The organism is Paenibacillus sp. KN14-4R (assembly GCF_052180255.1).
Classification (GTDB): Bacteria; Bacillota; Bacilli; order Paenibacillales; family NBRC-103111; genus Paenibacillus_AM.
Genome location: NZ_CP197466.1, coordinates 310001 through 367671 on the forward strand (window position 1 = coordinate 310001; position 57671 = coordinate 367671).

At 37.2% G+C, this 57671-nt stretch carries 46 protein-coding genes, 12 tRNA genes, 2 rRNA genes and 2 pseudogenes (2 of these 62 running past the window's edge); 59 read left to right on the top strand and 3 right to left on the bottom strand.

Annotation, left to right across the window (positions count from 1 at the left end; genetic code table 11):
- From ACSBOP_RS01535 to ACSBOP_RS01685, 31 genes are all read left to right on the top strand, one after another.
- Window positions 1-1545: ribosomal RNA gene (locus tag ACSBOP_RS01535) — 23S ribosomal RNA — on the top strand; it begins 1382 nt to the left of the window's first position.
- Between the two features lie 113 nt (window positions 1546-1658).
- Window positions 1659-1775: ribosomal RNA gene (gene rrf, locus ACSBOP_RS01540) — 5S ribosomal RNA — on the top strand.
- A 5-nt stretch (window positions 1776-1780) separates the two neighbouring features.
- A tRNA-Asn gene (locus ACSBOP_RS01545) sits at window positions 1781-1856 on the top strand.
- Window positions 1857-1932: transfer RNA gene (locus ACSBOP_RS01550), tRNA-Thr, on the top strand. It begins immediately after the preceding tRNA gene.
- 40 nt (window positions 1933-1972) lie between these two features.
- Window positions 1973-2047 (top strand) — tRNA-Glu (locus tag ACSBOP_RS01555).
- A 7-nt stretch (window positions 2048-2054) separates the two neighbouring features.
- Window positions 2055-2130, top strand: a tRNA-Val gene (locus tag ACSBOP_RS01560).
- Window positions 2131-2137: 7 nt separating this feature from the next.
- Window positions 2138-2213 (top strand) — tRNA-Thr (locus tag ACSBOP_RS01565).
- An 18-nt stretch (window positions 2214-2231) separates the two neighbouring features.
- Window positions 2232-2306, top strand: a tRNA-Gln gene (locus tag ACSBOP_RS01570).
- A gap of 37 nt (window positions 2307-2343) precedes the next feature.
- A tRNA-Lys gene (locus ACSBOP_RS01575) sits at window positions 2344-2419 on the top strand.
- Between the two features lie 15 nt (window positions 2420-2434).
- A tRNA-Leu gene (locus ACSBOP_RS01580) sits at window positions 2435-2517 on the top strand.
- 3 nt (window positions 2518-2520) lie between these two features.
- Window positions 2521-2595 (top strand) — tRNA-Gly (locus tag ACSBOP_RS01585).
- Between the two features lie 21 nt (window positions 2596-2616).
- Window positions 2617-2693, top strand: a tRNA-Arg gene (locus ACSBOP_RS01590).
- A gap of 19 nt (window positions 2694-2712) precedes the next feature.
- Window positions 2713-2789 (top strand) — tRNA-Pro (locus ACSBOP_RS01595).
- A gap of 26 nt (window positions 2790-2815) precedes the next feature.
- Window positions 2816-2889, top strand: a tRNA-Gly gene (locus tag ACSBOP_RS01600).
- Window positions 2890-3033: 144 nt separating this feature from the next.
- Entirely contained in the window at window positions 3034-5823 is a 2790-nt protein-coding gene (gene ppc, locus ACSBOP_RS01605) for a phosphoenolpyruvate carboxylase (protein ID WP_442602759.1), read from the top strand.
- A 161-nt stretch (window positions 5824-5984) separates the two neighbouring features.
- Window positions 5985-6566 (top strand): RNA polymerase sigma factor SigW, encoded by a 582-nt coding sequence (gene sigW, locus ACSBOP_RS01610; RefSeq protein WP_442602760.1) that lies wholly within the window; start codon window positions 5985-5987, stop codon window positions 6564-6566.
- 99 nt (window positions 6567-6665) lie between these two features.
- Window positions 6666-7280 (top strand): zf-HC2 domain-containing protein, encoded by a 615-nt coding sequence (locus ACSBOP_RS01615; RefSeq protein WP_442602761.1) that lies wholly within the window; start codon window positions 6666-6668, stop codon window positions 7278-7280.
- 175 nt (window positions 7281-7455) lie between these two features.
- Window positions 7456-8274, top strand: a complete 819-nt coding sequence (cdaA, locus tag ACSBOP_RS01620; RefSeq protein WP_442602762.1) for a diadenylate cyclase CdaA — start codon at window positions 7456-7458, stop codon at window positions 8272-8274.
- Window positions 8267-9646 carry a CdaR family protein gene (locus ACSBOP_RS01625; protein ID WP_442602763.1) on the top strand — a complete coding sequence of 460 codons (1380 nt, stop codon included), beginning with the start codon at window positions 8267-8269 and terminating at the stop codon, window positions 9644-9646. Before cdaA ends, ACSBOP_RS01625 begins: the two co-directional genes overlap by 8 nt.
- Before the next feature lie 36 nt (window positions 9647-9682).
- The gene (gene glmM / locus ACSBOP_RS01630) at window positions 9683-11029 is read left to right on the top strand and encodes a phosphoglucosamine mutase (protein WP_442602764.1); all 1347 of its coding nucleotides are present in this window, start codon (window positions 9683-9685) and stop codon (window positions 11027-11029) included.
- Window positions 11030-11735: 706 nt separating this feature from the next.
- Complete coding sequence (gene glmS / locus ACSBOP_RS01635; protein WP_442602765.1) at window positions 11736-13565, top strand: glutamine--fructose-6-phosphate transaminase (isomerizing); 1830 nt, start codon at window positions 11736-11738, stop codon at window positions 13563-13565.
- A 304-nt stretch (window positions 13566-13869) separates the two neighbouring features.
- A complete protein-coding gene (locus tag ACSBOP_RS01640; RefSeq protein WP_442602766.1) occupies window positions 13870-14709 on the top strand; it encodes a TnsA endonuclease N-terminal domain-containing protein in 840 nt (279 codons plus the stop codon).
- Between the two features lie 17 nt (window positions 14710-14726).
- Window positions 14727-16910, top strand: coding sequence for a Mu transposase C-terminal domain-containing protein (locus ACSBOP_RS01645; RefSeq protein WP_442602767.1), 2184 nt, complete (start codon window positions 14727-14729; stop codon window positions 16908-16910).
- On the top strand, window positions 16903-18636 hold the full coding sequence (locus ACSBOP_RS01650) for an AAA family ATPase (protein ID WP_442602768.1): 1734 nt from the start codon (window positions 16903-16905) through the stop codon (window positions 18634-18636). The genes ACSBOP_RS01645 and ACSBOP_RS01650 overlap by 8 nt, the downstream gene beginning before the upstream one ends.
- Before the next feature lie 73 nt (window positions 18637-18709).
- Window positions 18710-20512 carry a TnsD family Tn7-like transposition protein gene (locus tag ACSBOP_RS01655; protein WP_442602769.1) on the top strand — a complete coding sequence of 601 codons (1803 nt, stop codon included), beginning with the start codon at window positions 18710-18712 and terminating at the stop codon, window positions 20510-20512.
- A gap of 249 nt (window positions 20513-20761) precedes the next feature.
- A complete protein-coding gene (locus tag ACSBOP_RS01660) occupies window positions 20762-21031 on the top strand; it encodes a hypothetical protein (protein ID WP_442602770.1) in 270 nt (89 codons plus the stop codon).
- Between the two features lie 463 nt (window positions 21032-21494).
- Window positions 21495-22391 (top strand): AraC family transcriptional regulator, encoded by an 897-nt coding sequence (locus ACSBOP_RS01665; protein ID WP_442602771.1) that lies wholly within the window; start codon window positions 21495-21497, stop codon window positions 22389-22391.
- A 321-nt stretch (window positions 22392-22712) separates the two neighbouring features.
- A complete protein-coding gene (locus ACSBOP_RS01670) occupies window positions 22713-23501 on the top strand; it encodes a class I SAM-dependent methyltransferase (protein ID WP_442602772.1) in 789 nt (262 codons plus the stop codon).
- Window positions 23502-23777: 276 nt separating this feature from the next.
- A complete protein-coding gene (locus ACSBOP_RS01675; RefSeq protein ID WP_442602773.1) occupies window positions 23778-25628 on the top strand; it encodes a TnsD family transposase in 1851 nt (616 codons plus the stop codon).
- 48 nt (window positions 25629-25676) lie between these two features.
- Window positions 25677-26057, top strand: a complete 381-nt coding sequence (locus tag ACSBOP_RS01680) for a hypothetical protein (protein ID WP_442602774.1) — start codon at window positions 25677-25679, stop codon at window positions 26055-26057.
- A 55-nt stretch (window positions 26058-26112) separates the two neighbouring features.
- Window positions 26113-26391 carry a hypothetical protein gene (locus ACSBOP_RS01685; protein WP_442602775.1) on the top strand — a complete coding sequence of 93 codons (279 nt, stop codon included), beginning with the start codon at window positions 26113-26115 and terminating at the stop codon, window positions 26389-26391.
- Window positions 26392-27042: 651 nt separating this feature from the next.
- Here ACSBOP_RS01685 and ACSBOP_RS01690 read toward each other — a convergent pair.
- Window positions 27043-27435: pseudogene (locus ACSBOP_RS01690) on the bottom strand (ATP-binding protein); the annotation flags it as partial.
- Window positions 27432-28418 (bottom strand): annotated as a pseudogene (gene istA, locus ACSBOP_RS01695) (IS21 family transposase); the annotation flags it as partial. The pseudogenes istA and ACSBOP_RS01690, both read right to left, overlap by 4 nt.
- Before the next feature lie 469 nt (window positions 28419-28887).
- Here istA and ACSBOP_RS01700 point away from each other — a divergent pair.
- The 28 genes from ACSBOP_RS01700 to ACSBOP_RS01835 all read left to right on the top strand — a co-directional run bounded on the left by ACSBOP_RS01700 (window position 28888) and on the right by ACSBOP_RS01835 (window position 57339).
- The gene (locus ACSBOP_RS01700; protein WP_442602776.1) at window positions 28888-29421 is read left to right on the top strand and encodes a hypothetical protein; all 534 of its coding nucleotides are present in this window, start codon (window positions 28888-28890) and stop codon (window positions 29419-29421) included.
- A gap of 147 nt (window positions 29422-29568) precedes the next feature.
- On the top strand, window positions 29569-29898 hold the full coding sequence (locus ACSBOP_RS01705) for a hypothetical protein (protein ID WP_442602777.1): 330 nt from the start codon (window positions 29569-29571) through the stop codon (window positions 29896-29898).
- Complete coding sequence (locus ACSBOP_RS01710) at window positions 29899-30348, top strand: hypothetical protein (protein WP_442602778.1); 450 nt, start codon at window positions 29899-29901, stop codon at window positions 30346-30348. It begins immediately after the preceding gene.
- Between the two features lie 511 nt (window positions 30349-30859).
- Window positions 30860-31795: a hypothetical protein gene (locus tag ACSBOP_RS01715; RefSeq protein WP_442602779.1), complete on the top strand. Its 936-nt coding sequence runs from the start codon at window positions 30860-30862 to the stop codon at window positions 31793-31795.
- Between the two features lie 325 nt (window positions 31796-32120).
- Window positions 32121-32357 (top strand): hypothetical protein, encoded by a 237-nt coding sequence (locus ACSBOP_RS01720; RefSeq protein ID WP_442602780.1) that lies wholly within the window; start codon window positions 32121-32123, stop codon window positions 32355-32357.
- Window positions 32358-32468: 111 nt separating this feature from the next.
- Window positions 32469-33566, top strand: coding sequence for a hypothetical protein (locus tag ACSBOP_RS01725; RefSeq protein WP_442602781.1), 1098 nt, complete (start codon window positions 32469-32471; stop codon window positions 33564-33566).
- A gap of 23 nt (window positions 33567-33589) precedes the next feature.
- On the top strand, window positions 33590-33859 hold the full coding sequence (locus tag ACSBOP_RS01730; RefSeq protein ID WP_442602782.1) for an acyl carrier protein: 270 nt from the start codon (window positions 33590-33592) through the stop codon (window positions 33857-33859).
- Between the two features lie 167 nt (window positions 33860-34026).
- Window positions 34027-35262: an AMP-binding protein gene (locus tag ACSBOP_RS01735; RefSeq protein WP_442602783.1), complete on the top strand. Its 1236-nt coding sequence runs from the start codon at window positions 34027-34029 to the stop codon at window positions 35260-35262.
- On the top strand, window positions 35249-35506 hold the full coding sequence (locus ACSBOP_RS01740) for a phosphopantetheine-binding protein (protein WP_442602784.1): 258 nt from the start codon (window positions 35249-35251) through the stop codon (window positions 35504-35506). Before ACSBOP_RS01735 ends, ACSBOP_RS01740 begins: the two co-directional genes overlap by 14 nt.
- 7 nt (window positions 35507-35513) lie before the next feature.
- Entirely contained in the window at window positions 35514-36524 is a 1011-nt protein-coding gene (locus ACSBOP_RS01745; RefSeq protein ID WP_442602785.1) for a Gfo/Idh/MocA family protein, read from the top strand.
- 1 nt (window position 36525) lies between these two features.
- Window positions 36526-37638 (top strand): DegT/DnrJ/EryC1/StrS family aminotransferase, encoded by a 1113-nt coding sequence (locus ACSBOP_RS01750; RefSeq protein ID WP_442602786.1) that lies wholly within the window; start codon window positions 36526-36528, stop codon window positions 37636-37638.
- A 27-nt stretch (window positions 37639-37665) separates the two neighbouring features.
- Window positions 37666-37914 carry an acyl carrier protein gene (locus ACSBOP_RS01755; RefSeq protein ID WP_442602787.1) on the top strand — a complete coding sequence of 83 codons (249 nt, stop codon included), beginning with the start codon at window positions 37666-37668 and terminating at the stop codon, window positions 37912-37914.
- Entirely contained in the window at window positions 37907-38875 is a 969-nt protein-coding gene (locus ACSBOP_RS01760) for a DUF6005 family protein (protein ID WP_442602788.1), read from the top strand. Before ACSBOP_RS01755 ends, ACSBOP_RS01760 begins: the two co-directional genes overlap by 8 nt.
- Complete coding sequence (locus ACSBOP_RS01765) at window positions 38842-40215, top strand: glycosyltransferase family 4 protein (protein WP_442602789.1); 1374 nt, start codon at window positions 38842-38844, stop codon at window positions 40213-40215. Before ACSBOP_RS01760 ends, ACSBOP_RS01765 begins: the two co-directional genes overlap by 34 nt.
- Window positions 40202-41944 carry an ABC transporter ATP-binding protein gene (locus tag ACSBOP_RS01770; RefSeq protein ID WP_442602790.1) on the top strand — a complete coding sequence of 581 codons (1743 nt, stop codon included), beginning with the start codon at window positions 40202-40204 and terminating at the stop codon, window positions 41942-41944. Before ACSBOP_RS01765 ends, ACSBOP_RS01770 begins: the two co-directional genes overlap by 14 nt.
- Window positions 41945-41958: 14 nt before the next feature.
- Window positions 41959-43428 (top strand): ANL family adenylate-forming protein, encoded by a 1470-nt coding sequence (locus tag ACSBOP_RS01775; RefSeq protein WP_442602791.1) that lies wholly within the window; start codon window positions 41959-41961, stop codon window positions 43426-43428.
- A 38-nt stretch (window positions 43429-43466) separates the two neighbouring features.
- Window positions 43467-43679: an acyl carrier protein gene (locus ACSBOP_RS01780; protein ID WP_442604336.1), complete on the top strand. Its 213-nt coding sequence runs from the start codon at window positions 43467-43469 to the stop codon at window positions 43677-43679.
- Complete coding sequence (locus tag ACSBOP_RS01785) at window positions 43672-44811, top strand: hypothetical protein (protein ID WP_442602792.1); 1140 nt, start codon at window positions 43672-43674, stop codon at window positions 44809-44811. Before ACSBOP_RS01780 ends, ACSBOP_RS01785 begins: the two co-directional genes overlap by 8 nt.
- A gap of 2 nt (window positions 44812-44813) precedes the next feature.
- Window positions 44814-45773: a hypothetical protein gene (locus ACSBOP_RS01790; RefSeq protein ID WP_442602793.1), complete on the top strand. Its 960-nt coding sequence runs from the start codon at window positions 44814-44816 to the stop codon at window positions 45771-45773.
- Window positions 45770-46606, top strand: coding sequence for a sugar phosphate isomerase/epimerase family protein (locus ACSBOP_RS01795; protein WP_442602794.1), 837 nt, complete (start codon window positions 45770-45772; stop codon window positions 46604-46606). Before ACSBOP_RS01790 ends, ACSBOP_RS01795 begins: the two co-directional genes overlap by 4 nt.
- Window position 46607: 1 nt before the next feature.
- Window positions 46608-47855, top strand: a complete 1248-nt coding sequence (locus ACSBOP_RS01800; protein ID WP_442602795.1) for an ATP-grasp domain-containing protein — start codon at window positions 46608-46610, stop codon at window positions 47853-47855.
- Between the two features lie 130 nt (window positions 47856-47985).
- Window positions 47986-49128 (top strand): hypothetical protein, encoded by a 1143-nt coding sequence (locus ACSBOP_RS01805; protein WP_442602796.1) that lies wholly within the window; start codon window positions 47986-47988, stop codon window positions 49126-49128.
- A complete protein-coding gene (locus tag ACSBOP_RS01810; protein WP_442602797.1) occupies window positions 49125-49724 on the top strand; it encodes an anthranilate synthase component II in 600 nt (199 codons plus the stop codon). Before ACSBOP_RS01805 ends, ACSBOP_RS01810 begins: the two co-directional genes overlap by 4 nt.
- Window positions 49702-51090: an anthranilate synthase component I family protein gene (locus tag ACSBOP_RS01815; RefSeq protein ID WP_442602798.1), complete on the top strand. Its 1389-nt coding sequence runs from the start codon at window positions 49702-49704 to the stop codon at window positions 51088-51090. Before ACSBOP_RS01810 ends, ACSBOP_RS01815 begins: the two co-directional genes overlap by 23 nt.
- A 25-nt stretch (window positions 51091-51115) precedes the next feature.
- Window positions 51116-52735 (top strand): carbamoyltransferase family protein, encoded by a 1620-nt coding sequence (locus tag ACSBOP_RS01820; RefSeq protein ID WP_442602799.1) that lies wholly within the window; start codon window positions 51116-51118, stop codon window positions 52733-52735.
- Between the two features lie 84 nt (window positions 52736-52819).
- Window positions 52820-53569, top strand: coding sequence for a phytanoyl-CoA dioxygenase family protein (locus ACSBOP_RS01825; protein WP_442604337.1), 750 nt, complete (start codon window positions 52820-52822; stop codon window positions 53567-53569).
- A gap of 6 nt (window positions 53570-53575) precedes the next feature.
- Window positions 53576-54745 carry a GNAT family N-acetyltransferase gene (locus tag ACSBOP_RS01830; protein WP_442602800.1) on the top strand — a complete coding sequence of 390 codons (1170 nt, stop codon included), beginning with the start codon at window positions 53576-53578 and terminating at the stop codon, window positions 54743-54745.
- 2510 nt (window positions 54746-57255) lie between these two features.
- The gene (locus ACSBOP_RS01835) at window positions 57256-57339 is read left to right on the top strand and encodes a hypothetical protein (protein ID WP_442604338.1); all 84 of its coding nucleotides are present in this window, start codon (window positions 57256-57258) and stop codon (window positions 57337-57339) included.
- A 315-nt stretch (window positions 57340-57654) separates the two neighbouring features.
- Here the strand turns inward: ACSBOP_RS01835 and ACSBOP_RS01840 are convergent, their stop codons facing one another.
- Window positions 57655-57671, bottom strand: the 3' portion of a protein-coding gene (locus ACSBOP_RS01840) for a Y-family DNA polymerase (RefSeq protein ID WP_442602801.1). The gene runs 199 nt beyond the window's last position; the window shows 17 of its 216 coding nt (coding positions 200-216); the start codon falls outside the window, past its right edge; the stop codon is at window positions 57655-57657.

The window sequence follows — 57671 nt, forward strand, 5'->3', positions numbered from 1 at the left end:
GTCGGGACCTAAGGCGAGGCCGAAAGGCGTAGTCGAATGGACAACAGGTTCAAATTCCTGTACCACCAAAAACCGTTATGAACGATGGAGTGACGCAGTAGGATAGTGACGCGAGCCGATGGATATGCTCGTCCAAGCAGTGAGGCTGATGTGTAGGCAAATCCGCACATCGATAAGGCTGGGCTGTGATGGGGAGGGAAACTTAAAGTACCGAAGGTCATGATTTCACACTGCCAAGAAAAGCTTCTAGTCAGGTCAAGGTGCCCGTACCGTAAACCGACACAGGTGGGTGAGAAGAGAATTCTAAGGCGCGCGGAAGAACTCTCGTTAAGGAACTCGGCAAAATGACCCCGTAACTTCGGGAGAAGGGGTACCCCGGTAGAGTGAATAGCTCGAGGGGGTCGCAGTGAAAAGGCCCAAGCGACTGTTTAGCAAAAACACAGGTCTATGCGAAGCCGTAAGGCGAAGTATATGGGCTGACGCCTGCCCGGTGCTGGAAGGTTAAGGGGAGTGGTTAGGAGCAATCCGAAGCTGTGAACCGAAGCCCCAGTAAACGGCGGCCGTAACTATAACGGTCCTAAGGTAGCGAAATTCCTTGTCAGGTAAATTCTGACCCGCACGAATGGCGTAACGACTTGGGCGCTGTCTCAACGAGAGATCCGGTGAAATTTTAATACCTGTGAAGATGCAGGTTACCCGCGACAAGACGGAAAGACCCCATGGAGCTTTACTGCAGCTTGATATTGAACTTTGGTACGATCTGTACAGGATAGGTGGGAGCCTTAGAAGCCTGAGCGCCAGCTTAGGTGGAGGCAACGTTGGGATACCACCCTGATCGTATCGGAGTTCTAACCTACTACCGTATAACCGGTAGAGGGACCGTGTCAGGTGGGCAGTTTGACTGGGGCGGTCGCCTCCTAAAGAGTAACGGAGGCGTCCCAAGGTTCCCTCAGAATGGTTGGAAATCATTCGAAGAGTGCAAAGGCATAAGGGAGCTTGACTGCGAGACCTACAAGTCGAGCAGGGACGAAAGTCGGGCTTAGTGATCCGGTGGTACCGCATGGAAGGGCCATCGCTCAACGGATAAAAGCTACCCTGGGGATAACAGGCTTATCTCCCCCAAGAGTCCACATCGACGGGGAGGTTTGGCACCTCGATGTCGGCTCATCGCATCCTGGGGCTGAAGTAGGTCCCAAGGGTTGGGCTGTTCGCCCATTAAAGCGGTACGCGAGCTGGGTTCAGAACGTCGTGAGACAGTTCGGTCCCTATCTGTCGTGGGCGTAGGAAATTTGAGAGGAGCTGTCCTTAGTACGAGAGGACCGGGATGGACGTACCGCTGGTGTACCAGTTGTTCCGCCAGGAGCACCGCTGGGTAGCTATGTACGGAGGGGATAAGCGCTGAAAGCATCTAAGCGCGAAGCCCCCCTCAAGATGAGATTTCCCAATTAGTAAGACCCCTTGTAGACGACGAGGTTGATAGGTTGGAGGTGGAAGCGCAGCAATGTGTGGAGCTGACCAATACTAATCGGTCGAGGGCTTATCTTAAATGACTTCGAAAGCATAATTGCTTTTGAATGAACAACTTCTATGACTTTAATGACTTCAATTCGCATCTAGTTTTCAAGGTACAAGCCTTGTTTCCAACCTTATGGAAAGCGTTTGGTGACGATGGCGGAAGGGAACCACGCGTACCCATCCCGAACACGACCGTTAAGCCTTCCAGCGCCGATGGTACTTGGACCGAAGGGTCCTGGGAGAGTAGGACGTCGCCAAGCATTGGTCCCTGATAGCTCAGTTGGTAGAGCACACGACTGTTAATCGTGTTGTCACAGGTTCGAGCCCTGTTCGGGGAGCCAGCTTCCATAGCTCAGTAGGTAGAGTGCATCCATGGTAAGGATGAGGTCACCGGTTCGATCCCGGTTGGAAGCTCCACAAGCTTCTTTTCCGAATCAGCTTAGAATACTAACATTAAGGCCCGTTGGTCAAGGGGTTAAGACACCTCCCTTTCACGGAGGTAACAGGGGTTCGAATCCCCTACGGGTCACCAACATTACGGAGGCTTAGCTCAGCTGGGAGAGCATCTGCCTTACAAGCAGAGGGTCAGCGGTTCGATCCCGTTAGCCTCCACCATTTATACGCCGTTGTAGCTCAACTGGTAGAGCAACTGACTTGTAATCAGTAGGTTGGGGGTTCAAGTCCTCTCGACGGCACCAGGATTCACTTTAAAATATTGGGGATTAGCCAAGCGGTAAGGCAACGGACTTTGACTCCGTCATGCAAAGGTTCAAATCCTTTATCCCCAGCCATTATTATCCTCGATGTAATAAGATGAGAGATAATTATGAGCCATTAGCTCAGTTGGTAGAGCACCTGACTTTTAATCAGGGTGTCGAAGGTTCGAGTCCTTCATGGCTCACCATGAATTACACAGTGTGCGCGTATGGCGGAATTGGCAGACGCACTAGACTTAGGATCTAGCGGGCGACCGTGGGGGTTCAAGTCCCTCTACGCGCACCATATGCGGAAGTGGCTCAGGGGTAGAGCATCGCCTTGCCAAGGCGAGGGTCGCGGGTTCGAATCCCGTCTTCCGCTCCATTTTTAATTTAACAGTAAATTGCGCCCTTAGCTCAGCTGGATAGAGCGTTTGACTACGAATCAAAAGGCCGGGAGTTCGAATCTCTCAGGGCGCGCCATTTTACTTATTAAGTTTGTCGGGACGTAGCTCAGCTTGGTAGAGCACCTGGTTTGGGACCAGGGGGTCGCATGTTCAAATCGTGTCGTCCCGACCATTATTTTCTTTTATCGCATTTATCATGCGGGTGTAGTTCAATGGTAGAACTTCAGCCTTCCAAGCTGATAGCGTGGGTTCGATTCCCATCACCCGCTCCATACACAATAATGACAGGCCCTTAGATAAGGGTCTTTTTTGTTTATCTAGTCAAAAAAGCTATGGTGTAGGCACGCTTTGTGTTAAAATGTTTCAATGATGGAATTTAGTATATAGAAAATAGACGCATATTGGGGTGAGAGAGTATGTCAGAGATCGAGATATCCAGCCAGAAATCGAGCACAAACAATTCTCTTCGCAGAGATATTCGTTTCTTGGGTAATATTCTAGGAGAAGTACTGGTTCATCAAGGTGGAAGTGAACTTCTACACATTGTTGAAAAAATTCGTGAGATGAGCAAGTCGATGCGTGTTCACTTTGTACCTGAGATTTTTGATGAGTTTAAACAAACAATTAGAGGTCTTCAGCCAGAGACACGCCATCAGGTTATTCGTGCTTTTGCAATTTATTTTCAACTAATTAATATTGCAGAACAGAATCACCGAATTCGTCGCAAAAGAGACTACGAACGTACCTCAGGAGATATGATTCAACCTGGATCAATTGAGAGTATTGTCCAGAATTTGAAATATAATAATCTCTCTCCGAATGAAGTGAAGGAGATTATTCATTCGATTTCTCTAGAACTTGTGATGACCGCCCACCCTACTGAAGCAATGCGCCGTGCTGTGCTTGACATTCATCAACGCATTTCAGAAGATGTGATGCTGCTTGACGATCCGAGTCTAACCAATCGTGAGCGTGAACAGCTGCGTGATAGATTACTTTGTGAAGTTCTTACGCTTTGGCAAACAGACGAACTTCGTGATCGTAAACCTACTGTAATTGATGAAGTGAAGAATGGTTTATATTATTTTGACGAAACGTTATTCGATGTATTGCCTGAAGTGTATCATGAATTAGAACGTTGTTTGAATAAATTTTATCCTGATGAGCCATGGCATGTGCCATCATTCTTGCGATTCGGTTCATGGATTGGTGGGGACCGAGATGGTAATCCATCGGTGACTGCTGATGTAACATGGGAGACCTTGACGTTACACCGTGAGCTTGCTCTTCGTAAATATGAAGAAATTTTGCAAAAAGTGCTGCAGCACATGAGCTTTTCTAAAAATATTGTGAATGTTACAGACGAATTGCTGGAATCAATTCAAAAAGATAGTGAAGTCATTGAACATAGTCGATATGATCTATGGCGTAATGAGAAAGAACCGTATCGAATTAAGGTTTCTTATATGCTTGAGAAAATTTCTAATACGGGTAACCCGAATGCGGATGCTTCTCATAAATATGAGTCACCAGAGCTTTTTATCGAAGATTTGAAAATCATTGCTCGTAGTTTGCAAAGTCATTTTGCAGGATATGTTGCGGATGCTTATATAAATAAATTAATTCGACAGGTGGAGTTGTTTGGTTTCCATCTCTCTACTTTAGATATTCGTCAGCACAGCAAGGAACACGAGCTTGCCATGACAGAGATTCTAGAGAAAATGGAGATTCACACAAATTATTCGGAGCTTAGTGAAGATGAGAAAGTGAATGTCCTTACAAGCATTTTGAATGATCCACGACCGATCACATCTTCTTATCTCCAGTATTCGGAAAACACACAGGAATGCTTGGATGTGTATCACACGGCTTATCGAGCACAAAAAGAATTCGGTCAGCGTTGTATTAGCTCTTACCTCATCTCGATGACACAAGGAGCAAGTGATTTACTGGAGGTTCTTGTGTTTGCAAAGGAAGCTGGCCTATATCGTCGTGAAGCTAGTGGTAAAGTAACGTGTACCATTCAATCTGTTCCGTTGTTTGAAACGATTGACGATCTACATGAAGCGCCACAAATTATGACGACACTGTTTGAGATTTCCGCATATCGTGCTTCCATCAATCCTTTTACACAACTGCATGAAATTATGCTTGGTTATTCGGATAGTAATAAAGATGGCGGCGTAATTACCGCGAACTGGGAGCTTCGGATGGCTCTTCGTGATATTACAGAGGTTGGCAATCGTTATGGTGTTAAACTTAAGTTCTTCCATGGACGCGGAGGGGCACTAGGAAGAGGTGGAATGCCGCTTAACCGCAGTATTTTGGCTCAACCAGCGGATACGCTTGGAGCAGGAATCAAGATCACAGAGCAAGGTGAGGTTCTTTCCTCCCGTTATTCATTAAAAGGAATTGCGTATCGCTCCTTAGAGCAAGCTACATTTGCCTTGATTACAGCATCAGTGATGTCGCGTGATCCGCAGGTAGATCCGGCCGACCCAACATGGGAAGACATTATGCGTGATATTTCGGAACAATCGATGGTGAAATACCAGGATCTCATTTTCCGAGATAAAGATTTTATGACATTCTTCAAAGAATCAACACCGCTTCCTGAGATTGGCGAGTTAAATATCGGTTCCCGGCCATCGAAGCGGAAGAATAGTGATAAGTTTGAAGATCTTCGTGCGATTCCATGGGTATTCGCTTGGACGCAAAGTCGTTATTTGTTACCAGCTTGGTATGCAGCAGGCACAGGTTTGCAAAGCTTTTATCAAAACAAGCCGGAGAACATGAAGGTTCTACAAACCATGTACGCGGAGTGGTCATTCTTTAGTCAGATGATCGATAACTTGCAAATGGCACTGGCTAAAGCAGACTTGCTGATTGCCAAGCAATATGGTTTGATGATTAAGGATCCTGCAATCGCAGAGCGTATTTATAAGCTCATCCGTGAGGAATTCGAACTTACGTCTCAGTTACTGCTGCAAATTACAGGCCAGACTGGGATTTTGGATAATGTGCCTGTTATTCAGGAGTCCATTCGACTTCGGAATCCATATGTAGATCCACTTTCTTACATGCAGGTGGAATTGCTTAAGGAACTTCGGGCATTAAGAGAGAACAATCAAGATGATGTGGAACTGATTCGTGAAGTGTTGATTACGATTAATGGTATAGCAGCGGGACTACGGAATACAGGCTGATTGATGATAAGAAAACATGCATGTGGATAGAATGAAAGTCGAGAATCTGTTAGATCAGATGCCTCGGCTTTCTGTGCGCTTATATTTTTGAAAAAATAGAAAACGAAATTGATTCTGTTACGTATAAGAATCGAAAGCCTCGAGAGTTGGAGGAGTTAGATTTGAATTTTGTAGAGACAAGGCTGGCAAAGCTTGCACGAAGTGGCGATCGGCTTGCATTTGCTGAGCTAGTAGATTTATATAAGGATAAAATATATCACCTTGCTTATCGGATGCTTGGGAATAAACAAGAAGCAGAGGATGCTGTGCAGGAAACGTTCCTGCGGCTATATACAAATCTGCATCGATATGATGAAACACAGAAATTTTCGACATGGATTTTTAGAATCGCAACGAATTTATGCATTGATCGTCTGCGTAAACGTAAGCCTGTGTACTCCCTTGATGCTGATATGGATGGAGGAGAAGGTAACGATTTCTATGCCATGATGCCAAGTAACGAAGAAACACCGGAGAAGCAAGTGATTGTATCAGAGACGCAGCAGCTTATTCGTAAAGCGATTGAAACGATGCCAGAGAAGTATAAATCCATTGTAATCCTGCGGTATTTGCAGGATATGTCTTTGCAGGAGATTAGTGATGTGCTTGATATGCCGGTTACGACGATTAAGACGAGGCTGCATCGAGGTCGGGATTATTTGAGAAAGAAATTAGAGATGTCTGGAACCGTTGCTTTACTGTAACAAATTAATCTTGGACAACTATTTTTGATAAAAGTGAAACATTGTGTGAATAAAAACGTATGGTATTAAACGATGTAGAGGATTTGAAAGGAGTGGCTTATGATGAATTGTAAGGAAGCCCTTCCACTGATGCATGAGGTGCTGGATGGTGATGCTACTGCGGCGCAAGCTAGAGAGCTGCGACAACACATTCAGACATGCGAAGATTGTGCGAAGCGGTATAAAGCCTTAGAGACGACAGAAGCGCTCGTACACTCCATGCCTTTTATGGCAGCGCCTAGTGGTTTGATGGAGCAGATTATGAGTGGTCTGCCACCGGAAAGAAAGCGAAACTCTTGGACACAATGGATTCGTAAACATCCTGCTGTGTCAGTTGCTGCTGTGTTCCTCTTGGTGATGTTCACGAGTATGGGTGCCATGTGGAAAGGTGACGATGAGCTAAGCGTCAAAGGTGTTGATTTAAATGATGTTGTCATTCAAGGAAAGACGGTTACGGTTCCTTCTGGTCATATTGTGGATGGCAACTTAATTGTTCAAGGTGGTAAATTGCTCATCGAAGACAATGCAGAGGTTAAAGGTAATTTAGTGGTTATTGACGGTTCACTTAATATGGCTTCAACAGCGCATATAACTGGACAAATCACAAAAATTGACGAAGTGGTCAGTTGGGTATGGTACAAAATGACGGAGTTTTTGGGATCGGTTCGTAAATAATTATACATGGGTATGAATATTCTCCTTGCAAAAATGAGGGAGAATATTTTTTTGTGAAGATCAGGTCATAGGTCTTATTAGAAGATTATAATTAAATATGGTATCATCTAGAAAGAATATAGATAAATATATAGGTAAGGGTATTTGTTATGGATCTGGTTTGGGGGTCTCATTCATGGAGTTTCTAGGTGATTTTGGGATAAAAGATGTTATAGATATTCTAATTGTGACTTATGTGGTGTACAAGCTCATTATGCTTGTCCGAGGGACAAGGGCCATTCAGTTTATGAAAGGCATTATTGTTGTCGTTGTGGCGTGGGCGTTATCATCCAAATTTCAGCTTACAACGCTGCAATGGATGATGAAGCAGATGATTGATACAGGGCTCATTGCGATCATCATTCTTTTTCAACCAGAGCTTCGCCGCGCATTGGAACAGATCGGTCGCGGTAAATTGTTCGCTCGTACTTACAACGGTGAAGATCATGAGATGAATCAGCGTATTGGTGAGGTCATGAAGGCTCTCAATATACTTGCCAAGCGTGAGATTGGTGCACTCATCGTATTTGAAAAAGAAACAGGGTTATCTGAATACATGGAATCAGGAACGATGCTGGAATCCAAAATTTCATCGGAGTTATTAGTGAATATTTTTACACCAAATACTCCATTGCATGACGGTGCGGTTATCATACGTGGTAACCAGCTTGTCGCAGCAGCTTGTTATTTACCGTTATCGGAAAATCCATTTATTTCGAAGGAGCTGGGTACAAGACACCGGGCCTCGATCGGGATGAGTGAGGTTTCGGATGCGCTTTGTGTAACGGTTTCTGAAGAGACAGGACAAATCTCGCTTGCGATGAATGGACAAATTGTCCGTGGAATTACGGAAGAATCTTTGATAACTAAGCTGTTCGATGAACTAAGACCGAAGAAAACAAAACGAGAATCGGGCTCACTCTGGAAAAAGTGGGGGGGGCGCTTACGTGGATAAATGGCTTAGTAATAAAAATGTGGTTAGAGCTATTGCGCTGCTAGTTAGTGTTATGCTTTGGTTTGTTGTCAACTCGGAAAATAGGGGTGTACCTAATACGGGCAGTTCCAGTATCCGATCTCAGGAACTAAATAATGTTGTCGTGAAGGCAAAGTACGATACGAGCTTATATTCAGTGTCCTTAATCAGCCCTTCTACTGTTAAGGTTGTCATGAGGGGAAAAGACTCGACTCTGCGGAAAGTAGACCCAGCGACTACATATGTGATGGTGGATCTTACGAATGTGGGGGAAGGTACGCATTCCAGGCCGCTGTACGCGGTTGGCTTTCCAGATAATCTGGAAGTTACGATCCAGCCTAGCCAAGTCAGTGTAGTAGTTGAGGCGATGGAGAAGAAAGAGCTTCCTGTCGAGATCGCGACAACGGGTAAACCTGCTGGTGGTCTGAAGCCAGGGGAAGTGATCATTAAGCCGAATAAGGTACATGTGACTTTACCGACTAGTCAGGTGAATGAGCAGCTATTTGTTAAAGGACAGCTTTCTCTTGAAGGCGCAAAAGGCCCAATTAAGAAACAGGTTAAGTTACACGTCTATAACAACTCAGGCATAGAGATGCCATTTGAGGTGATTCCGTCTGTTGTAGATGTTGAGGTACCGATCACAACGCCATTCAAGCTGTTGCCATTGCAAATTAAGGTGGTGGGTGAGCCGGCTAATGGATATGGAATTGCTACAGTGAAACAGAAAGTAGATAAAGTGTCTGTCTTTGGGGAACAAGGTGTACTGGATCATATGGAGTTTTATGAAGGGCCAGAAATTAATATTAATGGACTTAAGGAGTCGAAGGACTTTGCCATAGACATCCCACTTCGAGAAAAAATCACTTTGGTTGATCCGAATAAGGCGAATGTGAGTGTTGAAATTGTTCCGTCGATAACCAAGACATTCGATGATATTCCGATTACTATTATCGGTCAAAGCGATGCGTTTACTTCTAAGGTAGTTGTACCGGATACAGGCAAAATTAGTATGGTTGCAGAAGGTGCGCCACAGTGGATTGATAAACTAAAGGCGACGGATATTCAAGCTATCGTTAATGTTAGTAATTTGGCTTCAGGCAAACACGAATTGGTGGTAGCCTTTAATCTGCCAACATATATAAAGAATAATCAGCCGCAGGAAGTTAAGGTTACGGTTGAGATTACGTCCAAGCAAGGAACAGCTTTGGAGAATAAGGGGGAGAAAGATTCAACTCCGGTAAATGGTCAAGGTGACCAAACGAAGAGTTCGAGTCCTGTACCGAGTTCGACACCAGCCGATCCGGCTTCACGTGCAAACACGAAATCTAACCCGCCTACGAAAATTACGAGGTAGCTTAATAATCAGATTACAGATAGGGGAGTCTACAAAATGGGGAAATATTTTGGAACAGATGGAGTGCGCGGTGTTGCGAATTTAGAGCTAACACCGGAGCTTGCTTATAAAATCGGTCGTTGTGGTGGTTATGTACTAACAGGAGAAGTGAAGCAGCCAAAAGTGATCATTGGTCGCGATACTCGCATCTCCGGCACGATGTTAGAGTCCGCGCTTATTGCTGGACTTACATCTATTGGAGCAAATGTAATACGTATTGGTGTGGTCAGCACACCGGCTGTTGCTTACTTAACTCGCGTTCTTGGAGCGGATGCGGGGGTTATGATCTCAGCTTCCCATAATCCAGTTGAGGACAATGGGATTAAGTTTTTTGGTCGTGATGGATTTAAGCTTCTTGATGAGACCGAGTATGAGATTGAGCGACTACTGGATGCTGAGCAGGATACACTGCCAAGACCTGTTGGCGGCGATCTAGGAATTGCGATGGATGATATGCAAGCGAAGTATACCTACGTTGATTTTTTGAAAACGACGTTGGATAACGGCACCACTTTCGCAGGCTACCGCGTGGTGCTGGATTGTGCGAATGGTGCAGCTTATGAGCTGGCACCAAAGTTATTCCGCGAACTAGGCGCGGAAGTGGTTCTCTTGAGCGCCGATCCAGACGGGCGCAATATTAATGAGGGATGCGGATCGACGCACCCTGAGGCTCTTCAGGCTGCTGTGGTGGCGCATGGAGCACACCTAGGCCTAGCTTTTGATGGCGATGCGGATCGCTTGATTGCAATCGATGAGACTGGCGCTGAGGTTGACGGCGACTATATCCTTAGCATTTGCGGCGATGCGATGAATCGCGAAGGCAAGTTGAACAAGAGCACGATTGTTACGACTGTGATGGCGAACATTGGCTTTTTTAAGGGAATTGAAAAAGCAGGTTTACAAGCTACGAAGACGGCAGTTGGCGATCGTTATGTGATGGAGGAAATGCGTAAAGGTGGCTACAACCTTGGCGGTGAGCAATCAGGGCATGTCATTTTCCTTGATTATGGTACAACAGGAGACGGTATCTTATCCGGTATTCAGCTAATGGCGACGGTTGTGAAATCGGGACGTAAGCTTAGTGAACTGAAGCAGATTATGCGTAAGTTCCCACAGGTGCTCGTGAACGTGCGTGTGGAAGATAAGACGAAGCTTGAAGGCAATGTGGAAGTGGAGCGGGCTATTCGTGAAGTAGAAGAAAAGCTTGGTGACAATGGACGTGTGCTTGTTCGTCCGTCTGGAACGGAGTCCTTAGTACGTGTGATGGCAGAAGGCCCGGATAAAGATGCGGTTGAAGCTTATGTGAATGAAATTGTTCAGGTTGTGACGGAACAATTGAAATAACGTTATGAAATATCTTTACCCCCTGACTGGTTAGCTGCCAGGCAGGGGGTTTTTGGGTTGGTGTTAACGAGTTAGGCTGGGAAATAACCATATGTAAAAATATAAAAGTTGCAAAGTAAGCAGAGAATGAATAAGATAGTACTATTCGAGAAGGAAAGGTAGGGTCGAGGTTGTACAAATAAAGCGCCAGAACTTGGCGGTGACTTTCGTTTCTTGAGACACATGTCTTTGTTTTAAGAATGAGAGAAGCTGCAAGTTGACGAGGTGAAGGTGTTCGAAGCGATTCGGCGGGGACCTTCCGGCCCATTCCATGAGGCCGTTAAGTTGGGGAAGTAAAACGTCTGGGCGACCGGGCTGACAAACGACCAACACAAGGATTATTTGGTAATCGTATTTATATTTAAAAATTGCTGCGGATCGGATATTGGTGGCAGTTATTGTTTGGTTTAGCCTTTTTCATACGGATGAAGGGCTTAGTTTGATTTTGTTATTTTTCAATGATGATGGTTCGTTGATCTTATAGATAGGTTTATTAGGTTTGTATCGATTGAAGGGTACCAGACTGAAGCGACGGAGGCCGAAGTTGTCTGAGGTATACCTTGTGTTTCTTATTGTGTTTTTTAGATCTTTGACAAAAAAATGCCGTTTAAGTGAGGCTTATTTTGCTGCGCTTATCAGGCAAATTCAAATTCGGGGGAATTAACATATGTGTGGAATCGTAGGATATATTGGAAATCGCAACTCACAGGAAATTTTGATCGGAGGCCTGAGAAAGCTTGAGTATCGCGGATATGATTCCGCGGGTGTTGCGGTTTATACAGCTGAAGGATTGCGTGTACAAAAAGCGAAAGGTCGCCTTGCGATGCTCGAATCGCAGCTTGATGAACAGCCGCTGCATGGATCAGTTGGTATTGGACATACACGTTGGGCAACTCATGGTCAGCCATCAGATAAAAATTCACACCCACACGCGGACGGGTCAGGTAAATTCACGGTTGTGCATAACGGAATAATTGAGAATTATACTTCGTTGAAAGACGAATTGATCGCAAAAGGACATTCTTTTGTATCGGAAACGGATTCTGAAGTTATTGCCCATATGCTGGCTGATCTCTACCAGGGAGATATTGTACGTGCGGTTCAGGAGTGTGTGAAAAGGCTGAGAGGGGCATTCGCACTTGGCGTTCTAACAGAGCATGAGCCGGACAAATTGGTTGCAGTGCGCCTTGCTAGCCCGCTTGTAATTGGTGTTGGTGAAGGGGAAAACTTCATCGGTTCGGATATTCCAGCAATTCTGGAACATACACGTAATGTGTATATTTTGAACGATGGAGAAATGGCTGTTTTGACGAAAGATGGTGTCGATTTACTGACGTTAGAGGGGAATTTTATTTCCCGAGAAATGTTACATGTCGATTGGGATCTCGTAACGGCGGAAAAAGCGGGATATCCTCATTTTATGTTGAAGGAAATTTATGAACAGCCGAAGGCTTATCGGGACACGATGGGCAGCCGAATTTCACCAGATGGAACGAAGATTAATCTGCCAGAATTAAAGATGAGTGAAGAGGATATTCGTTCGATCCGTAACATTCAGATCGTGGCTTGCGGTACTGCTTATCATGCGGGAATGGTGGGTAAAGAAGTGCTGGAGCGTATGCTTCGCTTGCCAGCAGAGACGGATGTGGCTTCGGAATATCGTTATCGCGATCCGTTAGTCACACCACGCACATTAGTGATTGTTGTGAGTCAATCTGGTGAGACAGCTGATACATTAGCTGCAATGCGGGAAGCGAAAAGCAAGGGAGCGCACGTTCTTGCGATTACGAATGTCGTGGGATCCACAGTTGCTCGTGAAGCTGACGATGTTCTTGTAACTTGGGCTGGACCGGAGATTGCCGTAGCCTCAACGAAAGCTTATACCTCGCAGTTGATCGCATTCTACTTGCTTGGGATGTATTTCGCACAAGTTCGCGGTTCGGTAACCGCTCAGGAAATTAAAGAGACGATTGCAGCATTGCAAAGCTTACCTGAACAGGTGGAGCGCATTCTGGAACAGTCGGAGTTAATTAAACAAGTTGCCGAGGAAATCTCGGTGCATAAAGACTTATTCTTCATCGGTCGAGGACTAGATTACTTGGTAGCCATGGAAGGTTCTTTGAAGTTAAAGGAAATTTCTTACATTCACTCTGAGGCGTATGCATCTGGGGAATTGAAACATGGAACTCTAGCTTTAATCGAGGAAAATGTTCCAGTTATCGCACTGGCGACACAACCGCATCTGGTTGAGAAAACAGTAAGTAATATTCGTGAAGTGAAAGCTCGTGGAGGGCACTTGCTGGGGATCACTTGTGAAGGTGAAGAGGGACTAGGTGACTCTGTTCATAAGACGATCTATATTCCACGTACTATGAGTGTTCTTATGCCGGCACTTTCTGTAATTCCATTGCAACTATTATCCTACTATGCAGCTTTAGCATTGGGGCATGACGTGGATAAGCCGAGGAACTTAGCGAAGAGTGTGACGGTGGAGTAGGGATTGGAGTTTTGGGTGAGATGTTTGTCTGGTGACATTAAAGTTAGTGTCTTGACATTATAGTTGGTGCCTTTACAACAGAGTTAGTGTTTTTACAATATAGTTGGTGTCTAAAGGTTTATTAAACGGTTACTTTTGGATAAAATGAAATTAGAATCATCAAGAATTACAGCAAAACAATTTATAGCTAATGGCTTCGCCCTTTATTACCAAGGGGCGAAGCCATTAGTCGTTTTTAAGGAAAATATCGGGGTATATAGGACGTTTTATCGGGGTACAGAGAACATTTCTGGAGGTGAGGAAGTTGTCTAAGAGGGGCGAAAGGAAAAAAGTACTGCAAAGCAACTACATTAAGAAAGGAAGAGGACAAGGAGTTGGAGAGAATTATCAGCCGTTTATTCAGGCTCATGACAATAAAATTGCTTCAGAAGGCTGGTTAACACGGCATAAAGGATGGAAGACAGGACGAATTCACCATACTCTGTCCGAACATGAAAGAAAATATTTGTATTACTGTGAATGGCTTGATGGAGTGACTGATATTCGTGAGCAATGGCCGCTTTTACCGCTAGAGAAGACAATCGAGATTGCTGAACAACTTGGCATTAAGCACCCACACATAGACAGTACACCTGTAGTAATGACAACGGATTTCAGGATCACGTTACAAACAAAAGAAGGAAGTCGTGATGTTATACGAACAATAAAACCTCGTGAGAAATTATCAGACCGCACTCTGGAACTATTTGAAATTGAAAGAGTTTATTTTACAGAGCAAGGTATTGATTGGTGTATTGTTACAGAAGATAAGATCCCTCACATCCTTGTGAAGAACGTAGAATGGATGGCAAATGCAAAATATTTGGATGCACAACCAATTGTTAATGAGGAGCTTGTATGGTTGTTGCACGACGACTTATACGAGGTATTTGCGAAAGATGCTGGGCGAACGTCACTAATGAATCTTTGTGTGCGGACAGACCATGAATATCGCTTACAAAAGGGGACATGCTTGTTTATCCTGCAGCATATGTTAGCCAACAAGTTCTGGGGAATGGTGATGAATAAACATATTATTCGAGAAAGTGAACCGTTGATTGTTTTTAAGAACAAACCAATGCAAAGATCAAGTTATTTGGCTTAAAAAGGAGGGTTGTAAATATGCAAATCGTAGTAAATTCTATCATTGAGCGATTGAGTGAAGATTTAGAAGTAGTGGAGATATTACGTGTTCTGTGGATTGATGATGAACGCAAACATGCTGTGGTAGTTAATATCAATGATCACCGCAACATGTTCTATCCATATTTTTTAAGTTATGAAGAAATTGAATTCGAAATTCAAGAGAAGAGTAGTAGATTATCTGAACTAGAGACTGATATGCAACTTTTATCTCCTGATGAAGAGTATTTAGAAAAATATAAAGAAAATAGAGACCGTCGTTGGAATCTTATCAAGGATATCGTTCAAAAAGAGCCAGCAATATATGTACCTGAAAGTAGGGGGAAGTTAATCCATGAGGCACATTTAACCTCAGGAAAATCCAAAAAGGTGATCCGAGATAACCTCTTAAAATATTGGTTTTATGGTAAGTCAAGAAACGGATTACTCGATAATTACTTTAATTGTGGTATTCCAGGTAAACAGCGAGTTTATAAGCAGAAGCCGGGGCCAGTATCGACCAATAGAACTATGGTAACGGAGACAGATATAGAATTCTTTAAATCGGCAATCAAAGTTTTTCATATCCGGTTGAGAATGAATATTACAACTACGCATGAGAAAATGGGTGAAACGTTTTATAAACGTGGTTTTTATCGGAAATATGGTGTTAAGGTCCCGATTGTTGATCTGAACAGAACGCCAAGTCTGAGACAATTTCGTTACTGGTATAAAAATAATTCTACTCCGTTTTCTCGAAGTTCAAACAAACGTGGCAAAAGGCGCGCAACTATGGAAGAAAGAGCCATGTTGGGCAACGCTTCCGAAAAAGCCATATGTGTTGGTGCGGTATTTGAAGTGGATGCGACCAGATCAGATGTCATTCTGGTGTCTTTCGACAGAAAAACGATACTAGGAAAACCTACAGTTTATGTTGTTATTGATGTCTTTAGCAGATTAGTTGCAGGTTATCATGTAAGTTTAGCTTCCGAATCATGGTTCGAAGCAATGGTAGCTGTTGAACATGCAGCTACCAACAAGGTTGAGAATTGTGCGCGCTTCGGTATTCAAATTCAAGAAGAAGATTGGCCATGTCAGTATTTGCCACAAAACTTAGTTGGCGACCGTGGAGAGTTGAAATCGCAACTTTCAGAAAGATTTGTCAGCCTTAATGTCGATGTGTTAAATGCACCTTCTTATCGTGGAGATCTAAAACCATTCGTAGAATCAAACTTTCATATAACTAATGAAACGATAAGGCAATTACTTTCCGGTTCAACAGAGGCTAAGCAACTTGTAAGAGGAGATTATAATCCCGCCCGTGATTCAGTTTGGACCATTGAAGAGTTCAATCGATTTTTGATTGTATATTTTTTGACATATAACAAAAGTGCGCTGAGCAAAGATTATCTTCCAACAAAAGATATGTTCACTGAACAAGTTGAGCTTACCCCTTTAAAAGTTTGGAATTGGGATAAAGGAGTAAGATTACTTCATGAAAAGTCGAGAAAAGAGTTGCGTTATAATTTATTGCCGCGTGAAGAGGCAAGGGTAACTCGCTTTGGGATTGAGTTTCGAGGACTTACTTACTCTTGCGATGTTGGAATAAGAGAAGGTTGGTTTGAGGGGAACGGAAACGGAATTAATGGTAAGACACAAATAGAGGTCACGTATGATCCGAGAAATTGCAGCAGCATTTTTTTGAAACATAAAAACGATTTGCTTTCATGTTTGCTAACTGGAAGATCTAGAGAATTTGAAGGTTTGCATTTTGATGAAGTTGCGAAAATCATGGAATATCGAAAATCTCAAATCCAGGAACAAGAAAAACTAGAGAAACAGCATCGAGCTGAATTGCATGCTTTTGCTGAAGCTCTCGATAAGACGGCAAAGGAGAAGACGAAAGAGGCTACGAAAGATAAAAGTTTTTATTCAAGAAATCAGAATAAACGTGAAGCCAGGAATGCGGATAGTAAAGTTTGGGGTGCAATGGGAGCGATGTCTAACGTCTCATCAGTGCCTGTTAGTTCAACCAATGTTTCAAAGTCATCTGAAGAGAACATAGTTAAATTACATACTGCGGACGAAATGAACGGGACGAATTACACGAGTAATAGCGATATTCAATCACTCTTTTCGAGAAAAAGTCGAGAAAGAAGGAGAGGAGATGAGTCTAATGAATAACGAGGGAATTGCCGGACTAAAAGGGACGCATATTTATGCTAAATATTCAGAGCAAGTCAATCCAAAAAATCAAAAAAATCCTTTTATTGAAGCATTACCTGACCGGGTTGAACTCAGTGAATTTATTAATGCACTATATTCTGAGCCTCCACGCGATTTAAAGTATAACAATTTATGTGTTGAAGACCGCCTTGAGTTTGTTCAACAAATAAGGCCAGATTTTTGGCTACCACTACCTGCCCACTATGACAAGTATCGGAATTTATATACGATGATCAAAATTGGTTATCAATCAAGAAATCCGATTCACGTAATGTATAATCGTCAGTTTGCAGTAGGATGGGATGAGATATTTAAAGCAGGTATCGATGAAAATGGTTCAAATTTAGCTGGGAATGTTCAGACAGCTCAGAGTCTAGTCGAAATCGCCATCAATGGTTATGGAAAAACTCAAATGTATGAGCGAATATTAACCAAATTGTTTCCACAAGTAATTCATCATAGTAAATATCAAGGGAGAGCGATCACTCAAACCCAACTGGTATGGTTAAAAGTAGAATGTCCATACAATAAATCAGTCGGTACATTCTGCAAAAGCTTTTATGCAGAGGTAGATAGATTACTGGGGACGAATTTCTATGAGAAACATGCTGAAAAGCCTGGAACAATCGATAAACTGGTAATTAGACTTATAAAGACTGTAGCCCAAATTAATCTAGGGGTCCTGGTAATTGATGAGATCCAAAAAATTCAAAAGGCATACTCAGGTGGAGAGGAGGATATGATCGATTTTATAACTCAACTCGTAAATACACTTGGAGTGCCAGTAATTTTAATCGGATCATTTAAAGCTTTATACCTGTTCAAAGACTCGCTCGCTAATACTAGGAAGTGCTTACCAAATGGCTATGCAGAAAATATTTCAGGTTATATGCTTGAGGATAGTTGGGAATGGAATCACTTCATCGAAGATCTTTGGGATCTCCAATATACCAAAACATATACCGAGATCACACCTGAGATAAAAAAAATAATGCATTTTTATTCCATGGGAATTCCCGATATTGCGGTCAAGTTATTTATTCACATTCAATCTCGCACGATTGTAAATGGTGGAGATGAACGTATACGCGTGTCTTATATTCGTGAGGTAGCAGAAAGAAGCCTGAACTTAGTTCAGCCTATATTTAATAGAATACGGTCGGGAGATCCATCCGCATACAAAGAATTGGATGATATTAAGCCAGATTGGGTTCCATTGAACGGCTATATTAAAGAGGCATCTCATAGGGTTTCTGTACACGGAAGCTTAGCAGAAGATCACTCACGGGTTCTTCAAGAGAAAAGAAAAGAAGAAATATTGAATAAACTGACTGAATTTGCACTACAGTTGGTTCAATCTTCAACTGAAGCAGAAGTACTAGCGAACAAAGTTTATAATGCCAGTTCTGGAATGGGTGATATTACCTTGATGTTTGGCCAGATTGCACGTCTTGTTGTAGATAGTGCAGAATACCCGGAGATGACTAGTAGCAAAAATAAAAAATCAACCGAAGAGCTTCCAAAAATGAAAAAGGTAAAAAGAGTAAAACCTGCTTTGGCGGCAGATGATATCCGTTGTGTTGTTCAACTCGGTCACAGTAGAGGACTAACAACGGAAGAAGTACTTGAGGAGAAGGGATATATAAGAGGAATGGACGAACTGCTTGATTTAATTTCTCTTTGATTAAAGATAAAGATTTAAAGGATGTGGGATGCTGTGCAAATTTTCTATTTTGACTAATAAGGGGTAGGTGTAAATGTCCAGAATTCTATCTTTTCCTGAACCTTTTCCTGATGAAGATTTTCGAAGTATTCTTTACAGGTATCATCTTCGATCCGGAGATCCAGAATTTGTTCATACTCAGTATGAACTTTTCGGAGTGCGTTCCTATAAACAAAAAATATTCCCTAGAGGACTACAAATAATGTTAGATAGGCTGCCTTTGGGCCATACATTTACGGCGGAAGATTTGCTTTATAAACATACATGGTATGGACTATACAAAGCTTTGTTCACCGACGAGAGAAATAAAAAAATGTTTAATGTTATATTACATGGATCGAATATAAAAAATGCTGAAGGACAGCCACAAATAGCTGGCAAACAATCTGTTTTGACATCAGAAGTAAAATATTGCCTGGGATGTGTTTTGAATGATTTGCAAACATACGGTGAAGTTATTGTTCATAGACAGCATCAAGTAGCTTTCTTGGAAGTATGTCCTATTCACTCTTTACGATTATACAGTGAGTGTCCCAAATGTTCAAATAAGTATGCAAATACTCAAAACGGAGTTTTACTTAGAGATTCGCGATGTAAATGTGGTAACAATCTTCCAAACGAATATATAGAAATAAATTCAGTGCATCAGCAACAAATAGATTTATTGCAAGATTTATTATACATTAGGGAAAATTATAATTATTTGAATATCGATTCCATTATTATCAAATTTATAGATCAGCTATATACTCAAGGTTTTATTACACCAAAGGGGACAATATTAAAAAAGGAATTGCTTGCATATTTTATATCTGAGTACTCACAAGCTGAAATCTATAAATTAAACGAAGTAAATACGGAGGGAAATTACTTTAGGAATGTTTTATTTCATCGAGAGCACATGGTAAATAATATTCCCTTTTATCTTCTATTAGCTCGATTGTTATGCAAATCGTTTAGAAGTTTAGTAGAAACTCCTATTCAGTATGCCATAGAGATTCCTTTTGGAAATGGTCCTTGGGCATGTAAAAACTTAAAATGCCAGCTATATAATGTTCCAAGAATCAATCGTTGTGTTCGAAATGTAAACGATAGTTCAGGAGTTTACTCGATAAAATATGATTGTGATAGTTGTAATCATACAAGCATTATTCGTGGGGAGAAAATAACCTGTTCTAAGCGAAGAATTAGTAAAGATATTAATAATACACACGATGCATTAAATGAGATAAATACTGCTCGTCAAGAGATAGCGGTGGCATCAGAAGTGAGTTTTGAAAGTAAGTTACAAAAAAAAAGATTAATAATGGGTAATTTGTTGAATAATCACTATTTTAAAACTCGTAGCGAAGTACGAAAACAAGCTCAATATCTTTATGAATGGCTCATGCTTTACGACAAGGAATGGTTGGAGTTAAGGATTCCTCAAAAAATAGAACGAAAGAGTAGAAAGTTGGATTTTAGATCCATTGATCAAGACTTACAGCAAAAAATACGTACAGCAGGGGAAAGCATCTCTTTAGAGTATTATTTACCTATCCGAAGAGGAACAATTCTAAGAAGGTTATCTCCGAAAGATCGAAATAGATTCAATCAATACTATCGCTACAAATTGCCCGCGGCTGTACAGGAAATAGATAAATTTGTTGAGACGAAAAAGCAATTTCTAATTCGTAGTATACCTAGACATTATTCGAAACTTCTAGTTGATAATATAAAAGGAATAACAGTAAGTCATTTTAAAGAAAAGGCTTCTGTTAGTTACTATTTAAACGGAGATGAAGAAGTTGATGAACATATCAGAAATTTCCTTTCCGAAAAAGGAATGTTAATTTAAAAAATCAAAATCTTTCTCTTAAATTAGTTCCAATAGACAAATGTTAAAAGAAAATAAACCATTAGATTGAAAAATAATGTATTTTCTTAGTGCTTTGATTAAGTTAAGGAAGTTTAAAAGCACTACATGCTTTTCGCGTATGTGCTTTAATTAATAATTGGAAGTGGTAATATTATGAGGAGGACGTAGCCCAGCGAAGGCGCGGGAGCGTCCTTTTTTATTAGACTAATAGTATTGAAGAGGTGAATCATGTTTCGGGGAGTAATTATCGAGGGGTTATCTACCGCAGGAAAAACATCTGTCTTTACTGCAATAAAGAAGTTACATAGTCAAACACACAATGATGAAAAAACGATAATTGCAATAAGTGAACACTATACGCAAGTTTTGCATTCATACCAAGGCGTCTTAAGATCGATGGACAAGGATGAACATATTCAACTTTTAAATCGTCATGTTGATTATCTTGAGCAACAATTCAAAGCCCATCACCCTAATTTGGCTACTATTTATTCCTAAATTTTATAGGCAATGGGCTAAATTTGTTCTATTAAAAGCAGTGTAAGGTACCGTAGCCGATCTTAAAGAGCATTATAAGAACGTTAAGATGGAGCATGTGGAGGGCGAATTAATTCTAGATTCCATTAAAGAAACAAAAATATTAATTGATCAAGTCGAACAGTTTTTATTAGAGTCATAATGAAGAATGAAGTTAAGCATAAGGGTTCTACATATTAGTCATGTACAATATGTAAAACCCTTTATTTTATCTGACTTTCTTAAATTTAGGTCTTGATAAACTAGGAAAATATAGTATTAGACTGGGAACGGCGTTAAGCTAATGGGCAGTTTAGGTTAATAAAGGAGTTAATTCTGTCCCAGCCGAATTATGTAGAGGAAATAATGCCAACTTACTTGTGCATAAAAAGTTGCGATACAAAGTCGCTGTTACTCTATACTTCGATTGAGAGGAGGGAAAGAAATGGATTGGCTTACGAGGATGAATCGAGCATTGGATTATATCGAAATGAATATATCCGGAGAAATCGACCTGACGGAGATAGCAAGTCAAGCTTGCTGTTCGTCTTATCAGTTTCAAAGAATGTTCTCCTTCATTACGGATGTTACACTGGCGGAATATATACGACGCAGACGGCTTACTCTTGCAGCGATTGATTTGTTGAATTACGATGCGAAAGTGATTGATATTGCCATTAAGTACGGTTACGATTCACCGGTTTCTTTCGCAAGAGCTTTTCAATCGATGCATGGTGTCAATCCAACTACGGCTCGTCAAGAAGGCGTCGCGTTGAAAGCATATCCACGACTTTCCTTTCTTATTTCAATCAAAGGGGTTGAGGCGATGAATTATCGGATCGAAACCAAGGAATCTTTCCAAGTATTTGGCATTGAAAGAGTATTTCAAACAAGCGGAGATGGCGATGGACCGACTACACCGGGGGGATTATGGCAGCAATGCCATGCCAATGGCGAGGTAGAGAGACTCACTTCCAATGCGGGTGAATTGCCTGTATATCAGAGTAAGGATTTGTATAAAGTGCATGCAGTGTGCAGCTATCGAAAAACCGAAAATGATACGTTTCCGTATATGCTGTGTTCATTTAAGAGCGATTCCAGTAAAACGGATGGATATTTGGAAATCACGATCCCTTCACACACGTGGGCTATATTCCCATCAGAACTGTTTACATGGGATCAATTTAATGATTCCATTGAGTCATTATACCACCGCTTTTATTCAGAATGGCTTCCAACAGCAGGATACGAGCAGGTCGATGGGATGGAATTCGAAGTCTATGGAGGCAGTAATGGCCTTAATTATGTTGAATTGTGGTTCGCGGTACGAAAAACTTCCTGAATGATGAAGACAAACAGAACGTTGGATGTAACGGGACACTATAGCTTAATTAATACTAAAACGCGGTTGCCGACATTGATCGGCAGCCGCGTTGTGCTAACTGGCAGTTTGGCAGAATGTACAAACAGAGGAAAGATGGGCAAATTTAAGGTTTTTAGAGATAAACAGAGTTATTATTTTCTGAAAACCCATATTTGGGCATTGTAATGCGATTTGTAAATCTATGAATAATAGCGAACGTACGTTTTTGAGGTTTGTAAAAAATAATATTATATTCTACGATAGGTAACATCCGAAACCAAGAATTAAGGAGATGTTTAAATGAGCAATATATTATTAAATTCAAGAAAAAACACTTTTGATAATAAAGGGGTTTTAGAACAAAACAAAAAGTTTTGGGATAATACTGCTGACAAATGGTTCGGTGTAACTGCACTCCCAGAACTCGGATGCTTGATACCATCCGAAGAAGATTTACATTTGTTTGGTGATGTTTCTGGTAAAAAAGTTCTTGAAATTGGTTGTGGAAGTGGGCACTCTCTTAAATATCATGGTGACCATCTTGCATCAGAACTTTGGGGACTTGATATGTCAACACAGCAAATTGAAAATGCAACCCGTTATTTAAAAGATTGCGGATATGAAGCCCATTTATTCAATTGTCCCATGGAAGTGAATCCAGGTTTACCGATGGGTTATTTTGATATTGTTTATTCCATATATGCAATCGGCTGGACTACAGATTTACAAAAAACATTTAATTTAATCGCATCCTATTTAAAAAAAGGTGGTACTTTTATATTTAGCTGGGATCACCCTGTTATGAGATGTATGGAAATTGAAGAAGATAATCTTGTAGTTAAAAGCTCTTATTACGATGAAAATCTTTTTACGTTTGAAAAATACGGCTTTGATGTTTCACTCAGTAAAAGGAAAATTTCAACGTATATTAACGCTTTATCTAAAGCAGGATTTGTTATTGAGGAAATGATAGAAGAAACTGATAAACAAACCCTTGAAAGTGAGAGCAAATTTGAACAGAAATATCATTCTGCTTTCAATGCGAAAATGTTTCCCTTGTCCTTCGTTTTTAAAGCAAGAAAACTTTAAGCTAACGGGACACGTTTGTTCAATAAAACAGCAGCAGTCTAGGACTTTATTTTCTCGTCCATGGCTGCTGCTGTTTTGTATTTATGGGTCAGTCTAATACTTATTTTTCGGAGTCTGACTGTTTAGCAATTCAGTAATATGCGTAGGATCAACAAATCCAGTCTAAAACTTTATTTTCTTCGGATAACAAACGCCGTGATTGATATAGTTTGGGAATTAACGATATAAAATATGGGAACAATAATCATAGTGCCAGCCGTTAGGAGTGAAGGCGTTATGATATATTTTCCCTCTTTATTTCCTGATGAAATACTATACAGTGCTCTTTCCAGATATCATAGAGATTCAGGAAGTGAAAATTATAAACTGACAATGGATGATCTGTTTGGAGATGCAAAAGTTTGTGCATCATTGCTGTTTCCATCCCATTTGGCTGCACTTTGCGAAAGAATGCCGCCAGGAAGTAAATTTAATCCTGAAAAGTTAATAGCTAATCATACGTTTCTCCCATACTATGCCCCTTTTATCCCTAAGAAAAGAAACCTAGAAATGAAAGAGATTATGAATTCTGAGAAGGGCACTTCTGCATACATGCAGATAGGGAAACCGGCCTCGACTGTTAAATCACAACAAGGGTTGAATTATTGTTCAGCTTGCGTCATTCATGATCGTAAAATCTATGGGGAGGCGTATTGGCATAGATCCCATCAGGCTGAAGGTATCTTTATATGCCATTACCACAATAATGCTCTTATCAGAAGCAATGTGTCTCATGCGAACCAAAGAAATAAACATGAATTTGTTTCATTAGAGAGTATCTTAGGGGATGAGGTCTTACACTATTGTGATTCAATACAAACACAATCTTTTAAAATCCGGAAGTATATCGCTGAACAGACATATCTACTTTTGAATAATCCTTTTAATCCACTTGGATTGGATAAAATTAATCGATTTTATGTAACGAAGTTGCAACGTATAGGGCTAGCTAATCATTCGGGAAGAATCAGGTGGGCAGATCTAATTCCTGCATTTAACCGATTTTTCGGTATAGAATTGCTAATGGAACTTCAAAGTCATATTGAACCTTCGCAAGAAGCTACTTGGCTACATAAATTACTAAGGAAACCGCGTGTTACGTGCCATCCGTTAAGGCATTTGTTAGTTCTTGGATTTCTAGGCGAGACTATGGAAAGCATGACTAATCAAATACTTGATTATAAGATATCTTATGAACCTTTTGGGAAAGGGCCATGGCCATGTCTCAACAAAGCTGTAAATCATTATAAAGATCTAGTAATATCTGCATGTGAAATTACAAGATGTTCAAAAACAGGACAACCTGTAGGAACATTCTCCTGTTCTTGTGGGTTTGTATATTCGAGGAAAGGGCCGGACCAATCCAATAATGATCGCTTTAAGATTGGCCGAATAAAAAACTTTGGACAAGAATGGAACGAGAAATTACGAATTATATCTCAGCAGGATATATCGCTAAGAGAAATGTCCAGAAAGCTTGGTTGTGATCCGAAAACAGTGATAAGTAGGCTTTCCGATAGCAAAAAAGTCATATCATCTGCGGTTGATCAGGAAAGCATGCGCTATAAAGAAGACTGGGTGAAGTTAATAAGTAATAATGGTGCGTTGTCAGTAACCGAGCTTCGAAAACTAAACGAGGCTGCATATTCCTGGCTGTATAGGCATGATAGGAAGTGGTTGCATGAACATTCACCCGTTAATAAGAAGAGTATTATAAATCGTGAACGTATCAAATGGGAAGAAAGGGATCATCAAACTGCTAAAGAGATTCAATTAACGGCAAATGAAATTTTGTATGGAAAGTCTGATAAACTTATCAGGGTAACCAAAACAGAGATCGGACGAAGGATCGGTAAATTACCACTATTATTTAAAATGTTACACAAACTCCCTGAAACAGCCAAACAATTAAATACTGTTTTGGAGTCTGTAGAGGAATTTCAAAAAAGACGAATTGTTCTCAAAGCAGTAGAATTGAAGAATACGAATACAATTATCAAGAGTTGGGAACTAATTAGGGCTTCTGGCTTAAGGGAGAAGTTTATTGGAATTCATCGTGATGTAATTGATGACCTCATTGCAACATAGTAGTATAGATGAACATGCGAAAACACATTGTCAATGGAGGTGATAATAATGACATTGCTTAATGACGAAGAAAAAGTCACTTTCTTAATTGGTCTATTAGAACGCCATATTGATAAACTTCCGAGTGAGAACAGCTTTGCAAATTATCTTGAATCAATCCGTGGTTTTTTAAAGACTAAGGATCCAATTCTTCAAAAGGCAGCATTCTCTAATAGTGAGTTATTTATAGACAACTTCTCTCATACTTTAAATAACTGTATTACTTCCAAACAGGCGGTAGGCTCACTAATAGCTGCATTTGAAAAAGTGGGATATGCTGATTCAATGGATGTTGCCGCGGTCATTATTGAGTTTGAGAATCTTCTACAACGACTGTCTATAGCAGAAGTTGAGAATTTATATAAGGAACGTTGGATGACTGATAAATAAGTGGATTTGAATGTTTGATCTGAGTTCTAAATCGAGAGGAGAGGATTAGCCCTATATGACTCAGTTTACAAGCCGACGGATAATGAATAAACATTACGCACAAGGAGTTATTTCAGAGCTTCAACATTTAGGCTATCCCTGTGAACAAGCGAAGGCAGCTTTTTTTCGCCACTATAGAGACATGAAACGTACGTTTGGACTTGAGCCAAATGTAAGTGAATTTGCAAAGTTGATCCATGAGTTTGAAATAGCAATGGAGCGCAAATATAACCCAAATGATCCAAATCATATTTTGGTGGACCACCTTCAGCAACAGGTGAAAACTAAAAAATGACAGGCTGCTATTGCTACTCTTATCGGCCCATCCGAAGGTGCGGATGAGTCTTTGCCAGCAATTGTGGGGCCGAAGGTAACGCGGCTATTACGACGCGGTTTGGCAGCCAAGGAGAACGGCTTGCATCCGTTCCACTACCTGACGTACCGTACCTGTTTGAACAGTTGCCCAGTTCCAGGCTCTTCAAGATCCAAAAAGCACAGGATTCCTTGCTGCTATGATCATTTTTGCTACCGCTTGTTTACCTTTGTTCCCATCTGAAATTCCTAGGTGGGGGCTATTTGACGTTCATGTATATCGAAACTCGACCTGATGTAAATGGGAACTCGTTGATTGGGCTTATCCCTGGGGGAGGGGGAAGTGATCCGAAAGAAATTCAATATCGAACAGAATGAATAATTAAACCTAGCAGCCTGGTAAAGATGGTAATAAATCTATTATCTTTATGAGTTTTTTTAATTTTGATAGACTTCTAAGCAGCTATAAATATGCGAATAAGGTATCAAACCGTGGACCTATCTTGGGGGTGCCAATGAAGAAGGAACGAATAATCAGCCACCTATTAGAAAATTTATCCCAACAATTAAGATTAGGAAGTAAGAAGAAAGTTAATATGTTTGCAATAGAAAAAGAAGTGATTCGTGCTTTTCTCGATCGTTTCTTTGCAGCAGCAATGCCGATTGACGTTGCTAAATGGGTTTTCCCTACACCGCTGGGACCTAAGAATACAATGTTTTCATTGCCTTCAATGAAGCGTAAGCTAGCAAAGTCCAGCATTTGCTCTCGGTTCACAGAGGGTTGAAAGCTAAAGTCAAAGGTTGAGAGTTCCTTCTGATGTGGAAAAGCACCGACTTTCACCATCGCATGAATCATGTTCTGCTCACGTACATCAATCTCATAGCCTGTGAGCTTCACAAGTGTATCCATGAACGACAGTTGGTTATGAATACTAAAATCGACCACTTCATTTAAATGGTTCACCATTTGCTTCAGATTTAGATACTCAAGGTTTCGTACGGCTTGCTGGCAGGAGGTTACATTCATTCAAATGCACCTCCAATCGCACGTAGATTCTTCTTAACCAAGTCATTAATGTCCGGATAGCTTGGCATAGACAATCTTAAATTTTCCCTGTAATGCTCTTCTGTATAATTTAATTTCGTTTCACCAATAGGATGGCGTACTAGAAGTTTCGTGTTATAATATGCATACAAATGGTTGTCATAGACTTGTATTCCCACCGTTTTTCCTTGATACCCAGCGGGAACTGAGTATTGTCTGGATTGGTAGGAGATCATGTTCGATGCATTGATCTTTACAAGCTTATGATGTATGCGATAGGAACTTCTTACACGCTCCGCTGGTAACGGGTGTAAGGAGTTTTTTTCCTTTTCTAGGGCTAGAACTGGCACTTTTCCCGTTCCTTGATGGAACGACTGGTTCACACGATCACATAGCTTCTGAATGTAAACTTGAAGCTCTGTTAAGTTTAATTTACCTTGGTAAGCATGGATCTCATCTAGAATTTTCATCTGGGATTCCACCTTCCCTTTGGTACGAGGACGTCCTGCAATACAGGGCCTAACTTGAAATCCAAAGTCGGCTGCGTATCCAGCAAGCTTAGCATTCACTCTACCGGCGGTATGTTCCGATCTCGCTTCGTCCATGACGGTCTTCATGTTGTCAGTTAGGATCTCATGAGGAACACCACCAATAGCCTCTAATGCTTCTGTTAAGAAGGATAGTAGCACGCTTTGCGATTTGGATACGCTCATGTGGTACACCCTAAATCGTGAATACGAGAGCAGCAGAACGGCTACATTGACCTCAACTTTCTCGCCGTCTTTCGTTTCGAAGGGAATACTTTCTTTCCAGTCTAACTGAGCCTGCGCACCTGGTTCTGTTTCAAAGCGAATGGTTCCTTGTGGTGACGGCATACGTTGTCCTTGCTTAAAATAAGCTTCAAATTCTGGCCTACGAGCGATGTAAGCCCGAAAAGCAGACGCTGAACATTGCAGTCCATGATTGGGTTAGGAGAGTGAATCAAGCAACTGAATCTCATTTGGGTGATGTCTACCGGTGTTAATTTTGGTGAGAAAAGTTCGTATTTAGGTAAAATTCGATTCATCATTCTACGAGAGATGTTCATCCGGGAGATTAATGATAATCAGAAGCGAAGTAGGAATGACCTCATTCAAATTGCGTTAGCAGCCTGTAATCTGTGTTTTCAGGCAGATGTAGATACCGCCGAACGAATTATCTAAAACATGATGTGGAGCACTAGTAAAAGCTTTGTAAGTTTTTCTTTCGAAGATGAATATTTTGATGACGCGAATGCGGCTTGAACGAAACATGGGTTTCAAAATTTCGAGTTGGATCGAGATGCCAGTGATTTGGATATTGAACTGGAGATTTATAAACTCAGTTCGGATGCCCTTCATATCGTTTTAAATTGAAGAGGAAACGGACATTACGCTGGAACAGATGATTGCGGAAATGATGATAAAACGGGGCAATTTACGGGAAGCAAGAGCAACCCTCGACCGGCTTGATATCAATGTACGCAAATTGATACGTGAAGAAAAGGAGCATTTAAAACAGTTAAAACGAAATCCCCGGATCGCAATTCATGAACAAAACCGCCGCTGGAATAAAAATCTCAAAGATATTGGGGAACAGTTCAATGAGGAAAGTATGCTTCTAAAACAGCAAAATCAGGATGATTCACCTGGGTTATTAATTACAGATAACATGTTTGGAGAAATGTCTGCTCCGGAATTGATTGAGCCACTTTTCGTTGCACCTGAGTTGCTCAAGGTTCAATGGATCACGTTATGTCCACCTAACATCAAACTGGACATTACCAGCAAATTTGATACCGTATATAGCCTAGATATTGGAGCAAAGAACGGAGTAAACAGTATTATCAGCAAGGTACAGAAATATCAGAGAAAGTTTTTGCACTCCCGTTCTGCAATCAGCCACGCGAAAATTGAACAACAGTTCGATGCGGATGAAAGTGTTTCGTAGTATGCTCCTCAATCACAATTATAGACAATTGCTTTTTCAATAAGATCGACATTGAAGAGAGACACGAGCCGACTAAGGCTATGTGTCTTTTTATTTTCCTGACGCATTAATGAATCTTGAAATCATTTAGATGAAGGAGGATTTTTGATGGACACTTGTTCAAATGAGATTGCTAAAGTAACTACAGAAGGGGTCCTTTTCAATGGGGAGTATTATTCAAGTTTATGGGCTTTAAAAGAAAACTGGTTCGAAACAGTTTCAGTATCTGGTGAATGGTCCTTACCGGCATACCTGAAGGGAATTAGCAAAACTATATTAATGGTACTTCCAGTAGGGCATGAAGATTATATTGAATTTCATTTATTGATGAGAAGATCTGCCGCGGCGGATCGTGAACAATACTACAAAAAGATTCAAGAGCTTAAAGAGCAGATTATAAGAAAGCCAAAAGAAACTAGACTTTGGGGGCCGGTATAGGTGAGTTTAGTTTCTCTTCGAACATTTGTTGGAGGTGGAAGATGCCATGAACTTGATTTGAATATAAAACAACTCGCCATTTTGCGTGACATTATCAAGGAACACCAGTCAAATGTTGGAGTTAAACGTATGGAATGGACCGAGCAGGGGTTAGTGGGGACATTCGAGGGATATCGGATTTACGATAGTGACATGGAAGGATTAAAGACATTTTTAGCTGATCTAGGATTACTGCCATTACTATCCAAGGTGGAATGGTCAGTACTGTCTGAAGAAGAACAGGAACGGATGAAACCATGGGCGGTTAGCCAGCCTTCTTCTATTCGTTTTACAGTGAAGAAGGATCATAAGAGTGACATAAATACAATGAGTAATTTTAAAAAAAGAATCTGTAAGCTCGAAGTAGTTCAGTTAGTTGACGAGTGGAGATTACGGAAAATTGGAGAGTGATCTTATTACAAATAAATGGAAGAGCATTAGACTAAAGCTTCAAGCAGAATTATCTGCTCCCTGTTGCTATCGATTTGATTTTGGTACCATTAGTTGCTCAACATACAAATGCTGTGATTAGCATTTGTAAATTGAAAAAGGGATTGTGAAAATGACCTTGCTAAAAGACGGTGAGAAGTCTCACTTTTCAAATCAATGTTCTAGAATGGCATGTAGATAAACTTCCGAGAAGATAGATGGCTTTGTAAATTATCTTGAATCAACCTGCTAGCTACTAAAACTAAAGATTAATCATTTATAAAGCAGCAATTTTATAAAGGTATGTTATTTTATTTACAATTAATCCTTAATGTTTTAATTAATATAATTAAATTAAGTATTTACAGTATTATACAAGATGTTATATATTATAATTAAATATCAGATAATCATAATAAATAGAATATGTACATAAAAGTGGAAATGATGCGAATAATATACAAGTTATTTGTCTGTTGTTATGGGGGTAGAAATGCTTAATAAAGATTGCTTCGTATTTGCAATATCTGAGTATTTGCAAGGTGTAGGAATTAATTATAAAAGTTCTATGATATTTAATTTAATAGGTGGTCATGATTTAATAGTTAAAAAGAATGAAAATAAATATTTACCGGAGTTATCAATTAATTATAGAATTATTGATTTTGATCATTTCCAAAAATATACTGGGGTAAAAATATTTATAGAAAAATTAAGGATTGATGAATCCATTGAAAGATTGGTTGAAATTGTAAAAAAAGGAAGAAGGCAAATTATTCGATTGAATTGTTTTTATTTACCCTACGATATATCCAATTTCGGGAGAGTGAATAGTGATCATTTTTTGATAATAAATTATTATTGTGATGATACTCAACAGTTTTATGTTACTGATAATAAATATCAATCTGCAATTATTTCATTATCTGATATAAAAAAGGCAATCATTAAAACGTATAAAGAATTTTTTGATCTATATGTACTAGATGTTAGAAATTCTTTTTCCCAAAAACATGTTAATAAAATCCTAAGGGAGATAGTAACTAGTAATTGTATGAGAATTTTACAAACAGCAGACACTCAGTTTACATATTTGATGAATGAATTAATAAAAATCAACAAGATTGACCCCCTACTTAAGAAAATAGCATTATATAATTTAGCATTGAATATTAAGAAGCCAACTGGTCCAATAGTTTCTCGCCAATATTTGATGGAGAGCATTGAAGGACTGTCTGAGGAATTGTCAAATGATTTCAAATATTTGATAATAGCTTGGGAAAGATTTACTATTGAACTAATGAAGTTAACATCTAAAGCAAGTAATGAGGAAGAAAATTTACAAGAATATTTTGAAAAGTATATTGATAAATTGGAGAAATTGGAACTTAAATTGAATGACAGTATTTTAAAGCATCTTAATAATTGATTGACAGTGCGGGAACTTAGATAATTTATTAAGCAGCAATTTTTTATTTTAATTTATATTTATTAATCTAAATTTAATAGCAAAACAGTTTACATATTTTAGATATTTGGAGTGTGTACTAATGAGACTGGTGCAGGAGGTGAAAGAAATGAATGATCTTGAAATTGTAAAAATAGGAACTCTGGGTGTTGATGGGGATAAAAATTAATGGATGGAATGCCATTCAAAATTAATTAAGTTTTTAATAAAAACAAAGTTTCGATTTTATTATTTGTAGCTCAATCCATTAGTACACACCCTAAATAAATAAAATAGGTGATTTTTAATGATTATTACATTTAATCCTGATTCTATTATTTCTGACTTTGCTGATGGAAAAATAATTACAGATGTGATCTCACATGAAAGATATTTTATAAGCGATAATGCTTATAATATTATCTCCAGGGCTATTGGAAAAAGTGTCAGTGTTGATGAGTTATACACCGAAACATATAGTAGAAAAGATTTTGATGCATTTATTTCTGAACTTATCGAACTAAACATAGTAGTAGAAGTGTAAAGTTTTGATCCTCTTAATCGCAGTTTATAGTTTATGGGGTTAAATCTTTCGAGAAAGATATGTATATTAGCTGATCTTTAAGTTTGTAGATTACAAAGGGGTAATAATATAATGGAGACATCATTTAACATATCTAAGTTTTTAATACCAAAAATAGATATTATTCTAGAAAAAATACCTTATATTTCTGATAATATAATTGGGATTTCATATGAAAAAGAAGAAAGAGTAGTTAAGTTAAAATTAAAAAGTGCAGACATGAATAAGTATAACGAATTACGGAGTAACTTTGAGGATCTGTGTAGTAGCCTTGAACAAACTCGAATAATAAAAAAAAGAGTGCTGAAAAATAATCTAACAGTTGAAGATTGTGGCACTGTAAACGTACAACTAGAGAATGATCACGAGCATTTTGAATATATGGATGAAAGGGACATCGTCCTTATAGATCAAATAGATAGAGAATTTGTTAATATTGCAAAAAAAAATGGTGCTGAACTAAGAGACTATCCATCAGTTTTGAATAAAAAAAATATGATTCGAAATCAATATCATGTTAATTTTCCGCAAAATATTTTAGGTATTTCGTCAGTACCGCATAATTATCAATCAATTAAAGACTTCAGGGGAAATGCAGAAAAGAATTGCTATGAAAAATCCTTATCTAATCATGGAGAATTTTTACAACCTTGTATATGTTATCACTGTTATGAAGAGTTTCAAGAAAAAAAAGTGACAAACAAAATTATTACTGGTAAAGGGAAGTGCTTTCGTCAAGAAGTTGAGTGGAGAAAAGATAATTTTAGAAAAAATGAATTCTTAATGCGAGAAATTGTCTTTATTGGACAAAAAGATTGGGTAATAAATATGAGGAATGAAATTATGGAACAAGTATGGTGTTTTTTTGAAAGTATAGGTCTAAAAGGGAAAGTGATAACAGCAACTGATCCATTCTTTTTTAGTCATGATATACATACAAAAGGAACTTTTCAAATGATAAGTAATTCAAAGTATGAATTAGTAGTTAGGACAATGAGCGGTAAAGAAATTTCTATAGCTTCCTTCAATTATTGTCAGGATTTACTATGCACTAAATACGAGATTACTGACGAAAAAAACATCCCATTATATTCAGGGTGTGTTGCTTTTGGTCTCGATCGCTGGAAAGAGGTTATTAAGGAAAATCGAGACTACAAACAAAATAATTAAGGCATAAAAATGGAGGGAATCATTTGACTGTTCCTGAAGTGATGTTATTAGAGAAATATGTATTAAAAATACTTAATGAAATATTGAGTAAGGAAATATTGATTGGTAATAATGAGGATTTGTGGAATGAAGGCTTAGACTCTGTTAATACAATTAGATTAATAGGTGCCTTGGAAATAGAATTTAAAATTGAAATTGATGATCAAGATTTATTGATAGAAAACTTTTCGACAATCGAAAGGATTTTAAATCTCTTATCCAAGAAAGTTGAATTATCTAGTCTAGAAACATAGCAATATAGAATCAGCATTCTTCACCTTAGAAACGTGTTTGATTATTGGTATGAAATTCAATGTCAATACATCTCCTTAAAGAGTTTAATGTTGTTAAATGTGAATTATGTATTAGAACTATTCACTCCTAGCTTAATGATCACATATTATCAGAAAGGAGATTAAATGTGTTTATTGTTAATCAGAGTAGATTCACATTAAATGATATACAAGTTAAATATGATTCTCGTAGTTATTTCTCGGATTTCGTAGCTATATGTGTACCAAAAGCAGAGGATATTTTAGGTTTCGTATTTTCCGTTAAAAATCAAGGGGGGAGTATATTAATACTTCACCCCGAAATGCCATTGCAGGTTGCTTTAGAGTATGCTAATGTATCTGGTTGCTCAAAACTCATATTTGGAAGGGAATTAGTAGTATACAATTTAAATTGTCCAAATCAATTTACCACAATTCCTTCACTATTTCAGCTAACCTCAGGGACGACAGGTAGGCCAAAAATTATTTCAAGATCATGGAAGGAGATAGATAAGGAGGTAGTTTCATTAAACAATATGTTCTTAAATAGTAATAATGATACCCCTGTTATTTTAGTACCTGTCTCACACTCATTTGGTTTAATAACAGGTGTAATGACAGCGATTGCAAGGGGAATTGAGCCCATTATTGTTACAGAGAAGAACCCTAAATATAGTTTTAAAATAATTAAATCAACACATAGTCCTATTGTGTATGGTGTTCCATTTTTAATCAATTTGTTGCATAGACTTAATCGTGAAGGAATCAACTTTAATAAAATTATGACTTCAGGAGCACCATTAGTAGGAGATGTGCTTAAACAAATAACTAATAATTTTGAACTGTGGCAACAATACGGCACTTCTGAAACAGGATGTATTTCCCTAAAGCAAAATCCTAATGTACCTAATAATTGTGGACAAGTCCTTAGTCATTTAAAGGTGGAGCTAGTTGATTTGGATGGATATCAAAAGATTCATGTTTTTACTGGTAGTGATGCAGTGGAGACTGGAGATGTAGGATATTTTGATGAACATTTCGATCTTCATGTGACGGGTCGATTCGATGATTTGATAAATGTTTCTGGACAAAAGGTTATTCCGTATGTAGTTGAAGAGGTTATTCGTAAAATAGAAGGGGTGTTAGAAGTTGTAGTTTATAGAGGAAAACATGTTGTTATGGGTGAGTGTGTAAAAGCTAAAATTGTTTGTAAAAAGGGAAAGGAAGTTACCCGTGAAATAATTAGAGAATGGTGTTTATTAAGCCTTCCAGAATATCAGGTTCCGACAGTTATTGAAATTGTTGATGAACTACCAAGAACAATGACAGGAAAAATTAATAGAAAGCAAATTGAATGGGAGGATGCTAAAAATGAAACGAGATAATATTATTGAAAAGATTAAGGAAATACTAATTAATAATTTGGAAATTGAGGTTCAGGAAGATTTTGGAATGTGTATAGGTCAAACTATCGATATTGATTCAATTATGGTGCTTCAACTCGTAGTTTATATTGAAGAAGAATTTAACGTTACTGTCCCAGAAGAAGAGATTAATATTGATAAATTTAGGGAATTGGATGCATTGATAGAGTTTATTCAAGGTTTATTGGCTAACAAAGAGGGATGAATAACTAATGGGAAATAAGCAAATTCGCTTAGGCATCGTTGGCTTCGGAAGAATAGTAGAGCTTCTTCATCTTCCTGTACTCAAAAAAAATCCATTGTTTGAAATTCAAGGGGTCTTCGATATTACAAATGAACGAAGGAAGCTTGCAACAAAACTTGGATTTGAAGTATATGAAAGCTTAGAAAACATACTTAAGAGTGATATTGATGTACTCTTAATTACAACAACTCCCGAATCTCACTTTGAGATTGCAAAGCAAGCAATTGACATGAATAAGCATGTGCTTATTGAGAAGCCAGTAACTATTACTTATAAAGAAGCGATAGAATTAGAAACGTTAGGAGCTAGAAATAATCGATTAATTGCAGTGTTTCATAATAGACGTTTTGATACGGATTATATATTAATTAATAAATATATTAGAGAAAAGATTTTGGGAAGATTGTTTTATGTCAACCGCTATTATCATGCTAAAGAATCGGGTGTCTCTTTTGGTGTAAAGTCATTTTATCCTCAATGGAGAAATTTAAAAAAATTTGGGGGTGGAGCATTATTAGATTGGGGTGTTCACTTAATAGATCAATTACTATCCCTAAGGCTCGGTAGTCCCAAGTATCTCCAATCGGAAATGTTCTGTCTAGGTGGTGAAAATAATGAAGCTGAGAATTATGTGCGAGCTAGTCTAAATTTAGACACTGGTATTTTACTTAATTTCGAAGTTAATTTTTCTTCAAATTCTGAAATGCCATTATGGTTGGTTGGAGGAGAAAATGGAACTATAGTCATTTATTCGAATTACGCTAAAATATTTCTCTCGACTGAAAAAGAAACAAGATTAGAGTATTTTAGCCCACTCCTAAAGAGTGGTATAGAAAGAATATATCAGTCCTTTGCAGAGAGCTTCTTTTATAACAAGCCATTAGCGGTACCTTACTCTGAGGTGCTGGAGACAATGAATATTATTAATATGATACAAGAAAATAGTAACGTACATAAAATATCATTATTGGAGGAATAACATGGGAATTCCTTTTTCAACACCGCAAAAAGAGTTTGAACAGATATTTGATCAGTGGCTTGTGGAAGTGAAAAGTATTGCTTCAAGAGGTGTCTTCGTAGGTGGGCAGGTTGTCGAGAAATTTGAAAGGAAATTCGCGGAATACTGTGGCGTTAAAGAAGCAATCGGTGTAGGGAACGGGACAGATGCAATTTATTTAGCTTTGAAGGCACTTAATATTGGCCCAGGCGATGAGGTGATAACTGTTGCGAATACCTTTATAGCCACAGTTGAAGCAATTCATCATACTGGAGCACGCCCTGTACTTGTAGATTGTAAGGAAGATAGTTATTTGATAGACGTGGATGCTGTAACGAAATATATTAATGATAATACAAAAGCAATCATTATAGTTCATTTATATGGTAGGATGGTTCCAGCAACTGATCTTTTTGAAGTTGCTTGTAAAAAAGGGATTGCTATCATAGAAGATTGTGCACAAGCAGCTGGTGCTCGATTTGATAATAAGAGTTCAGGGAACTATGGTACAATTGGTTGTTTTAGTTTTTATCCGGATAAAAATTTAGGAGCTATTGGAGACGGAGGGTGTATAACTACTTCTAATAATGAAGTTAGCGAAAAAATTCGTAAGTTGAGAAATCATGGTGGTATACAAAAATATAGTCATGAAATTCCTGGATATAATAGCCGTCTTGATCCTATCCAAGCAGCGGCTCTTGCATTAAAACTGGAACATCTGGATGACTGGATCAAAATAAGAAGAAGCGTTGCACAACTTTATCATAAATATTTATCTGACTGTGATTCGATTATTTTACCCGTAAATCCTGGGGAGGAAGAACATTCTTATCATTTATATGTAATAAGAGTAAAAGGTGGGAGGATTCAAAGGGACGCATTACATAAGCATTTACAAAAAAAAGGGATATTAACGGCTATCCACTATCCTTTACCAGTTCATTTAACACCTGCTTTTTCCTATCTCGGTTATGAGGAGGGACGTTTTCCGGTTAGTGAAAGGTTGGCTAATGAAATACTATCTTTACCAATGAACATTTCTATTACAGAAGATGATATTGCTTTTATTAGCAAGGAAATAAAAGCGTTTGTATAATCTTAACTGATGATTTGCGGGGGAATTATGGATACAGTTGAAGAATTCATAAAATTCTGTATTGAAAGTATTTTAGAAAATGATTGTAGCGGAATTAATCTCAATGAAGTTTATTTAACCAATATTGGTATGGATTCAGTTGCGAATTTTCAATTAATGGTTCAACTTGAGGGTGAATATGGAATTTTTTTCGAGGATGAAGAAATTACTGAGGAAACTTTTTTGACAGTCAACAGTTTAGCTAATATTGTAAAGGAAAAACTTGTACATGCATGAATTCTCTCAAATACATTGCCTAATTGATTGCTTGACAGATGTGTTCAAAGATAGATTAGATCAAAGACCACTCTATTTTGGCGTATGGGAAGAATCAATTAATATAGAGGATGGGAAGGTTAGTTACTATTCCATCAAAAGTTCATATGAGTGGTTAATTAATCAATTTGAGTTTTTATATGGTAAGAGAATTATTGAGTGGTTTCGCTATATTACTTTGGAGGATAATTACCCGATATTACTTGGTCTTGCGGAAAATTGTAAGAGAGATAATTATTCAATAATAATAATGGTGGATCTTTTTTATTTGCCATACGAGAAAAAAAATTTCAATAAAAATCATTGTCCACACTATATTTGGATTAATGACTTTCAAGCAGGTCAGTGGCATATTAACGACCCGTATTTTGGATATCGGGGTACAGTAACTGATGAAATATTAAGAAAGGCATTTTATCGGAAACAAATGGGAAGTGGTTTTCTTGTAGAAAATTTGTGGGAGTTTAAAAATCCAACTAGTGAAAAGATAATTCAATTATTTAAACAAAGTATTATTTTAAATTCCAGTTCAATTGGAAATTCAATGTTATCTCTTATTAAGGATATTCGATTAAATAGCCATTGCATTGAAAATATAAGATTACTTATAGCATCTATTGAGCAATTAGGTGTAGTTATCAACCGTAAGCGATCTTTATTGTACGCATACACTTTAGTTGCCGAAAAAGTTGGAAATATTAATGGGGTTGAAGGATTTAAGGCTGAACTTAATAGATTATCGTCAGCTTGGGTAAGTTTTGGGCTTATTGTGATGCGAAAAGCTACAAAGAATGATTGGGAAGAAATAGATAATCTAGAAGAGAAAATTGTTGGATTATGTAAAATCGAAATTGAAATTAAAGAAATACTATGGGGATTATACGACTTATGGGAAAATCGAACAATGACTACTCAAAAATAAAAATTGGTTATATTACTGGAATGTCAAATAAAGTGAATGAAAGAGTTATTGATGAACAATGGAATGATTGTTTGAGAAAATATGCGGAGCTAGAACCGATAACTCCGATTCAAATGTTGAAATTATTCGGAGGCTCATTTGAAAAATGGTTAAAGGATTTTCCAATATCATTAATTAAGTTAAGTGATAATTTAGATAAATTGTGCAGAATACATAAAATTAATGTTTTATACATTAATATGCCTGTTTTATTTCCATATTTATTAATGGCGCGAAATAAGATGGGAATTGATATTCGTTTTTTATTTATCGTTCATTCGGTAGCCTCAGAGTATTGGATGAGGCTCCTATTGTCTGTTGCGCCATGGATTAGACAACAAGATTTGATCATAAGTAATACAGAGTCCAGTAAGCAAGCTCTACTCCGATTATCACCATGCTTTGAAGATGTGTATACTATTCCACTTTGTTTGGATGTGGATAGTGAAAGTAAGAATCATGAGGAATTACTCCGTAGAAAGAATAAAAGAATTTTATCTATAGGAAGAATCGAGGATGTTAAAAATATAGGATTTCTTATTAATTGGTTTAATGAGTTATATAAAAAATATCCATCAATTGAATTGGTAATTGTAGGTGAATATACAGGTGTTTCAGAAGATCAAAAGTTGCAATACCAACAAAAAATTAATAGCCTACTAGAAAAATATAATCTGGGAAGTAAGGTGATATTTACAGGAGCGTTGGTTGGGCAAGCGAAACAAAAAGCATTTCGTGAAGCTTACTTATTGGTTAATTTCTCTATCGATCCAGGTGAAACCTTTGGCTTCAATTTGTTGGAGGCGAAATCAATGGGTACACCCGTTATTTGTTCACGGTGGAATGGTTTCAAAGAGCTAGTTAAAGATGGTGAAGATGGCTTCCTTGTTAAGTGCGATTGGGTAGGTGACATCCCTCAGATTGATATGGAAGATGCTTTGAAAAAAGGAAGTATGATATTGGAAAACAATGGGTTGTGGATATCAATGTCTACTACTAGTTTAAAAAACTATGACAAGTATAAGTCTATACATATTATTCCGGAAATTTTAAGTGAAATAATTGCACGGGAAAATATGAGTAGAGAGGGTTATGAAATTGAAAGAATAGCAATGACTCCAATTGAATTACTACCCGAGTTCTATCAAGTTAATAATTTGAAAAAAATCGGATTAAATAAAAAAACTCCCATTTCAATTCTTGAAATAGAAAATAAAAAAACTCCATTATCTCTTTGGTTACCAAAAGTGAAACCAATCATTGATCACTTTGCGGAGGAATCATTCTATGCAAATAATTAATTTATACAAACAGATAAAAGGTTATTTAGTAAAACGTGGCTTTCTTACGGCAATCGCATATGGGTTATCTTTTTTAAGACTCGCTCTAATCATGATACAGCCTCTTATTTTTGGATACCTGATCGATAATGTGCTGGTTGAAAAAAAGAAAGAGTTAATTATTCCTATTCTCTTATTCGCACTTTTAATAGCGATTATAACGATGGTATTTCTTGTTATACAGGTTAGTCTTTTTCGCTACCTTGGAATTTCACAAACGTTGGAAATCAGGGAACATTTAATACGCCATTTAAGGAAAATTCCTTTAAGTGAGATTGAGAAAAATGGTTCTGGAAAGTTTGTTCCACTACTTGGGAATGATACTGCGGCAATGGCTAATTTCTTAAATAATATTATGGTTGAGATTTCCAACCATGTTTTCTCTATATTTATAGCATTAGGTATTATTTTTTATTTGGATTGGCGTCTTGGTTTAATTGCAGTAATAATGATCCCATTTCTTTTAATTTTACCAAAAATGTTTAAACATCCTCTGGGGGTTCATTATAGTGATGTAAGATCACATAATGAGGAGATAGGAACTTTTCTTGTTGAATGTGTGGAAGGTTCAAGAGAGATTAAGGCACTTCAATTGGAAGAATGGGAGATAAAAAGGAACAAAGGGATGTATCGTAATCTTGTAAAATCTAGTGTTAAATCTACGATGTATAGTGTATTGTCTGGTCAGGTTAGCACTCTTCCTATTAGTTTGATAATTGTTTTTACATATTGGTTTGGGAGCCAACAGGTGTTATCAGATTCGATGTCGATAGGAATGATGGTTGCAACTGTTACGTATCTTGAAGGAATTCTGCATCCTATTCAATCGATTAATCGGTTTTTCGGTGACATACAATTGACAGAAGTTTCATTAAAACGAATCAAGGAATTCTTATCTATTTCAAAAGATAAACAGCAATCAATTGAATATATTCAAGATACAAAAATCAGTGCAGGTAAAAAATTGGTGCTTCAAAGTGAAAGTATTACTTTAGAATCAGATGATCACTATAAGATACTTGATCAAATATCTGTTAAAGCACAGCAGGGGAGTGTAATTGCTTTTGTCGGGAGAAGTGGATCTGGAAAGACATCCTTGTTTAAGGTTCTAGCTGGTCTTGGTTCAGCAAATTCTGGAAAGGTAAAAATCTATGGAAAGTTTGAGACAGAAGGAAATGATAAAGTTAACTCTCAATTTGGAGTTGTTTTTCAAGAGCAATTTGTATTCAAAGGTACACTTTCCGAAAATATTAGTCTTGGTAAATTAACAGCTACATCAGATGAAATTTATGAAGCAGCATGTAAAGCAGATTTAAAAGAATTTATCGACAGTTTACCTAAAGGTTTGGACACTGTAGTTAATTATCGAGGGTTTCAATTGTCAGGAGGTCAGAAGCAAAGAATTGCATTAGCTAGAATGTTTTTAAGAAATCCCGATATACTCATTCTTGACGAACCAACATCTGCACTTGATTCTATTACAGAAGCCAGAGTCATGGAGCAACTTCTTAGTCATGATAGTAAAAGAACTCGTCTGATATCTACACATAAAATTGATACGATAATTAATGCAGATTATATTTATGTATTAGAAGATGGTAGAATCATTGAAGAAGGTACTCATGACAGTCTAATGAAGCTAAATGGTATCTACTGTGAAATGGTTTTAAATAAGATGAGTTTGGTATGATTTATGAGTATCCCATGAGCGATCTTAGAAAATGGTTAAATGTTGTCGCACGATATAAATGCATTGTTGAGTTTTCAGATAGAAGTAGACACATTAAATTACCTTTTTTTGAGCTGTTTTATCAAGCTGAAAAAATTGCTGGAAAATTGCGAATAAATAACAAAAAAAACAAAGCAGTATGTGTGTTGATTCTTGACAATAATATCGATTTTTTATTTTCATTATTAGTGAGTTTAATAAGCAATTTTATCCCAGTTATGATGCCTCATTATACAAGCATAAGGGAAAAAATAGAAAATATAATATTTCTGGAAGCGGAGGTGGTAATAGTCACTTCTACTTTTATTTCTTATTTAATTGCAAATAACGAGTATTATTTTTTTAACTCTTGGGGGGTGCCAACGCAGACAGTTTATTGCTTCGTAAAGAGACAAAAGGTAAGGAGACTGTTACCCCACCCTGAAACTGAAGTAATGTTCTTGACTTCTGGTTCAATTGGAAAACCTAAAATTATTCAGCTAAGTGTAAGGAACATTCTTTCAAATTTTACGGCAATTCAGGCGTATATTAAATTGGAAGAAAAAGATAGAGTGCTGGTTACAAGATCATTAGGGACTGCTTCAGTAATGGTGGGAGAGGTTTTACCAGCACTTGCAAGTTGTTCGACTATTCATTTTTGCGAGAACCAACCATCGATACTTACCCTAAATGAATCTATTAAGAACTATCGACCTACTTTTTTGTGTACAGTACCGGCTGCACTGTATGCACTAGCATCAGATGATGCAATCTTTAAACAAGGTCAATTGGATTTAAAAAAAATTGTTACTGTAGGTGCGGCGATTTCTCATTCAATGTTAAAAAAATTAACACATAATTTATCTTATGTTGATATTTATCCTTCATATGGACTAACAGAAGCTTCTCCAAGAGTTTCTTTTTTGCCACCTAATAAGATAATGAGTAAAATCGGTTCGGTAGGACAACCAATAGAAGGTGTTCAAGTAGAAATATATTCACCTGCAGGAGAGTCAGTAAAGGAAGATGTGATTGGAGAAATAGTGGTAAAAGGTCCGAATGTTATGCTTGGCTATTATGGAGAAAGTGATTTAACTACAGAAGATAGAGGTCTAATGACCGGAGACTTGGGTTATAAGGATAGAGAGGGATTTATATACATCGAAGGAAGAAAGGATTCAGCTATCAATGTAGGTGGGCATACAATATGTCCTGAACATGTAGAAATGATCATTGAATCGTTCCCCTCAATATATGAGTGTCTTATTTATGGAGTAAGCGATCAAATATTTGGTCATATTCTTCACGCAGAGATTATCATTAACGAGTTTTTTGACATGAAAATTTTTAAGAGTTATTTATCAGTCTCATTAAGATCTCATGAGCAGCCACGTAAGATCCATTTTGTTGAAAAGTTACAGAAGACGACAAGTGGAAAAAAAATCAGATATAGTAGGTCATTATAATGAATAGAGCAAACGTGAAGGCTAAACTACTTTTTCTTATGTCAACCATAGTAGGTAGATCTTTATCGGAGAATGAAGCTATGCTACTGATCGAAGATTATAATCTGGACTCTATAAGTTTTATTGAACTCATAGTGGGAATGGAGAAGCAATTCGGGTTTGTAATACCGGCTGAAGACTACCGTATAGAGTTGTATGCTACTCTCGGACTAACTATTGATTATATCTTGAGGAGAACTAGTATTGAGTGAAGAGGAGCGTTATCGAGTTAATTTATTGTTTCAAGAAGTAGTGCGTAATTATGAATATTATTGTAATTTGAATGGCGAATCACATAATTTTGAAGAACTTCCATTAGTGGATAAGGAGGTTCTAAAGACATGTTATCCTTTGTTTCGTTCAAAGAATCATGATGAAACACAACCGTATATAGAGTCCTTTACATCAGGTACTACAGGTATTCCCTTTAAATGTATCAGAACAAAGAGGGAGCAAATTCAATTATCATTAATGATCTCTCGCAAACATGCTAAATGGGGACTTCCTGTAAAACATCGTTCGATCGTATTAAGTAATAGGGTTTCAATTTACCCAGATCAATATAATTGCTATATTGAACAAATAAATAGAATAAATCCTCATCGAATTCAAGGAAGATTTTCTGATCTTCTGGAGTTATCAAAACGAGTAAATCACAATTTTACTTGTCCTGCATTGGTGTGTATTCAAAACTGGGGAGAGTCAATTCAACCCAATCACATCGAACAAATAGAAAGAGCTTTTCAAGCACCGCTATACAACTATTACGGAATTGAAGAAATATATGGTATTGCATATTCAGATAAAGATCGAATGTTGGTAATTGATCAAGAGTCGGTTTATGTAGAAATCGTAAATCCTGACACGCATAAAGTAGTAAGAGAAGGGGAATTGGGGGAGATAGTGGTTACTTCATTTTTTATGAAAAGTGTACCTTATATTAGGTATCGAACAGGAGATTTAGGTGCCGTTACTTATGATAGAAAGAATAATAGAAAAATATTACACTTATTAGCTGGTCGTAAAAATTCGATTTTATTTAAAAATAGAACTATTAATGCAAGTATATTTCGTTATTTGGATCGCTTTTTATATGAACTATCTGTCGGTGTAGATCTCAGATATCAATTGGTTCAAAATTCTTATACTTCATTTCTATTATTGCTTACTGTTACAGGGAATATTCAAACAAATGAATTAGAGAAACGGTTAGGTCCAATGTTTGATTCATGGTTAGGAGAAAAGGTTGAAGTTAAAGTGCAGCAGGTAAGTGAATTAATTAAAAATTCCTATAATGGTAAAACTGAGCCGTTTATATGTCAAATTAATAGAGAGGATTATTGATTTTGGAAAACAACGGACTACAGAAAATAATAAAAGAAGAGATAGTAAAATTAGCAGCTATGGAATGTGCTGCTTCTTGTGTATTAACTCTTTTGAATAAGATGTCCTTTGAAATAAAGGACTTTTTAATTAATTATTGGAATTTGAATTATACAGGTAAGATATTAATGGGCGCTAGAAATGTTAGATTATTTGATTTGGAAAAGTTGTATGGAATAAGAGTAATTTTTACTAAGTCGACAAAAGAGCAACTATTAGATTTTCTTTCGGATGGTGGTAAGGCATTATATTTATGTAACGCATCGGGTTTTTCTTTTTTCCCAGATAGTATGTTAGGCTATGAAAGTTCTGGGTTTAAACACTTTACATTATTGTATGGTCTTGATAAAAACCGACAAGTTATGATGGTTGACCCTATTATTGATTTTATTGATTCTGTAAGTTTTACAGATTTATTAAAGGCAAGTGTCGGCGAACATTATTATTATTATTATGCATTGGTTTTTCCCAAAACCAAATTGGCTAGAGATGAAAGTCAATCACTAGATTATTCAATGAATAGAAATTTTCATTATTACATGGAGAGTAAGCTTCATGGAGGGAGAATGGCGATTGAAAGATTTTTGGAAGATCTTGTTCATTCTATTGACTGGCCAGAAAAGGAACGGAAAGATTGGGTGACGATGAATATTACTACAGTTAATGCAATTGCGAATCTAAGAAGAATAATTTGGGGTCACTTAAAAGATTTGTTACCTATAATACTTGTTGATAAATTTACAATTATTGTTAATGAAATTGTTGAATTATGGAAAAATGTTATTTTCCAATTAATTAAATACAATCGGTCGCCCCAGAACATGGAATTAATCAACTATCTTAAGGGAAAAATAACTGCTGTTGCGAAGAAGGAAGAATTTCTTTTATACCAACTCGTTGAATGGAGAAGTGAAAAATTGTGAATATCAGTCTTTGTACTATATCATTCCGACATGAGTTATTGTGCTTTTCAGATATTATTAGATTTGCAGAGTTAAATGGAATTAATGGGATAGAGTTATGGGGGGTTCATGCAAAAAACCTTTATAGTAAGTTGGAGAGTACAATAAAACTTTTGAAGCAAATGGGCAAATGTAATATTAATATTACCATGATTAGTGAGTACTTAGATTTTAATGAAAATATCGATATTCTGATTTCAAAGTGCAAGGAAATCGTTAACTATTCAAAGTTTTTTGGCACTAACAAGATTAGAATCTTTTTCGGAAATAGCCAAAGTGAAGGTATTAAACAAATTGAGTGGATTAATGCTATTGAGAAGTTAAAGAAAATCGTAGAATTATTTTCGAAAAAAGGAATATATGTACTAATCGAAACGCACCCTAACACCTATGCAGATACATTAATATCCACAAAAAGAATGTGTGAGGAGGTTCAAAACGAGTATTTGAAAGTCAACCTTGATTATCTCCATCTGTGGGAAACAGGAGTATTTCCAGTAGAGGCATATTATCAGTTGCAACCCTGGATAGCAAACTATCACTTGAAGAATATTTTAGCAATTGAGTACAGTAACGTTTTTGAACCGGCAAACATTTACTCGCCTAACGGAACTCGTTTGGGTATGACTTCTCTTAGAAATGGAGCTATTCAATATGAAGAAGTGATTCGCCTAATGCTAAATAACGAAAATAATTCTTACATAGGGATTGAATGGTTTGGGGACGACCCAATAAACTATTTAATTGAAGAAAAGAAGTGGATATCGGCTCTAAAACCACTTGTTCGAGTCTAATATGCAACGAAAAATTATTAATAGCTTATTAGGTAATGACTTTCCCAAAATATTTTATTCCAACATTAATTGGGAACAAAGCTACAGGAACAATTTTTATCCGAAATTGCGGAATGAAAATAGTAATATACACCATTTAGATAGTTTGCAATTATTCCTAGCATCTTCTAAGGATATTGTATTATTAAGAGAAAAACCGGATGAACAGCACCTCTCTTATTTATATAGAGAGGAAGGTATCGAACTGCCACAATTATTAGTTAAGAGTGAATGGGATGATTTAAGAAACTTCGAAAAAAAAATAATCATACCATATGCGATGACCAATGATGTACATACTTTAATAAATCAGTCACAATGTAAACATTTTGGCACCAATAATGTCGAATTAGTTATGAAATTAAATAATAAAGCGTTTGTACGGGAACTTGTTAGTGGAATGAATTACCCTGTACCTAAGGGAAGTGTCTGCAATAGTGTCGAGTCTCTTGTCGCTGAATATGAGAAATTAAAACAGAACACGTTTGCCAAAAGGTTTGTAATCAAGCAGCCTTATGGATCTTCAGGTAATGCATTCTATCATGTGTTTAGCAACAAGGACTTTTATACCATAATAGATCGTATTAGGAATAGATCATTTGATCGGAGTATATGGATTATTGAAGAATGGCAAAGAACCAGTATGTGCTTAAATGCACAATTGTTAATAAAGCCAGAAGCTAGTCGGATTTTATCTATTACTCAGCAACTTAGCAATCCACTGGGTATTTATAAAGGCTCAGATTTGCTTCCAAATGTACCTGAAAAGCTTGCGGACACATATAATGGTTATCTTTTGGAGTTAATGCAGGTTGTTGAAGCAATGGGTTACCAGGGTTTTTTGGGAATAGATTCATATATCGATGAAAGAGAAAGTCTAGTTCCAGTCATTGAGATAAATGCCCGAATGACAATTTTAACATATTTATATGATCTTCGAGAACATCTAATTAATAGAAACCAACAAAGTATTGTTTACAAAATTTATAAATTTACACTTAAATATCTAATATCATTTAATAAGTTTTTAGAGGATTTCAAGAAAAAAATAAATTATGAGGGAGATAACAAGTTCATTATTCTAAACTACTCAACAGTACATGTAGATAATAATTGGATTCATAACGTTCATATAGCATTTAGCGGGTATCAACCCGGCAGTGCATATATAATTATGAAAGAAGCAGAACGTTACATAAGATCATTATGATTGGAGTGATAAAAATATCAATACATTACATTTTTTTAATAAAATTAAACGTGCGATAGATATATATCCTACACCCTTTTTTCTTTATGAAATTGAAAAATTTAAAAATAACTATTATAGATTAAGAGATGTGTTTCATGAAAATGTTGAGATTTACTATTCAGTGAAAGCAAATCCTAATCCAGTTATTTGCAGTAAAATAAAAGAATGGGGAGGTGCCTTTGAAACATCCTCACTTAATGAATTTAAATTGTGTATAAATTCGGGTGTATCTGGGGAACGCATTATCTACAGTGGAATTGGTAAAAAGAATGAAGAGATTGAATGGGTACTCGATCGAAAGGTGTACGCAATTGTTGTTGATTCCGTTAAAGAACTCGATCGAATAGTTGAAATTTCGAAAAAACGAGATGAGCCTGTTAGCATAATTATTAGAGTACGTTTGGATATCAACATCCCTGGTTCCAGATTATTCCAAAACAGAAACTACTTTGGGGTATGTGAGGAAGAACTCGACGCAATACTAACTAAAATAAGAGTTATTGATGGAATACAGCTCTTGGGATTTCACAATTACGGTGGTACCCAGAATTTTAATTTAGATTACTATATTGAGTCATATAATAAATTATTATCAATTTGTGAATTAGCGGTTTATACATATGGAATGGATATATCGACAGTTGGTATAGGTGGTGGATTTGGAGTCGCTTTATTCGAGGGAGATTGTGACTTTCAGATTGAATTATTTGGACAGTATGTGAAATCTAATAGTAGCGTATTCACACGTCTTGGAATCAATAAGCTTTTTATAGATATTGGTCGTTATATTACATCGGCAATGGGGTCCTATATTACACAAGTAATGGATATTAAAACTGTTAAAGGGCGAAAATATGTGATTGTTGATGGAGGAACACATCATCGTTCTTTTCAATCAATTTTAAGTACAAATTTTAAAAAACCTCTACCTATTTATATCTATCGGAAAGACGGAACAATTACAATGTCAGAAAATGGTCATAATATAAATAAAGTTACATTTGTGGGGAGGCTTTGTACACCAACTGATGTCTTGGTTTCTAATGTTAGTATATCAAACTTATCAATTGGTGATTATATTATTTTTCCTAATTCTGGTTCATATGGACCGTCTGCGGGTTGCTTATTTTTTCACTTGCACTCGATTCCCCCTGAGATCATTGTGGAAGAGCAAGACCTATATTTATCTTCATTTATTGAATGTATGAAAAAGGATGGGGATAGGAATTGATTTTGTTTATCGATAACTATGATTCGTTTGTATATAATTTGGTTCAGTATATAAAGGAACATGGAGAAAAAATAGTTGTTTTAAGAAATGACGAGGCTACTGTTGAGGAAATAAAAAAGATGAATCCATCAGGTATTGTTATTTCACCGGGTCCTTGTACACCTGCAGAGGCTGGAGTCTCAGTTGAAATTATTCGTCAGTTAAATTGTCCAATACTTGGAGTCTGTTTGGGACATCAAGCTATTGGCTATGCTTTTGGTGCAAACATAATAAAAGCAATAAAACCATTACATGGTATAAATACAGTAATAACAAATGATCAAAAAGGGTACTTTTCGAATCTACCTAAACATATTGATGTTTGTAGGTATCATTCTCTTGTAATTGACAAGTATCGACTACCTTCAGTTCTTCAAGTATCTGCATACAGTGCTGAGGGTGAAATCATGGGGATTCGTCATAGAAGCTTGCCTATCGAAGGTGTTCAGTTTCATCCAGAATCGATATTTTCATATGGGGGGAAAAAAATTATAAAAAATTTTCTTACCAAGACAAAAAGGTATGGTGCAGAGAATGTTGAAACCTATGGTTTATAAGATTTGGGATGTTGCTATAACCCCACATCTGTTTTTGAATTTAGTCGAAAATAAGAGTCAAATAGTTCTTTTACAAACAAATGACCAATATTTGGAGATTAATCAGTATTCATATATATGCATGAACCCAATAAAAATAATTACATCAATGCCTAGAGATGGAAGTGAGTATACTTTAACAGATATCGATAATATTCTTTCCTTACATCGACAGAATATGGTTCCAGAGCTCCCTCCTTTTCAATGTGGTTTTGCTGGTTATTTGTCGTATGATTATGGTCTAAAAATAGAAAATATACCAATAAATACTATTAATGATACACAAATACCTGATTTTTGGTTTGGATTGTATGATGTTGTGTTGGCGATTGATCATATCCTGGGAAAAACTTATTTAATCTATCAACAATTTCTGTCGACTCCTGATGCATGTAGTAGGAGGATAGAAAATATTATGAGTTTGATGGAACAATATTTCTTGAGACTCGATGAATTAGAAAGTGAAGATTTTATCTTAAAAAGCCAAATTATGAATGAACCCATACTGGAATCAACAATTTCAAAAGATGATTACTTAAATCAGGTGTGTAAGGTGAAAAACTATATCTATAATGGTGATGTGTTTCAAGTGAATTTATCACAGCGATTCATAAAACATGCGGTAGATTCCTCCTGGCTCATATATATAAAAATGTTTCATTCAAACGGTGGTCCATTCAGTGCTTTTATTGACGATTCGGAAAATCAGATCTTGTGTAGCTCACCTGAAAGATTTATAAAAGTGGATTATATTGATCAAGAACGACAAATTGAGACCCGGCCAATAAAAGGTAGCAGAAAAAGAGGGAGATCATTTGAGGAAGATGAACATTTTATAAATGATCTTCTTTGTAGCAAAAAAGACGAGGCTGAACTTAAAATGATTGTAGATTTATGTAGAAATGATTTTGGAAAAATATGCGTTCCAGGTTCGATCCATGTTAAAGAGCATCGAATGATTGAAAAATACAAATCAGTTATTCATACAGTATCAATTATAAATGGACTTTTAGAAAAAGAAATTCTAATCGAGGATATTATAAATGCTGTTTTCCCAGGAGGTTCGATTACTGGTGCTCCCAAAATACGGGCAATGGAAATAATTGAAGAGCTTGAAGATTTTCGACGAGGGATTTACTGTGGTTCGATCGGATTTATTGGACTAAACGGCAATATTGATTTGAATATTGCAATCCGGACTATCTTACATAAAAAAGGAGTTTTGTATTATAACGGTGGTGGAGGAATTGTAACAGACTCCTCACCAGAAAAAGAATATGAGGAGACGCTATTTAAAGTTTGGGCAATGTCTAGAGCTATTACCTAGTACTAAAAAAATGGAGGAAAAATGCATGAGAATTCTTGGATTAGGCGGATCAGTACATGATTTTTCTGCAAGTCTACTAGAAGATGGAAATCTTACAGTTGCAATTGAAGATGAACGGATTAATAGAGTCAAGCATTCATTACAGATAGATATGAGTCAGTATCCATATAAAGCATACAATTATTGTTTGGATGCACGCAATATTCAAATATCTGACGTTGATTTGATTGTTGGAAATTCAATCCTCGACAAAGCCTATTTTCAAGATCTAGAAGATAAAGTTATTCTAATCAATCATCATTTAGCTCATGCAGCTAGTACCTTCTTTCCATCTCCTTTTGAAGATGCTGCAATTCTTGTCATAGATGGCTGTGGAAGTTATGAGGATGATATTTTTGTTGAAACGACAACTTACTATTATGGAACCGGGACTGAGATTAATGAAATAAAAAAAGATTGTGGAAAAGTATTTAATAAGGAACCACATATTCAGTCCGAGAATTCCATTGGTTTTTTTTATGATATTGTCAGTCAAAGTATTGGATTTTCAGGTTTTACACAGGGGAAAACTATGGGATTAGCACCGTTCGGAACAGATAAGTATGTAAATGATTTTTATAGATTCTATAGTATAGACGACAATGGAACTTTTATTCAAAATCGAAAGCAGTTAAAAGTGCTTCGATGGTTTATTACTCAAACCCTAGCATCTTTAAAAAATAGAAAAGAAGAGCAATTACAAGAAATGGCAGATTTCGCGTACGCCGTTCAATACCATTTGGAAAAGATTGTAATTGTCGCTTGTAATCAACTCTATAATAAAACAGAGTCGGAAAATCTTTGTTTAGCGGGAGGTGTTGCGCTTAATAGTGTTGCAAATCGGAAAATATTATCAGAAACGCCATTTAAAAATATTTTTATACAGCCAGCAGCTGGTGATGCTGGAACATCTATAGGAAGTGCTCTTTATGGTCACCATGTTTTACTGAAGCAACCGCGATTAAAGGCAAATCGATTGTTCTCTCCGTATTTGGGTAGGGAATATTCGAACAACGAAATTTTATATGTGCTTGATTGTTATAAAGATCGAATAAAGTGGGAAAAATTATCGGACCCTAGTCGAGAGACAGCGAAGTTGTTAAGTGAAGGAAAAATAATTGCGTGGCACCAGGGGAGATCAGAAATAGGTCCGAGATCGCTTGGTAATCGAAGTATATTGGCAGATGCTAGAAATAAAGATATGAAGGATATCATTAACTCTCGAATCAAACATAGGGAAATGTTTCGTCCTTTTGCACCTATTGTTCTTGAAGAAAAACAAGGTGACTATTTTGAGCTAGAGCACCCCTCTTATTATATGCTACTAGTACCTAATGTACGCAAAGAAAAACAAGAGTTGATCCCATCGGTAACTCACGTTGATGGGACTGGACGAGTTCAAACAGTAAGTAAAAAACTAACCCCCCCACTTTACAGCTTGTTAACTGAATTTGAAAAAATAACTGGTGTACCTGTCTTGCTAAATACGTCTTTCAATGATAATGGTGAACCCATTGTCGAATCTCCTGAAGATTCAATTCGTTGTTTCTTGAGTATTGACTTAGATTGTCTGATTCTTCATGACTATATTATAGAGAAAAGGTGAGCTTAGTGTTAACTGAAGAGCAAAAAAAAAATTTTACAGGAAGGTTTCGTCAAGGTATCTGGAGTCATTGAACAGGATTTAATTCTGCGATTACAAAATGCTATGGATATACTACAAAAGAAAGACAATAAGCATCCCAGTCTGTATAAAACAAGAAATATGTTAAAATGTGAAGATGAATGGGATACTTGGGGTGTTGATGATATATTTAATCCAGGATTATATGATCAATCATTTGGTGATTATCTATCAAATACTCGGTTGCTATCTATTGTTCATTCTATTCTTGGTGATGAATTGAGGTTTTGGAATGCACATGTTTTATGGGAGCCACTAAAAAAGAGTTATGATTTAGAATGGCATAGAGATGGAGTAAATATGAAACCCATGCATACAAATACTCATGTACTATTCAATCTTGCATTGGAACCCGAAACTTCTCTTATTGTACTACCAGGATCACATATCAAGCAACTAAATGATGAAGAATCAGGAATCTTGAAAGACGATAAGAGAGGAGATCTACCAGCACAACAGATTGTTTCTTGTGAAGTAGGGGACATTGTTTTTATGAATTTATGGATTTTGCATAGAGGGAGGTATGCTTTAGGGGATAAGAGACGTGTACTTCATTTCAATTTACAGCCGCGTTATGAAATATATGGTGGACATACATCTCATGTGTGGATGCGTGAAGAGGATTATTTATCAGCTATGCCTCCGATAGTTGCTAAGTTAATGAAAAATTTAATTGAATGGGATGATAGTCCTAAAAGTACTTCCAAGCATATTCACTCATTGAGAGAACTGAGATTAAAGGGGATTGGGAAGTGATGTGTAGTGATTGAGATAAAGAAAATTAGTGATGATGACGTATTCGAAGCCGTATCACTTTCTGAGTACGCCTTTAATCTTGCACCAATGTCTGCAAAGAAAGTCGTTGAGCTCCAAAAACGTGAAAAGAAGGAGAATACATGGGGGTTATATAACGAAAACAAGCTGTGTGCCAAAGTTGTTATACTCCCATTGCAAATGTATATTCAGTCACGACTATTTGATACGGGCGGAGTCATGGGAGTTGCTACTTATCCAAGTTCGAGAAGAAAGGGATATTCTAAAAAACTTATTATAGAGTCACTTAAAATAATGAAAGAGCAAGGGATTAGTATATCTATATTGCACCCTTTCTCTCATAGCTTTTATCGGAAGTATGGTTGGGAGAACTATTGCGAGTATAAAAAATATACAATTTCAATGCATTCCTTCATACTTAACGACAATAAAGATGAGGGAACAGTGCTTTTGAAGAAGCATGATTGGACGGAATTAAACCAAATTTATGAAAAGTATGCATCGAACTTTAATGGCATGTTAAAACGAACACCAGAGTGGTGGGATTTATATAAGAACCATTGTGCATACCAAGCAGTTTACTATAATGAAGATAGTCTTGGTGGATACTTACTTTACAACATCAAGGATCGTAATATGGAGATCGAAGAGTTTGTCTTCCTTGATGTTTTAGCGCAAAAAGCCTTAATGCAATATATTCAAAATCATGATTCATCAGTTGATAGTATTACAATGAAAGTTCCTGTAGACGATCATATGTCTAATCTCTTGGAAAATCCCATTTTAGATCAGAGAGTAGTACCATATTTTATGGCAAGAATTATTAATGTTGAAAACTTTATCAAACAATATTCATTCGTTTCCACTGGAAATAAAAGCAGAATTTTAATGCGAATTGTTGATGAATATGCAAAATGGAATAATGATCTGTTTGAAATTAATATTGAAGCAGATGGTTCTGCGAAGATGTATAGGATGCCTTCTTATCTAGTGGAGGATATGAAATGCAGTATTGGAACGTTGACCACTATCTTGATGGGGTTTCAATCTGCTAGTGAACTATTTAAATATGGTTTACTAGATGGAAAAAAGAAATACGTGGAGCTATTTGATGAGGTAATACCCCCAACTAGGCCATATACTGCCGATTTATTTTAAAGGTTCAGTGTGATTTGATAAGAACTACTATTCTTTCTTTTGTAGTTGCTAATATAGAGAATAAAGGCAATACGAAATTGACCTTAATTCTATCAGGGATGTTAACCCGCTAATGGATTTAGAGGGGCACAAAGAATCGCTTATTTTAAGCATGGCCAAGATACTATTAGCAATCTATTGATACAAGCAATAAGTGAAATGCAATCTTTTTTTAAAAAAGATGGAATACTCCCATTTTTGACTTTTCATCGATTTCAACAAAGCAGCCATTTGATATTCTTCTTTGGGGTGGGCTGTAATCGACGATGAAGCGTATTTTAAAGTTTCTAATTATTGCATCTAATGAATTGGTACCGAGGAAAGTGAACCATTGTACTCTCGATAATGGGTAAATGATTTCATATCACCATTAGTAGGTATTTATTCCGGTTTCAAATACTCCTTAACACATCAAATGCAGCCTAAGAAAATGGCCGACCAAGCATGAATTGAAAGTAAAGTCGGTCCTGAACATTGGAGTGTTTAATCATTTTGTGATGTCTACTTAACAATTGAAGTTTATCCTGCTCAACTATAGATGATTCGCAAAGAAGCAGTATTGAATTTAAGGGATAAGCGAAATGTTTGTATCCATGGGAAAGATCAAATTAGTTATCCGAACTGCCGAATATCTCTGTTTATACAAAATCATTCCGGAAAATTTATGGCGAATAGCGAGATTGAAGGTTTTGTACAACAGATAAAGCTACATTGTAATCCTATTGAAAACGACCCTAGGGCGGATTTTTCAGAATTGCTAAATAGAATGCCCAGTGTTATCCACGATGATCAATTCGATGGACTATTTAGTCAACTATCTATGACAATTCTATTATACTACCAGTCTAAAGACTACATCAAAACTTTTTAGTGGGCTATTGCTAACAGTGATAATCACAACATTCGGGAGAATTTCTTACAGTACCTCAAGAAGAATATGTTTGATTTTTACAATTTTGTATTTACCTTTCCGCATTTGTTGTGACACTTCTCTGAAGAGGTATAATGCTCTCGGGACTGATCCCATAGAGTGAGACAAAGGTATATAGACAAGAGGAGCGCATTACTACATAAATCGGGGATAATTGTACGATTAGCTAGGTTCTTACCGCCATGTCGAAATTGGCATGAGGAGAACAAGGTGATCTCTTTATGATGCTATGATTGTTGGGTGTGCCATGCCAGATGGATTCAAGAAGGAAAACGTAGTAAACGAAAGTGAAATTAAAGATTCTCCTTGGAAACATCGTTTTCCGCACTATGTGGAGTTTACAAGTGATAAAGTAATAAATGCCCCCGATTAAGTACGGTGTCCATTTAGTTGATTTATATAATACTCTGGACAAGACAATATTTCCGTCTTTAAGGAGACGGAATAGTATCAGTCATCGGACACCGTAAAGTATGCATTATAGGCGCTCCCATATTCGGATTAATCAAGAGGCGTATGACTTCTTAATGAATGAGTTGAATAAACGAATTTCGTACTTACGGAGAAATCAATTTGTTGTTCTTTCCGTAAGTTTGAGTATATAGGCATAGTAAGAAACAAGTGAGCTATAGGAACTAACTTTAATGTAATTACAAGGTAAAAATTTTAATGTCATTGTGCTTTAATGAGTTTTTCTTTGGTTCCAACTATAATGTCACTGAACATGTTTGTAGAATCGATTTAAAGTTCTCCCAAGGTTTATAAAGTTCACCTAAAGCTTATAAAGTCGTATCAGAAAGCCGAGCGAAACTCAGGTATCCACTCCTGTTGTCCTCGGCTTTTTTTATCTTTGGAGCGGGTCGTATGACTCGCCAATCCTTTGATAAATCAAGCTTTTCTCCAATTTTTACTCCAACGCTCTTCCCCTAATCCCATTCATTTCCCTGGCCTTCTCCTGCTCTTAACTCGACTTTATTTACTTTTTGATCACCGATTTTCTCCGATTTGCCCCCGATTTTACTCCGATTTGTAGACTTTATTTGCTCGTGTTGAAACGGGGAGTGAAGACGAGAGGTGTTAAAGCCAAGTGAGGAAAGGCTTTGCGGCGATTTGGTGTGGGAGGGTGGCGTAAGTCGACTTTGAAAGTATGTCACAATGTTGTTCAGTGACATTAAAGTGTGTTCCTGTACAATATAGTATGTATGTTTTCATTATAGTTAGTACATTGCCAATATAGTTGGTATCATGGATAGATGTTAGTGTTAACGGATAATTAAGTCGGGAACTAACTAACGATTAACATGAACTCTGTATTGATTCATTACAATTAAGTTATGTTCTGAAGGATTATTTCACAAAATAGTTTTGCTTTAACTGACAAAGAGGGCAACCAGATGAGGATTACTGGTTGCTCTTTTTTTAAAGGGGGTAGATTTATGGCGGACTCAATAGGTCAGAAGATAAAAAAGATCAGAAAAGCACGAGAGATGAATCAGGTTTAGGTATATCTCAAGGTAGGATAAGTGAGATAGAAAAGGACATTACAAAGCCTTCTGCAGATAGAATTATTGCTCTTAGAATGAGATATAACATTGATCTAAATTGGTTATTTGATGATGAGTAATTTTATGAAGACGTAACTAAACAATGTAATTGTTTTTCTTGAACTGTAACCCGAAAGATGAGCACTTTATTAAGTGTCTGTCTTTCGGGTTACAGTTCATCAGATGAGGAAATAGGTTATCATTAAATTGGCCTTTTAAATTATTAATAATTTAAAAGGGGATGTAGCTAAGTCGAGAAGCATTCGGGAAAACCTGGTGTTTTTTATGATTTCATAGCTGAAAGGGTTGGCGAATAGCCAACTGACCCTCTAGAAACTGCTCATCAATCGAAAAAAGTTCTACAAGTGGCGTCAAATCCTCATATAGCTTTGTTATCAGCGGCCACACATTG

Bases quoted from the DNA above. Each gene is read 5' to 3' on its own strand.
- ppc (WP_442602759.1), top strand. From the start codon at position 3,034: ATGTCAGAGATCGAGATATCCAGCCAGAAATCGAGCACAAACAATTCT.
- ACSBOP_RS01615 (WP_442602761.1), top strand. From the start codon at position 6,666: ATGATGAATTGTAAGGAAGCCCTTCCACTGATGCATGAGGTGCTGGAT.
- cdaA (WP_442602762.1), top strand. From the start codon at position 7,456: ATGGAGTTTCTAGGTGATTTTGGGATAAAAGATGTTATAGATATTCTA.
- glmM (WP_442602764.1), top strand. From the start codon at position 9,683: ATGGGGAAATATTTTGGAACAGATGGAGTGCGCGGTGTTGCGAATTTA.
- glmS (WP_442602765.1), top strand. From the start codon at position 11,736: ATGTGTGGAATCGTAGGATATATTGGAAATCGCAACTCACAGGAAATT.
- ACSBOP_RS01645 (WP_442602767.1), top strand. From the start codon at position 14,727: ATGCAAATCGTAGTAAATTCTATCATTGAGCGATTGAGTGAAGATTTA.
- ACSBOP_RS01650 (WP_442602768.1), top strand. From the start codon at position 16,903: ATGAATAACGAGGGAATTGCCGGACTAAAAGGGACGCATATTTATGCT.
- ACSBOP_RS01655 (WP_442602769.1), top strand. From the start codon at position 18,710: ATGTCCAGAATTCTATCTTTTCCTGAACCTTTTCCTGATGAAGATTTT.
- ACSBOP_RS01660 (WP_442602770.1), top strand. From the start codon at position 20,762: ATGTTTCGGGGAGTAATTATCGAGGGGTTATCTACCGCAGGAAAAACA.
- ACSBOP_RS01665 (WP_442602771.1), top strand. From the start codon at position 21,495: ATGGATTGGCTTACGAGGATGAATCGAGCATTGGATTATATCGAAATG.
- ACSBOP_RS01670 (WP_442602772.1), top strand. From the start codon at position 22,713: ATGAGCAATATATTATTAAATTCAAGAAAAAACACTTTTGATAATAAA.
- ACSBOP_RS01675 (WP_442602773.1), top strand. From the start codon at position 23,778: ATGATATATTTTCCCTCTTTATTTCCTGATGAAATACTATACAGTGCT.
- ACSBOP_RS01680 (WP_442602774.1), top strand. From the start codon at position 25,677: ATGACATTGCTTAATGACGAAGAAAAAGTCACTTTCTTAATTGGTCTA.
- ACSBOP_RS01685 (WP_442602775.1), top strand. From the start codon at position 26,113: ATGACTCAGTTTACAAGCCGACGGATAATGAATAAACATTACGCACAA.
- ACSBOP_RS01700 (WP_442602776.1), top strand. From the start codon at position 28,888: ATGATGATAAAACGGGGCAATTTACGGGAAGCAAGAGCAACCCTCGAC.
- ACSBOP_RS01705 (WP_442602777.1), top strand. From the start codon at position 29,569: ATGGACACTTGTTCAAATGAGATTGCTAAAGTAACTACAGAAGGGGTC.
- ACSBOP_RS01715 (WP_442602779.1), top strand. From the start codon at position 30,860: ATGCTTAATAAAGATTGCTTCGTATTTGCAATATCTGAGTATTTGCAA.
- ACSBOP_RS01720 (WP_442602780.1), top strand. From the start codon at position 32,121: ATGATTATTACATTTAATCCTGATTCTATTATTTCTGACTTTGCTGAT.
- ACSBOP_RS01725 (WP_442602781.1), top strand. From the start codon at position 32,469: ATGGAGACATCATTTAACATATCTAAGTTTTTAATACCAAAAATAGAT.
- ACSBOP_RS01740 (WP_442602784.1), top strand. From the start codon at position 35,249: ATGAAACGAGATAATATTATTGAAAAGATTAAGGAAATACTAATTAAT.
- ACSBOP_RS01745 (WP_442602785.1), top strand. From the start codon at position 35,514: ATGGGAAATAAGCAAATTCGCTTAGGCATCGTTGGCTTCGGAAGAATA.
- ACSBOP_RS01750 (WP_442602786.1), top strand. From the start codon at position 36,526: ATGGGAATTCCTTTTTCAACACCGCAAAAAGAGTTTGAACAGATATTT.
- ACSBOP_RS01755 (WP_442602787.1), top strand. From the start codon at position 37,666: ATGGATACAGTTGAAGAATTCATAAAATTCTGTATTGAAAGTATTTTA.
- ACSBOP_RS01760 (WP_442602788.1), top strand. From the start codon at position 37,907: ATGCATGAATTCTCTCAAATACATTGCCTAATTGATTGCTTGACAGAT.
- ACSBOP_RS01765 (WP_442602789.1), top strand. From the start codon at position 38,842: ATGGGAAAATCGAACAATGACTACTCAAAAATAAAAATTGGTTATATT.
- ACSBOP_RS01770 (WP_442602790.1), top strand. From the start codon at position 40,202: ATGCAAATAATTAATTTATACAAACAGATAAAAGGTTATTTAGTAAAA.
- ACSBOP_RS01775 (WP_442602791.1), top strand. From the start codon at position 41,959: ATGAGCGATCTTAGAAAATGGTTAAATGTTGTCGCACGATATAAATGC.
- ACSBOP_RS01780 (WP_442604336.1), top strand. From the start codon at position 43,467: ATGTCAACCATAGTAGGTAGATCTTTATCGGAGAATGAAGCTATGCTA.
- ACSBOP_RS01800 (WP_442602795.1), top strand. From the start codon at position 46,608: ATGCAACGAAAAATTATTAATAGCTTATTAGGTAATGACTTTCCCAAA.
- ACSBOP_RS01815 (WP_442602798.1), top strand. From the start codon at position 49,702: ATGTTGAAACCTATGGTTTATAAGATTTGGGATGTTGCTATAACCCCA.
- ACSBOP_RS01820 (WP_442602799.1), top strand. From the start codon at position 51,116: ATGAGAATTCTTGGATTAGGCGGATCAGTACATGATTTTTCTGCAAGT.